Source organism: Streptomyces tagetis (assembly GCF_018069565.1).
GTDB lineage: Bacteria > Actinomycetota > Actinomycetes > Streptomycetales > Streptomycetaceae > Streptomyces > Streptomyces tagetis.
Genome location: NZ_JAGPNL010000004.1, coordinates 517,830 through 575,225, shown reverse-complemented (window position 1 = coordinate 575,225; position 57,396 = coordinate 517,830). Strand labels below are relative to the sequence as shown.

At 72.1% G+C, this 57,396-nt stretch carries 48 protein-coding genes (2 of these 48 running past the window's edge); 28 read left to right on the top strand and 20 right to left on the bottom strand.

Annotated features, from left to right (window positions below; translation table 11 throughout):
* The 4 genes from J5Y05_RS18265 to J5Y05_RS18250 all read right to left on the bottom strand — a co-directional run.
* Window positions 1–105, bottom strand: partial view of an ABC transporter ATP-binding protein gene (locus J5Y05_RS18265; RefSeq protein WP_210873737.1) — the start only. It extends 585 nt beyond the left edge of the window; only the first 105 of its 690 coding nucleotides appear in the window; the start codon lies at window positions 103–105; its stop codon lies off the left edge, out of view.
* Window positions 102–626: a PadR family transcriptional regulator gene (locus J5Y05_RS18260; protein ID WP_210873735.1), complete on the bottom strand. Its 525-nt coding sequence runs from the start codon at window positions 624–626 to the stop codon at window positions 102–104. The genes J5Y05_RS18265 and J5Y05_RS18260 overlap by 4 nt, the downstream gene beginning before the upstream one ends.
* 174 nt (window positions 627–800) lie before the next feature.
* Window positions 801–1,055, bottom strand: a complete 255-nt coding sequence (locus J5Y05_RS18255) for a type II toxin-antitoxin system antitoxin (RefSeq protein WP_210873734.1) — start codon at window positions 1,053–1,055, stop codon at window positions 801–803.
* Window positions 1,052–1,990 (bottom strand): SPFH domain-containing protein, encoded by a 939-nt coding sequence (locus tag J5Y05_RS18250; protein WP_210873732.1) that lies wholly within the window; start codon window positions 1,988–1,990, stop codon window positions 1,052–1,054. Before J5Y05_RS18250 ends, J5Y05_RS18255 begins: the two co-directional genes overlap by 4 nt.
* A 279-nt stretch (window positions 1,991–2,269) precedes the next feature.
* On the opposite strand from J5Y05_RS18250, the gene J5Y05_RS18245 reads away from it, so the two are divergent.
* Window positions 2,270–4,570, top strand: a complete 2,301-nt coding sequence (locus tag J5Y05_RS18245) for a transglycosylase domain-containing protein (protein WP_210873730.1) — start codon at window positions 2,270–2,272, stop codon at window positions 4,568–4,570.
* A gap of 94 nt (window positions 4,571–4,664) precedes the next feature.
* Here J5Y05_RS18245 and J5Y05_RS18240 read toward each other — a convergent pair whose 3' ends face one another.
* From J5Y05_RS18240 to J5Y05_RS18225, 4 genes are all read right to left on the bottom strand, one after another.
* Window positions 4,665–6,737, bottom strand: coding sequence for an ATP-binding SpoIIE family protein phosphatase (locus J5Y05_RS18240; protein WP_210873728.1), 2,073 nt, complete (start codon window positions 6,735–6,737; stop codon window positions 4,665–4,667).
* Between the two features lie 282 nt (window positions 6,738–7,019).
* Window positions 7,020–7,742, bottom strand: a complete 723-nt coding sequence (gene fomD, locus J5Y05_RS18235) for a cytidylyl-2-hydroxypropylphosphonate hydrolase (protein ID WP_210873726.1) — start codon at window positions 7,740–7,742, stop codon at window positions 7,020–7,022.
* A 127-nt stretch (window positions 7,743–7,869) separates the two neighbouring features.
* Window positions 7,870–9,255: a class II fumarate hydratase gene (locus J5Y05_RS18230; RefSeq protein WP_210873725.1), complete on the bottom strand. Its 1,386-nt coding sequence runs from the start codon at window positions 9,253–9,255 to the stop codon at window positions 7,870–7,872.
* Window positions 9,256–9,431: 176 nt separating this feature from the next.
* Window positions 9,432–11,108 (bottom strand): fumarate hydratase, encoded by a 1,677-nt coding sequence (locus J5Y05_RS18225; protein ID WP_281730757.1) that lies wholly within the window; start codon window positions 11,106–11,108, stop codon window positions 9,432–9,434.
* 182 nt (window positions 11,109–11,290) lie between these two features.
* Here J5Y05_RS18225 and J5Y05_RS18220 point away from each other — a divergent pair, with 182 nt between their 5' ends.
* Window positions 11,291–12,004: a DUF1707 SHOCT-like domain-containing protein gene (locus J5Y05_RS18220; RefSeq protein ID WP_210873721.1), complete on the top strand. Its 714-nt coding sequence runs from the start codon at window positions 11,291–11,293 to the stop codon at window positions 12,002–12,004.
* Window positions 12,005–12,134: 130 nt separating this feature from the next.
* Entirely contained in the window at window positions 12,135–12,515 is a 381-nt protein-coding gene (locus tag J5Y05_RS18215) for a WhiB family transcriptional regulator (RefSeq protein WP_210873719.1), read from the top strand.
* A 99-nt stretch (window positions 12,516–12,614) separates the two neighbouring features.
* On the opposite strand, the gene glpX is transcribed toward J5Y05_RS18215, so the two are convergent.
* Window positions 12,615–13,649 (bottom strand): class II fructose-bisphosphatase, encoded by a 1,035-nt coding sequence (gene glpX / locus J5Y05_RS18210; RefSeq protein WP_210873717.1) that lies wholly within the window; start codon window positions 13,647–13,649, stop codon window positions 12,615–12,617.
* A gap of 135 nt (window positions 13,650–13,784) precedes the next feature.
* On the opposite strand from glpX, the gene J5Y05_RS18205 reads away from it, so the two are divergent.
* The gene (locus tag J5Y05_RS18205; protein ID WP_210873804.1) at window positions 13,785–14,309 is read left to right on the top strand and encodes a DUF4245 domain-containing protein; all 525 of its coding nucleotides are present in this window, start codon (window positions 13,785–13,787) and stop codon (window positions 14,307–14,309) included.
* A gap of 145 nt (window positions 14,310–14,454) precedes the next feature.
* Here J5Y05_RS18205 and J5Y05_RS18200 read toward each other — a convergent pair whose 3' ends face one another.
* Window positions 14,455–15,045 (bottom strand): malonic semialdehyde reductase, encoded by a 591-nt coding sequence (locus J5Y05_RS18200; protein WP_210873715.1) that lies wholly within the window; start codon window positions 15,043–15,045, stop codon window positions 14,455–14,457.
* 240 nt (window positions 15,046–15,285) lie between these two features.
* Here J5Y05_RS18200 and J5Y05_RS18195 point away from each other — a divergent pair, with 240 nt between their 5' ends.
* Window positions 15,286–15,498 (top strand): DUF4287 domain-containing protein, encoded by a 213-nt coding sequence (locus J5Y05_RS18195; RefSeq protein WP_210873713.1) that lies wholly within the window; start codon window positions 15,286–15,288, stop codon window positions 15,496–15,498.
* 112 nt (window positions 15,499–15,610) lie between these two features.
* Here J5Y05_RS18195 and J5Y05_RS18190 read toward each other — a convergent pair whose 3' ends face one another.
* The 3 genes from J5Y05_RS18190 to J5Y05_RS18180 all read right to left on the bottom strand — a co-directional run bounded on the left by J5Y05_RS18190 (window position 15,611) and on the right by J5Y05_RS18180 (window position 18,664).
* On the bottom strand, window positions 15,611–15,889 hold the full coding sequence (locus J5Y05_RS18190) for an exodeoxyribonuclease VII small subunit (RefSeq protein ID WP_210873711.1): 279 nt from the start codon (window positions 15,887–15,889) through the stop codon (window positions 15,611–15,613).
* Window positions 15,890–15,898: 9 nt separating this feature from the next.
* Window positions 15,899–17,107 (bottom strand): exodeoxyribonuclease VII large subunit, encoded by a 1,209-nt coding sequence (gene xseA / locus J5Y05_RS18185; protein WP_210873709.1) that lies wholly within the window; start codon window positions 17,105–17,107, stop codon window positions 15,899–15,901.
* A 183-nt stretch (window positions 17,108–17,290) separates the two neighbouring features.
* Window positions 17,291–18,664, bottom strand: coding sequence for an APC family permease (locus J5Y05_RS18180; protein ID WP_210873707.1), 1,374 nt, complete (start codon window positions 18,662–18,664; stop codon window positions 17,291–17,293).
* Window positions 18,665–18,765: 101 nt separating this feature from the next.
* On the opposite strand from J5Y05_RS18180, the gene J5Y05_RS18175 reads away from it, so the two are divergent.
* Window positions 18,766–19,773, top strand: a complete 1,008-nt coding sequence (locus J5Y05_RS18175; protein ID WP_210873705.1) for a 4-hydroxy-3-methylbut-2-enyl diphosphate reductase — start codon at window positions 18,766–18,768, stop codon at window positions 19,771–19,773.
* A 78-nt stretch (window positions 19,774–19,851) separates the two neighbouring features.
* Window positions 19,852–20,592 carry a polyphosphate--glucose phosphotransferase gene (gene ppgK, locus J5Y05_RS18170; RefSeq protein WP_210873703.1) on the top strand — a complete coding sequence of 247 codons (741 nt, stop codon included), beginning with the start codon at window positions 19,852–19,854 and terminating at the stop codon, window positions 20,590–20,592.
* A gap of 32 nt (window positions 20,593–20,624) precedes the next feature.
* Here ppgK and J5Y05_RS18165 read toward each other — a convergent pair whose 3' ends face one another.
* Window positions 20,625–21,293 (bottom strand): DUF6542 domain-containing protein, encoded by a 669-nt coding sequence (locus J5Y05_RS18165; RefSeq protein WP_210873701.1) that lies wholly within the window; start codon window positions 21,291–21,293, stop codon window positions 20,625–20,627.
* 168 nt (window positions 21,294–21,461) lie between these two features.
* On the opposite strand from J5Y05_RS18165, the gene ychF reads away from it, so the two are divergent.
* Entirely contained in the window at window positions 21,462–22,550 is a 1,089-nt protein-coding gene (gene ychF, locus J5Y05_RS18160) for a redox-regulated ATPase YchF (protein WP_210873699.1), read from the top strand.
* A 193-nt stretch (window positions 22,551–22,743) separates the two neighbouring features.
* Here the strand turns inward: ychF and J5Y05_RS18155 are convergent, their stop codons facing one another.
* Entirely contained in the window at window positions 22,744–23,088 is a 345-nt protein-coding gene (locus tag J5Y05_RS18155) for a hypothetical protein (protein WP_210873692.1), read from the bottom strand.
* A gap of 212 nt (window positions 23,089–23,300) precedes the next feature.
* Between J5Y05_RS18155 and J5Y05_RS18150 the strand changes: the two genes are divergently transcribed.
* Window positions 23,301–23,450: a hypothetical protein gene (locus J5Y05_RS18150; protein WP_210873690.1), complete on the top strand. Its 150-nt coding sequence runs from the start codon at window positions 23,301–23,303 to the stop codon at window positions 23,448–23,450.
* Here the strand turns inward: J5Y05_RS18150 and J5Y05_RS18145 are convergent.
* Both J5Y05_RS18145 and J5Y05_RS18140 read right to left on the bottom strand, forming a co-directional pair.
* Window positions 23,441–23,722, bottom strand: a complete 282-nt coding sequence (locus J5Y05_RS18145; RefSeq protein ID WP_210873688.1) for a hypothetical protein — start codon at window positions 23,720–23,722, stop codon at window positions 23,441–23,443. The genes J5Y05_RS18150 and J5Y05_RS18145 overlap by 10 nt on opposite strands.
* Window positions 23,719–24,945, bottom strand: a complete 1,227-nt coding sequence (locus J5Y05_RS18140) for a cytochrome P450 family protein (protein ID WP_210873682.1) — start codon at window positions 24,943–24,945, stop codon at window positions 23,719–23,721. Before J5Y05_RS18140 ends, J5Y05_RS18145 begins: the two co-directional genes overlap by 4 nt.
* Window positions 24,946–25,272: 327 nt before the next feature.
* Between J5Y05_RS18140 and J5Y05_RS18135 the strand changes: the two genes are divergently transcribed.
* Window positions 25,273–27,537, top strand: coding sequence for a DEAD/DEAH box helicase (locus J5Y05_RS18135; protein WP_210873679.1), 2,265 nt, complete (start codon window positions 25,273–25,275; stop codon window positions 27,535–27,537).
* A 236-nt stretch (window positions 27,538–27,773) separates the two neighbouring features.
* Here the strand turns inward: J5Y05_RS18135 and J5Y05_RS18130 are convergent, their stop codons facing one another.
* Window positions 27,774–30,395, bottom strand: coding sequence for a SpoIIE family protein phosphatase (locus J5Y05_RS18130; RefSeq protein ID WP_247614936.1), 2,622 nt, complete (start codon window positions 30,393–30,395; stop codon window positions 27,774–27,776).
* 562 nt (window positions 30,396–30,957) lie between these two features.
* Here J5Y05_RS18130 and J5Y05_RS18125 point away from each other — a divergent pair.
* From J5Y05_RS18125 to J5Y05_RS18100, 6 genes are all read left to right on the top strand, one after another.
* Window positions 30,958–32,208 (top strand): DUF4190 domain-containing protein, encoded by a 1,251-nt coding sequence (locus J5Y05_RS18125; protein ID WP_307853971.1) that lies wholly within the window; start codon window positions 30,958–30,960, stop codon window positions 32,206–32,208.
* Window positions 32,209–32,355: 147 nt separating this feature from the next.
* On the top strand, window positions 32,356–33,108 hold the full coding sequence (locus J5Y05_RS18120) for a GntR family transcriptional regulator (protein ID WP_210873673.1): 753 nt from the start codon (window positions 32,356–32,358) through the stop codon (window positions 33,106–33,108).
* A gap of 349 nt (window positions 33,109–33,457) precedes the next feature.
* Window positions 33,458–33,649, top strand: coding sequence for an SPOR domain-containing protein (locus J5Y05_RS18115; RefSeq protein ID WP_210873671.1), 192 nt, complete (start codon window positions 33,458–33,460; stop codon window positions 33,647–33,649).
* Window positions 33,650–33,768: 119 nt separating this feature from the next.
* Window positions 33,769–34,188 (top strand): (deoxy)nucleoside triphosphate pyrophosphohydrolase, encoded by a 420-nt coding sequence (locus J5Y05_RS18110; protein WP_210873669.1) that lies wholly within the window; start codon window positions 33,769–33,771, stop codon window positions 34,186–34,188.
* A 359-nt stretch (window positions 34,189–34,547) separates the two neighbouring features.
* On the top strand, window positions 34,548–34,949 hold the full coding sequence (locus tag J5Y05_RS18105; RefSeq protein ID WP_210873667.1) for an ATP-binding protein: 402 nt from the start codon (window positions 34,548–34,550) through the stop codon (window positions 34,947–34,949).
* Window positions 34,950–35,377: 428 nt separating this feature from the next.
* On the top strand, window positions 35,378–38,017 hold the full coding sequence (locus J5Y05_RS18100) for a SpoIIE family protein phosphatase (RefSeq protein ID WP_372450498.1): 2,640 nt from the start codon (window positions 35,378–35,380) through the stop codon (window positions 38,015–38,017).
* 145 nt (window positions 38,018–38,162) lie between these two features.
* On the opposite strand, the gene J5Y05_RS18095 is transcribed toward J5Y05_RS18100, so the two are convergent.
* Window positions 38,163–38,573: a hypothetical protein gene (locus J5Y05_RS18095; protein WP_210873663.1), complete on the bottom strand. Its 411-nt coding sequence runs from the start codon at window positions 38,571–38,573 to the stop codon at window positions 38,163–38,165.
* A 260-nt stretch (window positions 38,574–38,833) separates the two neighbouring features.
* On the opposite strand from J5Y05_RS18095, the gene J5Y05_RS18090 reads away from it, so the two are divergent.
* The 12 genes from J5Y05_RS18090 to J5Y05_RS18035 all read left to right on the top strand — a co-directional run bounded on the left by J5Y05_RS18090 (window position 38,834) and on the right by J5Y05_RS18035 (window position 55,744).
* A complete protein-coding gene (locus tag J5Y05_RS18090; RefSeq protein WP_210873661.1) occupies window positions 38,834–41,152 on the top strand; it encodes an ABC transporter family substrate-binding protein in 2,319 nt (772 codons plus the stop codon).
* 144 nt (window positions 41,153–41,296) lie between these two features.
* Window positions 41,297–43,213: a translational GTPase TypA gene (gene typA, locus J5Y05_RS18085; RefSeq protein ID WP_210873659.1), complete on the top strand. Its 1,917-nt coding sequence runs from the start codon at window positions 41,297–41,299 to the stop codon at window positions 43,211–43,213.
* 396 nt (window positions 43,214–43,609) lie between these two features.
* On the top strand, window positions 43,610–44,650 hold the full coding sequence (locus J5Y05_RS18080) for an ABC transporter permease (protein WP_210873656.1): 1,041 nt from the start codon (window positions 43,610–43,612) through the stop codon (window positions 44,648–44,650).
* Window positions 44,651–44,750: 100 nt separating this feature from the next.
* Window positions 44,751–46,556, top strand: coding sequence for an ABC transporter substrate-binding protein (locus J5Y05_RS18075; RefSeq protein ID WP_210873654.1), 1,806 nt, complete (start codon window positions 44,751–44,753; stop codon window positions 46,554–46,556).
* A gap of 104 nt (window positions 46,557–46,660) precedes the next feature.
* Window positions 46,661–47,638 (top strand): ABC transporter permease, encoded by a 978-nt coding sequence (locus J5Y05_RS18070; RefSeq protein ID WP_210873652.1) that lies wholly within the window; start codon window positions 46,661–46,663, stop codon window positions 47,636–47,638.
* 11 nt (window positions 47,639–47,649) lie between these two features.
* The gene (locus tag J5Y05_RS18065; protein WP_210873650.1) at window positions 47,650–48,711 is read left to right on the top strand and encodes an ABC transporter ATP-binding protein; all 1,062 of its coding nucleotides are present in this window, start codon (window positions 47,650–47,652) and stop codon (window positions 48,709–48,711) included.
* 13 nt (window positions 48,712–48,724) lie between these two features.
* Entirely contained in the window at window positions 48,725–49,846 is a 1,122-nt protein-coding gene (locus J5Y05_RS18060; RefSeq protein WP_210873648.1) for an ABC transporter ATP-binding protein, read from the top strand.
* Window positions 49,847–50,022: 176 nt separating this feature from the next.
* Window positions 50,023–51,654 (top strand): peptide ABC transporter substrate-binding protein, encoded by a 1,632-nt coding sequence (locus J5Y05_RS18055; protein ID WP_210873646.1) that lies wholly within the window; start codon window positions 50,023–50,025, stop codon window positions 51,652–51,654.
* 8 nt (window positions 51,655–51,662) lie between these two features.
* Complete coding sequence (locus tag J5Y05_RS18050; RefSeq protein ID WP_210873644.1) at window positions 51,663–52,586, top strand: ABC transporter permease; 924 nt, start codon at window positions 51,663–51,665, stop codon at window positions 52,584–52,586.
* Window positions 52,579–53,556 (top strand): ABC transporter permease, encoded by a 978-nt coding sequence (locus tag J5Y05_RS18045; protein ID WP_210873641.1) that lies wholly within the window; start codon window positions 52,579–52,581, stop codon window positions 53,554–53,556. Before J5Y05_RS18050 ends, J5Y05_RS18045 begins: the two co-directional genes overlap by 8 nt.
* Before the next feature lie 9 nt (window positions 53,557–53,565).
* Window positions 53,566–54,549 carry an ABC transporter ATP-binding protein gene (locus J5Y05_RS18040; RefSeq protein WP_210873639.1) on the top strand — a complete coding sequence of 328 codons (984 nt, stop codon included), beginning with the start codon at window positions 53,566–53,568 and terminating at the stop codon, window positions 54,547–54,549.
* Window positions 54,542–55,744 (top strand): ABC transporter ATP-binding protein, encoded by a 1,203-nt coding sequence (locus J5Y05_RS18035; RefSeq protein ID WP_247614823.1) that lies wholly within the window; start codon window positions 54,542–54,544, stop codon window positions 55,742–55,744. The genes J5Y05_RS18040 and J5Y05_RS18035 overlap by 8 nt, the downstream gene beginning before the upstream one ends.
* Before the next feature lie 298 nt (window positions 55,745–56,042).
* Here J5Y05_RS18035 and J5Y05_RS18030 read toward each other — a convergent pair whose 3' ends face one another.
* Window positions 56,043–57,396, bottom strand: the 3' portion of a protein-coding gene (locus J5Y05_RS18030; RefSeq protein WP_210873637.1) for a S9 family peptidase. Its footprint extends 788 nt past the window's final position; only the last 1,354 of its 2,142 coding nucleotides appear in the window; the start codon falls outside the window, past its right edge — the gene reads right to left on this strand; it ends in the stop codon at window positions 56,043–56,045.

The window sequence follows — 57,396 nt, the reverse complement described above, 5'->3', positions numbered from 1 at the left end:
CTCGCCGGGGTGGATGGAGAACGAGGCGCCGTCGAGGGCCATCGTGGAGCCGTACGCCTTGCACAGGCCCTCGGCGGAGAGCAGGGAACCTTCTGGCGCGGTCATGGGGCCACCGTTTCGCGGAGTTTGTCGAGGCGCGCGGCGGTCAGTTCCAGCCAGCGCAGGTCGGCTTCGAGATGGAACAGGGCGTGGTCGCAGATGAGCTGGTCGGCGAGGTCGCCCTTGCGCTTGCGGTCGGTGAGCATGCGCATGCTGCGCAGGTGCTCGGAGCGCTGGGCGTCGAGGACGTCGGCGGCGTCGCGGTGGGTCAGCAGCGCGAGGACGACCTTGGTGTACAGGGTCGACTGGAGGTACGGCTCGGGCTTCTCCGGCGTGGCGAGCCAGCGCTGTACGTCGGTGATGCCGGCGTCGGTGATCGCGTACCGCTTGCGTTCGGGACCGCCGCCGGTCTCGACGCCGTCGACCACGACGAGGCCGTTCTTCAGCAGGCGGGACATGGTCGAGTAGACCTGGCCGTAGTGGAGCGGCCGGTCGTGACCGAACTTCTCGTCGAAGGCGCGTTTGAGGTCGTAACCGTGGCGCGGACCGGACTCCAGGAGCCCGAGGAGGGTGTGACCGATGGACATGCGCCTCACTCTACACACGGTGTATACGCTGGGTGTATAGGCAGATCGTGCAGAGCGGTGCACGCCATGCCGGAGAGGGAGGTCCGCCGGGCGGGGCCGCAGGTCAGGGGTGGTTGTCACAGCCCTGTCACAGGGAAGAAGGGCGGGCCCCCGACAGGAGCCCGCCCTTCTTCCTCACCGTGCCGGAGGTGGTCCCGTGTTCCCCGGCGGACGGCCGCGGCGGGGCAGCGGACCGGTGTCGCCGGGCAGGCGGCCCGCCTCCGACAGGGCCCGGCGCAGCAGGAACTCGATCTGTGCGTTGGCCGAGCGCAGTTCGTCGCCCGCCCAGCGGGCCAGTGCCTCGTACACCTGCGGGTCCAGCCGCAGCAGCACCTGCTTGCGCTGCTGCGGCCGGCGCCGCGGGGCCGGTTCCTCGGAGGGGGCCGTCACTGGTAGAGCGTCCCGGTGTTCAGGACGGGCTGGGCGGAGCGGTCACCGCACAGCACGACCAGCAGGTTGGAGACCATCGCCGCCTTGCGCTCGGAGTCCAGCTCCACGATGCCCTCCTCGGCGATCCGGGTGAGCGCCGCCTCGACCATGCCGACCGCCCCGTCGACGATCTGCCGCCGCGCCGCCACCACCGCGCCGGCCTGCTGGCGCTGGAGCATCGCCGAGGCGATCTCCGGGGCGTAGGCGAGGTGCGTGAAGCGGGACTCGATGATCTGCACCCCGGCCGCCTCCACGCGCGCGTGCAGCTCGACCGCGAGCTTCTCGGTGATCTCCTCGGCGTTGCCGCGCAGCGAGAGGCCGTCCTCCTCGTGCGCGTCGTAGGGGTACTCGATGGCGATGTGCCGCACGGCCGCCTCGGTCTGGGTGGAGACGAACTCGATGTAGTCGTCGACCTCGAAGGTGGCCTGCGCCGTGTCCTCGACCCGCCAGACCACCACGGCGGCCAGCTCGATCGGGTTGCCGTAGGCGTCGTTCACCTTGAGGACGGCCGTCTCGTGGTTGCGCACCCGGGTCGAGATCTTGGTGCGCTGGGTGAAGGGGTTGACCCAGCGCAGGCCGTCCTGGCGGATCGTGCCCCGGTACCGGCCGAAGAGCTGGACCACCCGGGCCTCGCCCGGAGCCACCATGTTCAGCCCGCACATGGCGAGGAAGGCGGCCAGCGCGATCAGGATGCCCAGCACGATCAGCGCGGCCTTGGCGCCGGTGGCGTCGACCGCCGCGGTGGCCGCGATCAGGCCGGCGCCGACCAGCAGTCCGACCAGTCCGAGCAGCAGGGCGAGTCCGCCGCCGATGCTCTGCGCCTGCGTCTCCCGCACCCGCGGGGCCGGCATCTCGGGTACGTCCGCGGTGGCCTGCGGGATCTCGGGTGTGGACATGGGGTTCCCCCGTTCTCGTGCGGCGTGCCGGCGGCAGGGCGCACGTCGGTGACTGCCTAGCCTGGTGTCAGCTAAGTGATATCACTTTAACGCATGACGGCAACCCTGCGCGCCCCTCGTACGTCGGTTCCAGGGAAAGGGGTGCTGATTCTCACGTCCGTACAAGGGGGGATCGGCAGGGCTTTGTCGCACCCCTCGGTGTTAGCTTGCTGAGCTGACCTGAGCGCCGAACCTGTGTGACGCGTGAGCACACATGACCGAAGCGGAGCGGATCGGACCATGGGACGAGCGGAAGAGAGAAGAGCGCGGCAGCGCGGTGGCCGCCGCGCGGCGACCGGGCACCGCTCGTCGCCTGCGGGCGGACGGGGCCGGATACGGCGGCTGTTCACCTGGAAGAAGATGGTGGGGGGCTTCCTCGGCGTCTGCCTGCTCGGCATGGGCGCCTTCATTGTCCTCTACATGGTCATCTCGATCCCCGAGGGGAACGCCGACGCCCAGCGCCAGGGCAACACCTACCAGTACAGCGACGGTTCGATCATGGCCCGCAAGGGCTACAACCGGGAGATCGTCGACCTGGCCAGGGTCCCCAAGGACGTCCAGCACACCTTCGTCGCCGCCGAGAACAAGAGCTTCTACCAGGACGCCGGCGTCGACCTGAGGGGCACCGCCCGCGGACTTCTCAACACCTTCTCCGGCAAGGGCGCGCAGGGCGGCTCGACCATCACCCAGCAGTACGTCAAGAACTACTACCTGACGCAGGACCAGACCGTCTCGCGCAAGCTGAAGGAACTGGTCATCTCGCTCAAGCTGGACCGCGAGAAGTCCAAGGACTACATCCTCGCCGGGTACATCAACACCAGCTACTACGGCCGCGGCGCCTACGGCATCCAGGCCGCCGCGCAGGCGTACTACCGCGTCGACGCCAAGGACCTGACGGTCGAGCAGGGCGCCTACCTCGCCGCGCTGCTCCAGGCACCCAGCCAGTACGACTGGGCGAACGCCACCGACACCGGCAAGAGGCTCGTCCAGGAACGCTGGAACTACGTCCTGGACAACATGGTCGGGCAGAAGTGGCTCGACGCCTCCGCCCGGCAGTCGATGACCTTCCCCGTGCCCAAGGAGCCGAAGGCCGCCCCCGGCATGGAGGGCCAGACCGGCTACCTCGTCGAGGCCGCCAACGCCGCGCTGACCCGCCAACTCGTCGCCCAGGGCACCGCCGAGGACACCAAGCAGGCCGAGGCGATGGTCGAGGCCGGCGGCTGGACCATCAAGCTCAACATCGACAAGAAGAAGCAGACCGCGCTGGAGAAGGCCGTCAAGGAGCAGCTCACCGCGAGGCTCGACCCCGAGCAGCGCGAGGTCGACGCGAACGTGCAGGCCGGCGCCGTCTCCGTCGATCCCAAGACGGGCGCGGTCGTGGCGATGTACGGCGGCGTGGACTACGTCAAGCACTTCCGCAACAACGCCACCCGCTCCGACTACCAGCCCGCCTCCACCTTCAAGCCGGTCATCCTGGCCGCCGCCGTCGACGAGGACGCCGAGACCCAGGACGACGTGCCCATCACCGCCAACACCCTCTACGACGGCACCAGCAAACGCCCCGTGGTGGAGAACGGCCGCGAGGTCGGCTTCGCCCCGGAGAACGAGGACGACGTCGACTACGGCGACATCACCGTCCAGGAGGCGATGAACAAGTCCGTCAACTCCGTCTTCGCGCAGATGGGCGTCGACGTCGGCATGGGCGAGGTGGTCGAGGTCGCCGGCAAGCTCGGCATGGAGACCGAGGGCATGGAGGCCGTGCCCGCGCAGACCCTCGGCAGCATGGGCGCGAGCCCGCTGGAGATGGCCGGCGTCTACGCGACCCTCGACAACCACGGCCGCAAGGTCACCCCGGCCGTCGTCAAGTCCGTCGAGCACGCCTCCCGCAGCGTCCAGTTCCCCGACCCCGTAGGGGACCGCGTCATCAGCCGCGAGGCCGCCGACACGGTGACCTCCGTCCTGACCGGCGTGGTCGACGACGGCACCGCCAAGCGGTCGGTGCGCGACAACCCGCTGCGGCGCGGCCAGCAGGTCGCCGGCAAGACCGGCACCTCCGACAACAACAAGTCGGCCTGGTTCACCGGCTTCACCCCCGACCTGGTCACCTCCGTCGGCCTCTTCGGCGAGGACGCCAAGACCTTCGCCCAGGTCCCCATGTACAAGGCGGGCGGCCAGCCGCGCGTCAACGGCGGCGGCTTCCCGGCGCAGATCTGGGCCGCGTACACCTTCGGCGTGATGGACAAGGTCAGCCGGTTCGACCTGGAGACCAAGCAGGGCGCGGCGGTCCAGCCGAGCACCTCGCCCTCGCCCTCCACCTCGCCCTCCGAGTCCCCCTCGCAGGAGGAGACGGAGGAGGCGACGCCCCCCGCCGAGGAGACGTCGGCGCAGCCGCCGTCCGACGAGGAGAGCGGCTCCCTGCCCACCCAGCCGTCCACGCCGACGTCGCCCACGGGCACGCCCACCGGCGAACCGCCCTCCGACGGCGCCTCCCCGGACGACCCGGCGCTCCCCGGGGCCGAGCAGGACCGCGCCGCCCAGTAGCCGAGCGGCCCCGACGACGGTGAGGGGGCGTCCGGTGGTGGTCCACCGGACGCCCCCTCACCGTCCACGGGCCGGGCCGTGGCTGGGCAGTGGCTCAGCCGTGGTTCAGTTCGAACCACACCACCTTGCCGGTGCTCAGCCGGGTCGCGCCCCACCGCCGGGCCAGCCGGTTGACCAGATAGAGCCCGCGCCCGCCCTCGTCCGTGGCCCGCGCCTGCCGCAGCCGCGGCAACTGGGGCACGTCGTCCCCGACCTCACAGCGCAGCACGTCCGTGCGCAGCAGCCGCAGCGTCACCGGCCGCGTCGCGTACCGCACCGCGTTGGTCACGACCTCGCTGACCAGCAGCTCCACCGAGTCCGTCAGCTCCTCCAGACCCCAGCGCGCGAGCGCCCCGCGGGCGAGGCGGCGGGCCCGGCCGGGCGCCGCGTCCTCCGGCTCCAGGTACCAGTACGCCACGTCGCTCGGCGCGATCCCGTCGAAGCGGGCCGCGAGCAGCGCGATGTCGTCGTCCCGGTCGCCCGGCCCGAGCATGTCCAGCACCTCGTCGCACAGGGCCTCCAGCGGCGGCGGATGGTCCGGCCCGGTGAGCTGCGCGGTCGCGGCGAGCCGTTCCCGCAGTTGCTCGATGCCGGTCCACACGTCCCGCAGCCGCGACTCCACCAGCCCGTCGGTGTAGAAGAGCAGGGTCGCGCCGGCCGGGGCGTCCAGGTCCACCGCCTCGAAGTCCACCCCGCCCACGCCGATCGGGGCGCCCGCCGGCACCCGCAGCACCTCCGCCCGGCCTCCCAGGTGCAGCAGGACCGGCGGCGGATGCCCGGCGTTGGCCACCGTGATCCGGTGCGAGACCGGGTCGTACACGGCGTACAGGCAGGTCGCCATCCGGTCCGGGCCGAGCCGCTGGGCCTGCTCGTCCAGATGGTGCAGCACCTCCTGCGGCGGCAGGTCCAGCCCGGCCAGGGTCTGCGCCGTGGTCCGCAACTGGCCCATGATCGCCGCCGACGTCATGGAGTGGCCCATCACGTCCCCGACCACCAGCGCCACCCGGCTGCCCGGCAGCGGGATCGCGTCGTACCAGTCGCCGCCGACCCGCGCCGTCTCGGCGGCCGGAAGGTAGCGCGAGGCCAGCCGGACGCCGGTGCAGCGCGGCAGGTTCTCCGGGAGCATCGTGCGCTGGAGTTCGTCGGCGATGTACGCCTCCCGCCCGTACAGCACTGCCTTGTCGATGCCGAGCGCGCTGTGCGTGGCGAGCTGCGCCGCCACCAGCAGGTCGTCCGCCTCGAACGGGGTGCGTTCCGGACCGCGCAGGAACAGCGCCGCGCCGATCACCCGGCGCCGGCCGCGCAGCGGCGCGAGGATCGCGCCCCGGCCGCCGGGCACGGCGAACTCGCTGCCGTCGCCCAGCAGTTCCGGCAGCGCCGCGCGGGCCGAGGGGGTGTCCGTGAAGACCGGCCGCACCCCGCGCAGCACCTCCGCGAGCGCGCTGCCCGGCCGCACCTCGCACCGCTCGGCGCCGACCGTCTCCAGCTCGGAGGGCTCGGGCTGCACCGCGGGCATGAAACCGCCCTCGGTGTCCCGTTCGGCCGGAATCCGGTCGGTGCGCCGCAGCCGCAGCACCAGGGGGCCGGTGGGCCGCTCGTCGCCGACCGGCAGCGGTTCGCGCAGGTAGACGAGGATCGCGTCGGCGAAGGTGGGCACGGTCGCCCGGCACAGCCCCATGACGATCTCGTCGAGGTCCATGCCCCGCGCGATCCGCCGGGTGGCGGCGCCCACGAACCGCAGCCGGTCCCCGTCGCGCCGCATCGGCGTCGGACGCCCCGGGCCGAGCGGCCGGCCCGTGCGCCGGTCCGGCTCCGCGGGCATGGTGCGCCGCTCACCGTCGCCGAGGGCGCCCGGCTGGGGCGGCACCGTCTCGGGCGCCGCCGGCCGGGGCCGGTGCGTGTCCGGATCGCCGGAGTGCTCGGCGCCGGGCTGGGCGTGCTCGAACTCCCCGGCGGGGGCGGCGCCCTGGGCCTCGCCGGGTCGGCCCTGCGCCGGTAACGCGGCGCTCTCGGGGGCCCTCGGCGCCACCGGGGGACGCGGGAACGCCCCGCGTGGGTCCGCTGGGTCGGTGCCCGCCGGGGGCTGGTCGAAGGAGGTCGGGTGCTCCGTCACGCGTGTCGAATCCATCCGTCCGGGACTGCGCGCGGAGCGTGCAGTACGTCCCGCGGAAACGCCGATACCCGGTACACGTGCCCCGGGAACGGAATTCCCGCCTGCTGGGAGGCGGTTCCCCTGCCACCGGCGGGCCGGCCGCGGCCCCGTCCCGTGATGCCCTCGTACCTCTCGCTCACGTCCTGCCGCCCCTCGGTGACGATCGGTCAAGCACAGCGCACGCTCCGCCGGTTGCCGCTTCCGCGGACCTTGCGGAGGACGATCCTACGTTTCCTGCCCGGGGGCTCATCAAGAGTCTCATGAGGCCGCCCGGACGGGGACGCGGTCCCAGTCCCCGGGGAGCGACGGTACCGCCCAGGACGGATCGGGTCGCCAGTGTTCCCAGCCGTCCGAGAACGGATGCCCCCAGGCGCGGATCACCTCGACCGCGTCCCGGCCCGCCGCCCGCACCCGCCCGGCCTGCGCCGCGTCCATCAGCCGGTCCCGCTGGGCCTGGGCGAACTCGTCCTCGTCCCGCCAGTGCCAGCCCCGGTCCGGGTGGACGGAGATGTCCAGGAAGTGATCCTCGGAGTCGACCCCGCCCGACCAGCGGGCCAGCGGCTCCTCCAGGTTCACGTACCAGTTCTTGAACCGCCAGCCCGGCTCCCAGAACAGCCACACCGACCAGGGCTCGCCGGGCCGGGCGAGCTTCAGCACGCCGGTGCCGAACCAGCGGTCGCGGCGCACGGTCCGGGGCTTGGTGTAGCGCGAGGCCAGCGGCTCCAGGTGGACCGGCGTGCCGTCGGCCAGCACCGGCTTGACGCATACGGTGCCGGGCGCCAGCCACACGGCGAGCAGGTCGGCGTCGTCCCGGACGACGGTGACGGGGCGGGCGATGTGGATCTGCCGCCCGCCGTTCTCCCGGTAGCGCCACAGGACCTGGCTCCCGGGCGCCCAGAAGGCCGCGGGGGGCGCCCCCGCCGAGGGTGACGTCGTACCGCCCGCCTGCGCCGCCGTGCTCACCGTCTCGCCGTCTGCCATGGACAGATATTAGGTGCACCGGGCACGCGGTGACGGGGTACCGGCACCGCCAGGGGGTCGCTCGCGTGCGCTCGGGCCGGCGCCGCGCTCCGCGTGCGCCGGTCCCGTGGGCCGCCCGCGCGCGCCGTCACGGGTGGGTCATGCGCAGCACGTCCAGGGCCTCGTCCACCTGCTCCCGCGTGAGGTCGCCGCGTTCGACGTACCCGTTCTCCAGGACGACCTGGCGGATCGTCTTCCGTTCGGCCATCGCCTTCTTGGCGATCCGGGCGGCCTCCTCGTAGCCGAGGTACCGGTTGAGCGGGGTGACGACGGAGGGGGAGGACTCGGCGTACTCGCGGGCGCGCTCGCGGTGGGCGACGACGCCGTCCACGGTGCGGTCGGCCAGCAGCCGGGAGGCGTTGGCGAGCAGCCGGACCGACTCCAGCACGTTCTTGGCGATGACCGGCAGCATGACGTTCAGCTCGAAGTTGCCTGCCGCGCCGGCGGTGGCGACGGTCGCGTCGTTGCCGATCACCTGGGCGGCGACCATGAGCACCGCCTCGGGGACGACCGGGTTCACCTTGCCCGGCATGATGGACGAGCCCGGCTGGAGGTCGGGCAGGGAGATCTCCGCGAGGCCGGTGCGCGGCCCGGAGGCCATCCACCGCAGATCGTTGGCGATCTTCGTCAGGCCGACCGCGATGGTCCGCAGTTGCCCGCTGGTCTCGACGACGCCGTCCCGCGCGCCCTGCGCCTCGAAGTGGTCGCGCGCCTCGGTGAGCGGCAGGCCGGTCGCGCGGGCGACCTCCTCGATGACGGCGGCGGAGAAGCCGGGCGGGGTGTTGATGCCGGTGCCGACCGCGGTGCCGCCCAGCGGCAGCTCGGCCAGGCGCGGCAGCGAGGCGTTGAGCCGCTCGACGCCGTAGCGCACCTGGGCCGCGTACCCGCCGAACTCCTGGCCCAGGGTGACCGGCGTGGCGTCCATGAGGTGGGTCCGCCCGGCCTTGACCACGTCGGCGAACTCCCCGGCCTTGCGCTCCAGGGCGGCGGCGAGGTGGTCCAGCGCCGGGATCAGGTCCCGGACGACGGCGGCGGTGGCGGCGATGTGGAGGGAGGACGGGAAGACGTCGTTGGACGACTGGGAGGCGTTGACGTGGTCGTTGGGGTGGACGTCCCGGCCGAGCCGCTCGGTGGCGAGGGTGGCGATGACCTCGTTGGCGTTCATGTTGGACGAGGTGCCCGAGCCGGTCTGGAACACGTCGACCGGGAAGTGCTCGTCCCAGCGGCCCTCGGCCACCTCCCCGGCCGCCGACGCGATCGCCTCCGCGATGTCCGGGTCGAGCACCCCCAGCCGCGCGTTCACCGTCGCCGCGGCCCCCTTGACGTGGGCCAGCGCCTCGATGTGCGCCCGTTCGATCCGCTGTCCGGAGACGGGGAAGTTCTCGACGGCGCGCTGGGTCTGCGCGCGCCACTTGGCCTCGGCGGGGACCCGGACCTCGCCCATGGAGTCGTGCTCGATGCGGTAGTCGCTCATACCGGGTACAGCGCGCCGGGGCTCCGGGATGTTCCGCGCCCTGGGCCGAACGGGGGGCGGCCGGGACCGGGTTGCGCCGGCCGCGCCGGGCGAGGGGCGTACGGGAAGGACGAAGGGGCGTACGGAAAGGGGAACGGCCCGGCGGAAGGGGGCTCCCGCCGGGCCGTCCGCCGCCGTCAGGCGAGGTTGGGCCCGCGCACCGGGATCGACGTGAACGTCGGCTGGGGCGCCGGGTCCTGGAAGAAGTCGTTGCCCTTGTCGTCGACGACGACGAACGCCGGGAAGTCCTCCACCTCGATCTTCCAGACGGCCTCCATGCCGAGTTCCTCGTACTCGACGACCTCGACCTTCTTGATGCAGTCCTGCGCCAGCCGCGCCGCCGGGCCGCCGATCGAGCCGAGGTAGAAGCCGCCGTGGGTGCCGCAGGCGTCGGTGACCTGCTTGCTGCGGTTGCCCTTGGCCAGCATGACCTTGGAGCCGCCCGCCGCCTGGAACTGCTCCACGTAGGAGTCCATGCGGCCGGCCGTGGTCGGGCCGAAGGAACCCGACGCGTAGCCCTCCGGGGTCTTCGCCGGGCCCGCGTAGTACACCGGGTGGTCCTTGAGGTACTGCGGCATCTCCTCGCCCGCGTCCAGCCGCTCCTTGATCTTGGCGTGGGCGATGTCGCGGGCCACCACCAGCGGGCCGCTCAGCGACAGCCGGGTCTTGACCGGGTACTTCGTCAGCTCGGCCAGGATGGCGTCCATCGGCTGGTTGAGGTCGATGCGGACGGCGTCGCCCTCGGTGTCGAGCTGCTCGTCCGTGGTCTCCGGCAGGAAGCGCGCCGGGTCGGTCTCCAGCCGCTCCAGGAAGACGCCCTCGGCGGTGATCTTGGCGACGGCCTGGCGGTCCGCCGAACAGGAGACCGCGAGGGCGACCGGGCAGGAGGCGCCGTGCCGGGGCAGCCGGATCACGCGCACGTCGTGGCAGAAGTACTTGCCGCCGAACTGCGCGCCGATGCCGATCCGCTGCGTCAGCTCGAAGACCTTCTCCTCCAGCTCCTTGTCCCGGAAGCCGTGGCCGAGCGGGGACCCCTCGGCGGGCACGTTGTCCAGGTAGTGCGCGGAGGCGTACTTCGCGGTCTTCAGCGCGTACTCGGCCGAGGTGCCGCCGACGACGATCGCCAGGTGGTACGGCGGGCAGGCGGCCGTGCCCAGCGAGCGGATCTTCTCCTCCAGGAAGGTCATCATGGAGGCTTCGTTCAGGACGGCCTTCGTCTCCTGGTAGAGGAAGCTCTTGTTGGCGGAGCCGCCGCCCTTCGCCATGAACAGGAACTTGTAGGCGTCCCCGTCGGTGGCGTACAGCTCGATCTGCGCCGGGAGGTTGGAGCCGGTGTTCTTCTCCTCCCACATGGTGAGCGGAGCCATCTGCGAGTAGCGCAGGTTCAGGGTCCGGTAGGCGTCGTGGATGCCCCGCGAGAGGGCCTCCTCGTCGCCGCCCGCCGTGAGCACGTTCTGCCCGCGCTTGCCCATGACGATCGCGGTGCCGGTGTCCTGGCACATGGGCAGCACGCCGGCCGCCGCGATGTTCGCGTTCTTCAGCAGGTCCAGCGCGACGAACTTGTCGTTGGCCGACGCCTCGGGGTCGTCGATGATGCGGCGGAGCTGGGCCAGGTGGGCGGGGCGCAGGTAGTGCTGGATGTCGTGGACGGCCTCCTCGGCCAGCTTGCGCAGCGCCTCGGGCTCGACCTTGAGGAACGTCCGCCCGTCGGCCTCGAAGGTGGAGACCCCCTCGGACGTCACCAGCCGGTACGGAGTGGTGTCCTCACCCTGGGGGAGCAGATCGGTGTACGCGAACTCAGGCATCTCGCCCATTCCTCACTCGACGGACGCGCGGCTGAATTCCTCAGCAACGACGGCTGGCCTCCCTCGGCAGCGCCCACCAGCGTAAAACCTCCGCCGGGAGGCCCGGATGGTGAGGTAAGGCTCAGTAAGTTCACGACAACGTCGTCCACAGCCTCTGGTCGCGATCTATCGCGTTTCGGTACCCTGCTGCCGTGGACCTTCACAAGCACTCCCCAGCGCAGGACGCCGCCCCCGGCCCCCTCACGCCCAGCCGCTCCGAGCTGCGCGCCTCGGACGCCGACCGGGACCGCGTCGCCGACATGCTGCGCGAGGCCCTCGCCGAGGGCAGGCTGACCGCGGAGGAGCACGCGGAGCGCGTCGAGGGGGTGCTCGCCGCCAAGACCGTCGGCGAGCTGGACGTGTTCGTGCGGGACCTGCCCGCCGCGCACGCCGGGCCCACCGCCGCCGCGGCCCCCGTCCCGCCCCGCCCCGCGCCGGGCACCATCCCCGCCGCCCCCGACGAGAACATGGTCGCGGTCTTCAGCAGCGCCGTCCGCAAGGGCCGCTGGCGGGCGAGCCGCCGCATCCACGCCTACGCCGTCTTCGGCAACGTGGAGATCGACCTGAGCGAGGCGATCTTCGAGTACCGGCACGTCATGATCAAGGCCGTCTCGGTCTTCGGCAACGTCGAGGTCCGCGTCCCGGAGAACGTGTCGCTGCGCGGCACCGGCGGCGGCGTCCTGGGCAACTTCGAGGTGCACACCCTCGACTCGCCCGAGGCCGACGCCCCCGTCGTCTACGTGGACGGCTGGGCCGTGCTGGGCAATGTGGAGGCCCGGCCCAAGCGCGGCCGGCTCGTCGCCGACATCCTGGACCGCGTGCAGCGCCGGGTCGACAAGGGCGTGCGGAGGCATCTGGAGCGCTGACGGCCCCGCGTTCCGCCCGCGTGCGGGCGGTGCGCGGCCCCGGTCCGGAACTCTGTGCATAGGCGCGCGCACAGCGGGTAGGGCTTGACGCATCGTCGCTCGCCAGCGAAGCCGTCGTCAGGAGTAGACCGTGCTGCAACCGCCGCGTTCGTCCCTGCAGGTAGCCGCTGTCCCGGCCCAGCGGGTGCCGGTGCGGAACAGGGACCAAGACGCCCCCTGGCACACCGAGGCGGTGTGCCGGCGCGACGAGGCCGGACTGTTCTTCGCACCGTCCAAGGAGCCCACCGCCGCCCGGCTCTCCCGCGAGGAGGCGGCCAAGCGGGTCTGCGGACGCTGCCCGGTCCTGGCCCAATGCCGCGAGCACGCGCTGCTCCAGCCCGAGCCGTACGGCGTCTGGGGCGGCCTCACCGCCGCCGAGCGCCGCGTGGTGCTGGCCCGGCGCCGGCGCCGCGACCTGGAGCTGAAGAAGACGGCCCGCCCCACGACGGACCGCATAGCCGCGGCCGGCTAGGCATCATCCGTACAGCCCCGGCCGGGGACGGGGCGCCCGCTCCGCACAGCGGGCGGCCCCTGGGCACATCGGCGTCCGGGGTGGGCCCGGTCCCGCCGGTTATCCGGCGCGGTCGAAGTTGATCGCGCTGTAGGCGCGCAGCTTGCTCAGCCGGTGCTCGGAGTCGATCCGGCGGACCGTGCCCGACTTGGAGCGCATCACGATCGAGTCGGTCGTCGCGGTCTCGGAGCGGTAGCGGACCCCGCGCAGCAGCTCACCGTCGGTGATGCCGGTCGCGACGAAGAAGACGTTGTCCCCGGAGACCAGGTCGTCCGTGGTCAGGACGCGGTCCAGGTCGTGCCCGGCGTCGAGCGCGCGGCGGCGCTCCTCGTCGTCCTTGGGCCACAGCTTGCCCTGGATGGTGCCGCCCAGGCACTTGACGGCACAGGCCGAGATGATGCCCTCGGGCGTGCCGCCGATGCCGAGCAGCAGATCGATGCCGGTGCCCTCGCGCAGCGCCAGGATGGAGCCGGCCACGTCACCGTCGGAGATCAGCTTGATGCGGGCGCCGGTCTCCCGGACCTCCTTGATCAGGCCCTGGTGCCGGGGCCGGTCCAGGATGACCACGGTGACGTCCCCGGGCGTCGACCGCTTGGCCTTGGCGACCCGGCGGATGTTCACCGAGACGGGCGCGTCGATGTCGACGAAGTCGGCGGCCTCCGGCCCGGTGACCAGCTTGTCCATGTAGAAGACGGCCGACGGGTCGAACATGGACCCGCGCTCGGCGGCGGCCAGCACCGCGATCGCGTTGGTCATCCCGTTGGCGGTCAGGGTGGTCCCGTCGATCGGGTCGACGGCGATGTCGACCTCGGCCCCGGTGCCGTCGCCGACCCGCTCTCCGTTGAAGAGCATCGGCGCTTCGTCCTTCTCGCCCTCGCCGATGACGACGACGCCGTTCATCGAGACGGTCTGGACGAGGGTGCGCATGGCGCGCACCGCGGCCCCGTCGGCGCCGTTCTTGTCGCCACGCCCGACCCAGCGGCCGGCCGCCATCGCCGCGGCTTCGGTCACGCGGACGAGTTCCATGGCGAGGTTGCGATCGGGAGCCTCCGAAGGGACGTCAAGCTCGGACGGCAGATGATGATGCTCGGTCATCGGAGCGCACCTTTCTGATACGACGACGGCCGGATGAGGGTATGGCCACGACTCTATCGCCAGTCCTACTAAATGAGCAGGGGACCCCACGGATGAGCGGATCGGCGACCTGCGACGATAGGAGGCGTGGCAGGTATGAAAGGCAAGCAGAAGTCGGCCCGGGACATGGTGCTCTCCCTCGGGCTCATCGTGCTCGCGGCGGGAGTGATGTGGCTCTTCATCCCGCACGACGACAGCGAGCCCGACATCAGGCGGGTGGACTACCGGGTCGAGCTGCTGAGCGCGCGTCGCGCCGCGTCGTACCCGGTGGTGGCGCCGGTCGGGCTCTCCGAGGAGTGGAAGGCGACGTCGGTGCGGTACCGGGCCGAGGAGTCCGACGCCTGGCACCTCGGTTTCAGCGCCCCCGACGGTGAGTACGTGGCGGTCGAGCAGTCCGCGGACAAGCCCGAGAAGTTCATCGACAAGGCGAGCCAGGGCGCGCGGCGCACCGAGGCCACCGAGGAGATCGGCGGCCGGACCTGGGTCCGCTACGAGGGCGGCCGGTACGACGCGCTGGTCCTCCAGGACGGTGACGGCGCCCAGGGCGCGACGACCCTCGTGACCGGCACGGCCTCCTTCGAGCGGCTGGCCGCGATGGCGGCGGCGCTGGAGACGGAGTGACGGCGTAGGCGCTGGGCCGTCCGGGTGTCGTCGTCGTCCTCCCGGCGGCGGGCCCCGGGGTTCGACGTGAAGGAGGCGGCCCCCCGATGCCGGGGGGCCGCCTCCTTCACGTGTGCGATGCCGGGCCGTGCGATGCCGGTACGGCTCAGATCGTGGTGACGACCTGCTCGTAGGCGAGGCGCGGCGAGCGCGGGAACCAGGCGTCCGGGCCGGGGCGGCCGATGTTGACGACCATCAGCGGGGTGTGGTCGTCGTCCAGGAACTCCTTGCGCAGGCCCTCGAAGTCCAGGCCGGTCATCGGGCCGGCGGCGAGACCGGCGGCGCGGACGCCGATGATGAAGTAGGCGGCCTGGAGCGCGGCGTTCATCCCGGCGGCGCCCTCGCGGACCGGGCGCTCGCTGAAGAAGAGGTCCTTGGCCTGCGGGAAGTGCGGCAGGAGGTGGGGCAGCTCCTCGTGGAACTCGTTGTCCGCCGACAGGATCGCCACCAGCGGGGCGCCGGCCGTCTTGGCCTGGTTGCCCTCGGCCATGTGTGCCACCAGGCGCTCGCGGGCCTCGGGGGAGCGGACCAGGGTGACGCGCAGCGGGGACTGGTTGAAGGCGGTCGGGCCGTACTTGACCAGGTCGTAGATCGCCTGCACCTGCTCGTCGGTCACCGGCTCGTCGGTGAAGGTGTTCGCGGTGCGGGCCTCGCGGAACAGCAGGTCCTGGGCGGCGGGGTCAAGAACGAGAGACATGCGTGATCTTCCTTGGGGTGCGCTTCGGCTCCGGGCGCGGTGGCGCGGAGCCGTTGACGGAGCTGACGCTACGCCAATGAAGTTCAACATTCAACCAAAAGTGGGATGCGGTGATCCGCTTCACATATGGTCGAAAGTGGTGCGCATCACATCGGCGGGCCGATCACTTCCGGTGCCCGACGCGGTCTTCCCTCGTATGACATCGGCCGAGAGCCGCCGACGCCGAAAGGGCAAAAGGACATGACCGACGCCGCCAAGGGACCCGCGAGCTATTTCCCGTCGATCGAGAAGAAGTACGGCCGTCCGATCTCCGAGTGGAAGGAGCTGATCCGCTCTTCCCCGCTCGTCCGGCACATGGAGCTCGTCGCCTGGCTGAAGACCGAGCACGGACTCGGCCACGGCCATGCCAACGCGCTGGTCGCCCACACCCTCGCGGAGGACAGCGGGAAGTAGGCGGCAGTGGGTGGGGGCGGGGGCTGGTGAGGTCGGGGGCTGGTGCGGCCGGGCGGCCGGCCGCACCGGGGGGCGGGGAGCCGGGCAGGTGCCGCGCGCGACTCGGCGTGGTTTACGCCTCGCCGGTCCCGGTCCCGGTCCCGCCGTCGCCGTCGGTGTCCTCGGCGCGGGCCTCCTCGGCCAGGGCCGCGTCCAGGCGGGCCCGTGCGCCCTCCAGCCACCGCCGGCAGACCTTCGCCAGCTCCTCGCCCCGCTCCCACAGGGCGAGGGACTCCTCCAGCGTCGTACCGCCCGCCTCCAGCCGCCGTACGACCTCGATCAGCTCGTCCCGCGCCTGCTCGTACCCGAGCGCCTCGGCCACGGCCTCCGGCTGCTCCACCTCGCTGGTCATCCACCCACCCTATGCGTCGACTCGTACGGAGAACTCGCCCTCGGACACCCGTGCGCGCAGTACCTCGCCGGGCGCCACCTCCCCCGGGGCCCGCACGGCGTGGCCGTCGTCCCGCTGGAGCACGGCGTACCCGCGCTTCAGGGTCGCGGCGGGGGAGAGGGCCACCACGCGCGCGTGCGTGTGCGTCAGCTCGGACTCGGCCCGGTCCAGGTGGTGCCGCAGCGTGCGGCGGCCCCGGTCCAGCAGGGCCGCCACCTCGGCCTCCCGGCCGTCGATCATGCGGTGCGGGTCCTGTATCGCCGGCCGGGCCAGCGCGTGGGCCAGCCCCCGCTCCTCCCGGTCGACGAAGGCCGCCACGCAGCGCCGCGCCCGGTCCCGCAACTGCCGGACCCGCTCGTACTCCTCGCCGACGTCCGGCACCACCTTCTTGGCGGCGTCGGTCGGCGTCGAGGCGCGCAGGTCGGCCACGTAGTCCAGCAGCGGGTGGTCCGGCTCGTGCCCGATCGCCGAGACCACCGGGGTCCGGCACGCCGCGACCGCCCGCACCAGTTGCTCGTCGGAGAACGGCAGCAGGTCCTCCACGCTGCCGCCGCCCCGGGCGACGACGATCACGTCCACGTCGTCCCGCGCGTCCAGCTCCTTGACGGCCTGCACCACCTGCGGCACCGCGTGCACGCCCTGCACCGCGACGTTGCGCACCTCGAAGCGGACGGCCGGCCAGCGGTGCCGGGCGTTCTCCAGCACGTCCCGCTCGGCGGCCGAGGCCCGCCCGCACACCAGGCCGATGAGCTGCGGCAGGAACGGCAGCGGCTTCTTGCGCTCGGCGGCGAACAGGCCCTCGCGCGCGAGCGACTTCTTCAGTTGCTCCAGACGGGCGAGGAGTTCCCCGACCCCGACCGGCTTGATGGCGGTGGCCCGCAGCGAGAGCTGCCCGCGCGGCGCGTACCACTCCGGCTTGGCGTGGACGACCACCCGGGCGCCCTCGCCGACCACGTCCGCGACGGAGTCGAACACCTGCCGGTAGCAGGTCACGCCGACCGAGATGTCGTGCGACGGGTCACGCAGGGTCAGGAACACCACCCCGGCGCCGGGCCGCCGCGAGAGCTGCGTGATCTGCCCTTCGACCCACACCGCGCCGAGCCGGTCGATCCACCCTCCGATCAGCCGCGACACCTGACCGACGGGCAAGGGGGCTTCCGGGGTCGAATTCACAGCCATGCGCCCGAGCGTAGCGGCCGGGTCCGACAACACGACCGGGCGCGTCGCGCCGGGGTGCGGGGGTGACGTGTGGGGGTGACGTGTGGGGGTGACGTGTGGGGGTGGTGCGGTGGTGCGGTGGTGCGGCGTGTCGGGGTTCCGTGGTGCGGGTGGACGGCGTGTCCCTCAGCCCCCCACCCCCCGTCACACCCCCACGGCCCGCCCCCGGCGCGCCTGCGCCGCCAGGATGATCAGCCCGATCACGAGCCAGACCGCGCCCACCACCTGGGCCGTCCCCGAAGCCTCCACGATCACCGCGATGGTGATCGCGGCGCCCAGCACCGGGATCAGGACGTGCCGCCACCAGCTCACCGCACCGCCGGCCCGCCGCACCGCGAACCAGCCCACCACGCTCGCGTGCAGCAGCGTGAACGCGGTCAGCGCGCCGACGTCGACGACCGACACCAGATGGTCGAGCCCGTCCGGCCGCTGCGCCGCCCACACCGCCGCCGCCATCGTGATCACCGCGGAGACCAGCAGCGCCACCCGCGGCACCCCCGCCTTCGTCCGCGACAGCGCGCCCGGCAGCCGCCGGTCCCGGCCCATGGCGAACAGCAGCCGCCCGGCCGCCGCCTGCCCCGCCAGCGCGGCGAACGCCGCGCCGATCGCCTTGCTCACCGCCACCAGATCGTGCAGCCACGTCCCCACCGAGGAGTCCACCGCGTCGTAGAAGGCCGCCCCCTGCCGCTCCGGCCGCGCCGCCAGTTCCGCCGACGTCACCGGCTCCAGCAGCGCCACCAGGTACGTCTGGGCCACGAACAGCACACCCGCCAGCGCCAGGCAGAACAGCAGCGCCCGCGCCACCTTCGCCGACCCGCCCGTGACCTCCTCCGCGAAGGTCGCGATCGCGTCGAAGCCCAGGTACGACAGGACCGCCACCGACACCGCGCCGACCACCGCCGACAGCGCGAACGCGCCCTGCGTCCCGTCCCCGGTCAGCGGCGACAGCCAGCCCCGTTCGGCGCCGTCGCGCGCCAGGACCACGATCGCCGCCACCACGAACACCACCAGGACGACGATCTCCATGGCGAGCACCAGGAACCCCACCCGGGCCGCGGCCCGCACCCCCCACAGGTTCAGCAGGGTCGTGATCACCACGGCGAGGGCCGTCCACACCCACCGCGACACCTCCGGCACCAGCGCCTCCATGGCGATGCCGGAGAAGAGGTAGGCCACCGCCGGGATGAGGACGTAGTCGAGCATCGCCATCCAGCCCGCCACGAACCCGGCCCCGTGCCCCAGCCCGGCCCGCGCGTAGGCGAAGACGGAACCCGCCTGGGGGACCACCCGCACCATCTGGGCGTAGCTGAAAGCGGTGAACGCCATGGCGATCGTCGCCACCACGTACACCAGTGCGACCGCGCCGTGCGACTTGGCGTCCAGCGTGCCGAAGACCCCGACCGGGGCCATGGGCGCGATGAACAGCAACCCGTACACGACCAGGTCCCGGAAGCCCAGACTGCGCCGCAGCCCGTGTCCCTCACCCGCGTCGCGGGCCGTCGAACCGGTCTCGGACATCCTGCCTCCGCCAGTGCCGGGGTACCTTCCCGACAGTCTGTCCGGCGGCGCCCGGCCCACGCGATCTCTGCGCCGCCGAACGCGGCCCTTACGATGGGGCCATGACTGCTTCGTCTGGCCGCCGTGTCCTGCTCGCCGCCCCTCGTGGCTACTGCGCGGGAGTGGACCGCGCCGTGATCGCCGTCGAGAAGGCCCTGGAGCAGTACGGGGCTCCGGTCTACGTCCGACACGAGATCGTCCACAACAAGTACGTCGTCCAGACTCTGGAGAAGAAGGGCGCCGTCTTCGTCGAGCAGACCGACGAGGTCCCCCCGGGGAACATCGTCATGTTCTCCGCGCACGGCGTGGCGCCCGTCGTCCACGACGAGGCCGAACGCGGCCGGCTCGCCACCATCGACGCCACCTGCCCCCTGGTGACCAAGGTCCACAAGGAGGCCGTCCGCTTCGCCAAGGAGGACTACGACATCCTCCTGATCGGCCACGAGGGCCACGAGGAGGTCATCGGCACCTCCGGCGAGGCCCCCGAGCACATCCAGCTCGTCGACGGCCCCGAGGACGTCGCCAAGGTCGAGGTCCGCGACCCGTCCCGGGTCGTCTGGCTCTCCCAGACCACGCTCTCCGTCGACGAGACCATGGAGACCGTCGACGCGCTCAAGGAGAAGTTCCCGCAGCTCATCTCCCCGCCGAGCGACGACATCTGCTACGCCACCCAGAACCGCCAGCTCGCCGTCAAGCAGATGGGCGCCGAGGCCGACCTCGTCATCGTCGTCGGCTCCCGCAACTCCTCCAACTCCGTGCGGCTCGTCGAGGTCGCCAAGCAGGCCGGTGCCCGCGACGCCCACCTCGTGGACTTCGCCTCCGAGATCGACGAGGCGTGGCTCGACGGCGTCACCACCGTCGGCCTCACCTCCGGCGCCTCGGTGCCCGAGGTACTGGTCGAAGAGGTGCTGGAGTGGCTCTCCGCCCGCGGTTTCGAGGACGTGGAGATCGTCAAGGCGGCCGAGGAGTCCATCATCTTCTCGCTCCCCAAGGAACTCCGCCGCGACCTGCGCGAGGAGGCGGCGGCCCTGGTCGCCGAGCGCGGCGGCTCCGGTACGGACGAGGACTGACCGGAGCCGGCAGGAACTGACGCCACCTGCCACCTGACCACCCGTGTGACGCGGTGTCGCCCGTCGTAACGTGGGGCCATGCAGATCTTCGGCGTGGACATCGGCGGGTCCGGCATCAAGGGCGCCCCTGTGGACCTCGACAGGGGCGACCTCGCCCAGGAACGGCACAAGGTGCTCACCCCGAGCCCGGCGACCCCCGACGGGGTCGCCGACGGCGTGAAGCAGGTCGTCGAGCACTTCGGCTGGACCGGGCCGGTCGGCCTCACCTTCCCCGGCGTGGTCACGGACGGCGCCACGGTCCTCACCGCCGCCAACGTCGACAAGAGCTGGGTCGACACCGACGCCCGCGCCCTGTTCCGCGAGCGGCTGGGCGGCCTGGACGTCACCGTCGTCAACGACGCGGACGCGGCGGGCGTCGCCGAGATGGCCTTCGGCGCCGGGCGCGGCCGGCGGGGCACGGTCATCCTGCTCACCTTCGGCACCGGCATCGGCAGCGCCGTCTTCCACGACGGCGTCCTGGTCCCCAACACCGAACTCGGCCACCTGGAACTCGACGGCCACGAGGCCGAGAAGCGGGCCTCCAGCAAGGCCAAGGAGGACCACGACCTGACCTGGGAGCAGTGGGGCCACCGGGTGCGGGCGTACCTCGCGCACGTGGAGATGCTGTTCTCGCCCGAACTGTTCGTCATCGGCGGCGGAGTCAGCCGCAAGGCCCACAAGTTCCTCCCGTACCTGGACGGCGTACGGGCGGAGATCGTCCCGGCACGGCTCCAGAACAACGCGGGGATCGTGGGCGCGGCGATGCGGGCGGCGGGCTGAGCGAGGGGCGCGACCGCGGCGGCGGTCCGCACTCAAGGCTGCTGTTGTCGCCGTTGGTGTCTTTGTTGCTGATGTTGCTGATGTTGCTGTTGTTGATGCTGCTGGGGCGGGCGGGTACGGGCGGCGGCCCGGCGGCGTACCAGCCGCACCCGGCGTACGAGCACCGTCACCCCCGCGATCAGCGTCCCGGTGTACAGCCAGCCGGCCCCCGTGGCTAGCCCCGTGACCAGGCCCATCAGCCGCCCGCTCACCCCGTCACCGCTCTCGGCGACGGTGACCAGACCCGCGGTGAAGCCGATCGGCACCGACACGGGCGCCGTCAGCAGATCGTTCCCGCGCACCCAGAGCGCGGTGAGCACGCACACCGGCAGGAAGAGCGCGCCGTAGACGGTGAGGGAGGCGCCGAACAGCAGCCAATCGAGCAGACCGAGCACGACCATGACCGCCGTGCAGAACAGGCCACCGCCCAGCCCGGTCAGCCGGAGCGCGGGGAACCGCAGCGCGGACAGGCCGGGCAGGGCGCGCGCCGCCGGGGGCGCCGGTGTCCCCGGCCGGGGAGGTGCCGTCGCGGGCCGCCGGTCGCCCGGGGGCAGCGGCCGGGCCCGCCTCACCCCATCGGCCGCACCCCGCCCCTGCGGGGGCAACCGGGCCCGGCCTCGTCGCGGTCCGTACTGCGCAGGTCGCGTCCTGTGTTGCTCCACTGGACCAACTTAGGTCGGTTAATGTGCCGAATGGGCTCTCGGACACGCCGTCGGAGCAGCTTGGCCAAGCGTTCGACGTGCCGCCCGGCCGGTACCGGACACCCCGTAGACTGGGGGATCGGCCCCTGCCCGGCCGCCTCCACATCCTCACGTACGGGAAGTCGCAACGTGTCGCTCACGATCGGTATCGTCGGCCTGCCGAATGTCGGCAAGTCGACCCTGTTCAACGCCCTGACCAAGAACGACGTGCTCGCGGCCAACTACCCGTTCGCCACGATCGAGCCCAACGTCGGGGTCGTCGGCGTCCCCGACCCCCGGCTGACCAAGCTGGCCGAGATCTTCTCCTCGGAGCGGACCCTTCCGGCCACGGTCGACTTCGTGGACATCGCCGGCATCGTGCGCGGCGCCTCCGAGGGTGAGGGCCTGGGCAACAAGTTCCTCGCCAACATCCGCGAGTCCGACGCGATCTGCCAGGTCATCCGCGCCTTCAAGGACGAGAACGTCGTCCACGTCGACGGCAAGGTCTCGCCCAAGGACGACATCGAGACGATCAACACCGAGCTGATCCTCGCCGACCTCCAGACCATCGAGAAGGTCCTGCCGCGGCTGCAGAAGGAGTCGCGGATCAAGAAGGACGTGGGGCCCAAGGTCAAGGCGGTCGAGGAGGCCAAGGAGATCCTGGAGAAGGGCGACACGCTCTTCGCCCACGGCATCGTCCAGGGCACCGAGCGCAACGAACTGCTCCACGACCTCCACCTCCTCACCACCAAGCCCTTCCTCTACGTCTTCAACGTCGACGAGGACGAGCTGACCGACGAGGAGTTCAAGAACGAGCAGCGCGCCCTCGTCGCCCCCGCCGAGGCGATCTTCCTCAACGCCAAGCTGGAGGCGGACCTCGCCGAGCTGGACGAGGACGAGGCCCTCGAACTCCTCCAGTCCGTCGGCCAGGACGAGCCCGGCCTCGCCACCCTCGCCCACGTCGGCTTCCGCACTCTCGGCCTCCAGACCTACCTGACGGCCGGCCCGAAGGAAGCCCGCGCCTGGACTATCAAGAAGGGCGCCACCGCCCCCGAGGCCGCCGGAGTCATCCACACCGACTTCCAGAAGGGCTTCATCAAGGCCGAGGTCATCTCCTTCGCCGACCTCGTCGAAACCGGCTCGGTCCCCGAAGCCCGAGCCAAGGGCAAGGCCCGCATGGAAGGCAAGGACTACGTGATGCGCGACGGCGACGTGGTGGAGTTCAGGTTCAACGTGTAGCGGGCGGGTGCTGTTTTGCCATGTTGCTGATCTGCTAAGCATGCAGGTCAGGAAGGGGTCGGCCTTTTGGGGGTCGGCCCCTGCTCGTTTGGGGCTGGAAGGTTCGTCCCATGTCGTGCAGCTCGTCGGAGGGGTCGGTCAGGGCTGTCGCTGTGCCCCTGGGGCACCTCACCGCAGTGCGTACACCGAAGGGTCAGTTTCCGAAGAGGAACTCGTACGGCTCGTGGTCGGGGTGGGGTACGTAGGGGAGGACGGCGAGGAGGGTGAGGGCCTCGGCGAGGTCGGTGCCGATCAGCGTGGCCTGGCCCTCGGAGTCGGCGTACAGGACGGGGCGTTCCTCGGCTCCGGGTTCTCCGCAGAGGAAGTACGTGCCGCCCGCGCCGCAGCCCGCTATCGGGCGCAGTGGGCGTCCCGTGGGGAGGACGAGGTCTTCCACGGGGTCGCGGCGGGTGATGTCGAAGTCGCAGGGGCAGGCCAGTGTGGCGGTCAGTGTTGGGTCCTGCTCGATGAGGTGGAGCAGGGTTTCCGGTGTGCTCATGCGCGGAAGGTAACGGTGCCCTCGGACAGGTGGAGGGTGGGGGAGGGGAGGGGCTTGTGGTGGCTTGGGTGGGGTGTCGGAGGGTTGGGGCCGGTGGGGGTGGGGTCGTTTATGCGTGGGAGGACGGGGGCGGGGGGTCCGGGCATGTGGTGGTGGACCAGGAGGGCGAGGTCGTGCGGCCTTGTACGGCGCGGGGGTGTGTCGTGGGGGCGATGGTGATGCGCCGGAGCGTCGGGTGCGTCGAGCGGGCCGATCCGCGGCCCGAGGTGCGGCGGGCGTTTCTGCTCGTGGCTTCCGTGATCTTCCACGAGTGGCAGCGGCTGGGGCGGCTGCCGGAGAGCGTCACGCGTACCTACTGGTGAAGAAGGTCGTAGAGGTGGGAACGGTCGGCCTTGAAGCTGCGCCAGACCGTGGCCGGAGGCTCGGGTGCGTCGTGGTGGCCGGTCACCGGGTACGCCGAGATGATGCCGTCGGCGCTCTCGCAGTGCCAACCCTCGGACGGGGACCAGAGGCACCCCACCCGGCCGTCGGTTCGTTCGTAGGCCGGGCGGCCGTGGCGTGTGCCGCTGCGGGTGAAGTCGTAGCGGAGCCCGTCCGTGTGGCGGACGAAGGTGAGGGTCGTGGGGGTCGTCACGCCGGGCCCAGGTGGACCGGCAGTGCGGTGTGGCCGTTGCTGATCAGGGTGGGCAGCGGGCGCAGTTCCGCCACCGGGACGGCGAGCCGGGCGGCCGGGAACCGGGCGAAGAACAGGCGCAGGGCGGTGGCCACTTCGAGCCGCGCGAGCGGGGCGCCGAGGCAGAAGTGCACCCCGTGACCGAAGGCCAGGTGGTCCTTGGCGGGCCGCGTGGCGTCGAAGAGGTCGGCGGACTCGCCGTGCCAGTCGGGGTGACGGTTGGCCGCGCCGTACGAGGCGAGGATCGCGTCGCCCCGGGCGATGACCTGGCCGTCGGGCAAGGGGATGTCCGCGAGGGCGCAGCGCAACGGCAGGTGCTTGACGGCGGGTTCGTGGCGCAGGGTCTCCTCGACCACGTCGGACCAGTCGGCGCGGCCGGCCCGCAGGTGGCCGAGGTGCGCCGGGTCGGCCAGCAGCGCGGTCAGGGCCTGGTCGATGACGTTGACCGTGGTCTCGTACCCGGCGCTGATCATCAGCAGCAGCGTGTCCCGCACCTCCTCGGCACTCAGGCCGTCGCCGTCGCCCTCCTCGTCGCGGGCGGCGAGGAGCAGGGACGTCATGTCGTCGCCGGGCCGGGCGCGTTTGGCGGCGATCAGCCGGTCGAGCGCCCCGTACAGCTCGGCGGTGTTCGCGGCGGCCTGCTCGGCGGTGAGGGTCGTGGCGAAGACGCGGTCCACCAGGACGCGGACATGCGGGCGTTGGTCCTCGGGGATGCCCATGAGCCGGCCGATCACCGCGATAGGCAGCGGATGGGCGAGGCGTTCCCGCAGGTCGACGGGTTCGTCCGGAGGCAGCGCGGCGAGGTCGTCGAGCAGGCCCGACACGATCGCCTCCACGTCCGGGCGCAGCGCCTGGATGCGGCGCGGCACGAACGCCGGTGACACCAGCCGGCGCAGCCTGCGGTGGTCCGCGCCGAACGCGGTGAACATGTTGCCGGCGGTGATCCACAGCGCGAGGGGCCAGGTCGCCGCCGTCTCGGCGAACGCCGGCCAGTGCGCCCGCAGGTCCTTCGAGACCCGCGCACTGGTGAGGAGCCGCTTGAGCAGCGCCGGATCGCTGACCGACCAGGCGGTCACGCCGAGGATGTCCACCCGGGTCGCCGGTCCCAGGGCGCGCAGCGACCGGTGTTCGGCGTGGTGGTCGGGCGCCTTCGGGTCGAGGACGGTGATCGGTTGCTCGGGCACGAGGCCCCTCCTTCACGGTCGCGTTCACGATCACGGTGACTGGTGGCTGCTGGTCACGGGCCTGCGGCCGGTGCGTACACGGGGGCCGGTTACGGCGGGAACGGCGGTACGGGAGCGGCCGTGCGGGAGTGGCGCGGCGGCTCGGCCGTGGGGTGGTGGGGGCGGGCGGGCCGGGGGGTCGTGGGGCGCTGTCCACGATAGGGCGGTCGGGGGCGGGCCCGGGGCGGAATGGGGCGTATGCCACCCGGAGGTGGCTGGTTCCGGCCGTCCCGCCGCACGCCTCAGGGGCGTCGGGGCGTGTCGGGCCCGGATGGGAGGATGCCGGGTATGGGGCGTGGTGAGCGGGATGTGGTGGACGGCGGGAGACGGCTGCTGGAGGCGGCCGAGACGCTGGTCCAGGATCACGAGCGGGTCGTGGAGGCCGTACGGGCGGCGCTGAGGCCCCTGCACGACGCCGCCGTGGAACGCGAGTTGGACGCCATCCCCGTCGCACGCCTCCAGGAGGTCACCGAGGGCCGGCTGCGGCTCGGCACCGTCGAGAAGAGCGGCCTGCGCACCGTCGCCCAGGTGCTCGGCGCCGGGCCCTACCGGCTGCGGCAGATACCCGGCGTCGGCGCCCTCACCGCCGACCAGCTCCTCGCCGCCGCCCGGCGCCTGTCCGAGGCCGCGTACGAGACCGTCGCCGTCCACATCGACGTGGACCGGCCCGAGGAACGGACCACCGCCCTCGTCACCGCCCTGCACGTCCTCGTCGAGGCCGGTCCCGAGGCGCGGCGCGCGGTCGACGCCGCCGCCGGGCTGCGTACCCGGCTCGGCCCGCCGCTGGAGGAGGCCGCGCCCGCCGCCGGGCGGTTCGGGATGCTGCTCGCCGGACGGGAGCGCAAGGCGCGCGTACTGGCCGCCGTCGCCGAGGTCCGGGAGGTGGCCGCCGAGGCCGCACGGGCCGGGCTGCCCGCGCTGATCGCCCAGGCATCCGTGGACCTGCTGCGCGGGCCCGCCACCGACGTCGCCGCCTGGGTCGACTTCGAACTCCGCTCCGCCGAGTACTACAGCCTCCTGGCCGAGATCACCGGGCGCGCGCCCGACGCGGCGGCGGCCGAGGGGTTCCTGCCCGACGGCATCGCCCAACGCGTCCACGACCAGCGCCTCGACGACGCGCAGCGCCGGGTCTCGCTCCGCGGCTACCAGGCGTTCGGGGCGCGTTTCGCCCTCGCCCAGGGCAAGGTCGTGCTCGGCGACGAGATGGGGCTCGGCAAGACCGTGCAGGCCATCGCCGCGCTGGCGCACCTGGCGGGCGAGGGGCACCGGCGTTTCCTGGTCGTCTGCCCGCCCAGCGTCCTCGTCAACTGGACCCGCGAGATCGAGACCCGCAGCACCCTGCGCACCACGCTGCTCCACGGACCCGACCGGCACGGCGCGTTCACCGACTGGACGGCACGCGGCGGGGTCGGCCTGACCACCTTCGACGCGCTGCGGGGCTTTCCCGCGCCGGACGGCGCGGACCTCGGGATGTTCGTCGTCGACGAGGCGCACTACGTCAAGAACCCCGAGGCGCTGCGGTCCCAGGCGGTCGCCCGGTGGGCCGAGCGCTGCGACCGCGTCCTCTTCCTGACCGGCACCCCCATGGAGAACCGGGTCGGCGAGTTCCGCAACCTGGTCCGGATGCTCGACCCCGCCCTCGCGGACGCCCTCGGCGAGGGGGACACCCCGGTCGGCTCGGCCGCCTTCCGCACCGCCGTCGCCCCGGTCTACCTGCGCCGCAACCAGGACGACGTCCTCACCGAACTGCCCAGCCTCCAGCACACCGACGAGTGGGAGGAGCCCAGCGCCCGTGACGCGGACGCCTACCGCGAGGCCGTGCGCGCCGGGAACTTCATGGCGATGCGCAGGGCCGCGTACCTGCGTCCCGAGGGGTCGGCCAAGCTGGAGCGGCTCCGGGAGATCGTCCGCGAGGCGGGCGAGAACGGCCGGAAGACGGTCGTCTTCTCCGTCTTCCGGGACGTGCTCGACACGGTCGCCGCGGCCCTCGCCGCCGACGGCGCCACCGTGCTCGGCCCGCTCACCGGCAGCGTCCCGGCCGCCCGGCGCCAGCGGCTCGTCGACGAGTTCGCCGCCGTCTCCGGGCCGGCGGTGCTGGCCGCGCAGATCCAGGCGGCCGGCGTCGGCCTCAACCTCCAGGCCGCCTCCGTCGTCGTCCTGTGCGAACCCCAGGTCAAACCGACCCTCGAACACCAGGCCGTCGCGCGGGCCCACCGCATGGGCCAGGTCCGGCCCGTCCGCGTGCACCGCCTGCTGACCACCGGCGGTGTCGACGAACGCCTGGTCCGGCTCCTGGAGAACAAGACCCGCCTCTTCGACGCCTACGCCCGGCGCAGCGCCGTCGCCGAGGCCAGCCCCGACGCCGTCGACGTGTCCGACACCGAGATCGCCCGCCGCATCGTCGAGGAGGAACAGGCCCGCCTCGGGGTGAGGGACGAGGCCGGGGCGGTGGAGGCCGGGGCGGACGAGGCCGGGGCGGTGGAGGCCGCTGGGGCCGCCGGGGACGCCGGGGACGGGATCGGGAGGGACGAGGTCGGCGTGGAGGCGGGCTGAGACACGGCGGGGGCGGGGGCCGGGGCGGGGGCGGCTCCGCGTCGCGTGTCGGCAGAGTGCGTACGTGACCACGGTCCGGGCGTGTCCCACCGCCCGGGTGCCGATACGGACGCCCTCACCGGCGTGTCCCCGGCGCACGCGTGCGGGCTCCGGCGCCTCTCGGGCGTGTCCCGGGCGCCCGCCATGAGGATTCCGGTGCCCACCCGCAGGCCCCCGCCCCGCAGACCCCCGCCCCCTCACCAGTCCGCGTCGCTCCACTGGTCCAGCAACGCCTCGCCGTCGTCGCCCCCCGGGCCGGGACCGTGGCCGTCGAGGGACTGTTCGGTCCAGATGACCTTGCCGTCGGGGGTGTAGCGGGTGCCCCAGCGTTCGGCATACCGGGCGACGAGGAACAGGCCGCGCCCGCCCTCGTCCGTGGTCGCCGCGTACCGCAGGTGGGGGGCGGTGCTGCTGCCGTCGGCGACCTCGCAGATCAGGTTGCGGTCGCGCAGCAGCCGGACGTGGATGGGGGCGCTGCCGTGGCGGATGGCGTTGGTGACCAGCTCGCTGAGGATCAGCTCGGTGGTGAAACCGGTCTCCGCCAGGTCCCACTCGTCCAGTTGCCGGCTCACGTCGGCGCGGACCCGGGAGACGGCCGCGGTGTCGCGGGGGACCTCCCAGCCGGCGATCTGCCCGGGGGCGAGGACCCGGGTGCGCGCGACCAGGAGTGCCACGTCGTCCTCGGCGTTCTCGGGCGGCAGGGCGTCCAGCACGTCCCGGCAGGTCTCCTCGGGCGTGCGTCCCGGCCGGGACAGCGCGCCGCGCAGCACGTCGAGGCCGACGTCGATGTCCCGCTCGCGGTTCTCGACCAGCCCGTCGGTGAAGAGGACCAGCCGGCTCCCCTCGGGCAGCCGTACCTCGGTGGCCTCGAAGGGCAGTCCGCCCAGGCCCAGCGGCGGCCCGGCGGGCAGGTCGGCGAAGTCCACGGTGCCGTCCGGGCGGACCAGTGCGGGCGGCGGATGACCGGCGCGGGCCATCGAGCAGACGCCGGAGGCGGGATCGTAGACGACGTACAGGCAGGTCGCGCCGATGAGCCCCTCGTCGTCGCCCTGGGCGGCCCGCTCCCGGTCGATACGGGTCACCAGGTCGTCCAGCCGGGCGAGGAGTTCCTCGGGGGAGAGATCGAGGGTGGAGAAGTTGTGCACGGCGGTGCGCAGCCGTCCCATGGTGGCCGCCGCGTGCAGGCCGTGTCCGACGACGTCCCCGACGACCAGCGCGACGCGCGCGCCGGAGAGCTCGATGACGTCGAACCAGTCGCCGCCGACGCCCGCGCGGGCCGGCAGGTAGCGGTAGGCGGTCTCCAGGGCGCTCGATTCGGGCAGCTCGCGGGGGAGCAGGCTGCGCTGGAGGGCGACCGCCATGGTGTGCTCGCGGGTGAAGCGGCGGGCGTTGTCCAGGGCCACCGCGGCCCGGGTGGCCAGCTCCTCGGCGAACGGCACGTCCTCCTCGCCGAACGGCTCCTCCCGCCGCGAACGCCAGAAGTCCACCACGCCGAGGACCGTGCCCCGGGCCCGCAGCGGCACCGAGATCAGCGAGTGGATGCCGTGGGCCTCGACGCGCTCGGCCCGCTCGGGGTCGAGCGCGGGCCAGTGCGGATCGGCGTGCACGTCGGCCTGGAGCACGCCCCGCCCGCTCTCCAGGCACCGTGCCTGCGGCGTGCCGTCCTCGAACCGGACCCTCTCGCCCAGCGAGCCCGGCTCCCGGTCGAGGCCGCTCACGGCGACGCGGCGCAGGACCGGCCGGGCCCCGGTGGTCTCCTCGCCGCGCAGCACCTCCTCGGCCAGCTCGACGGTGACGATGTCGGCGAACCGGGGGACCGCGGTCTCGGCCAGCTCCCGCGCGGTGCGGGTGACGTCGAGGGTGGTGCCGATGCCGACACCGGCGTCGTAGAGGAGCCTCAGCCGTTCGCGGGCGACCTCGGCGCGGCCGGTCACGGCCCGCAGCTCGGTGGTGTCCCGGAGGGTGACGACGGACCCGGCGTGTCCGCCGTAGGGGGCGGTGGGCCGTTTGTTGAAGGCCAGCAGGCGGTCACCGGTCAGGCGTACCTCGTCGCTGGCCGGCTGGTCGGAGGCGATCAGCGCGGAGACCTCCGGTTCCAGGCCCAGCCCGGTCACCCGGCGGCCCTCGGCGTCCGCCGGGAGGTTCAGCAGCCGCCGCGCCTCGTCGTTGACGAGGAGCAGCCGCCCGTCCTCGCCGACGATGAGCACGCCCTCCCGGACGGCGTGCAGCACCGCGTCGTGGTGGTCGTACATCTGGGTCATCTCGACCGGCCCGAGGCCGTGGGTCTGGCGCAGCACCCGGCGGCTGACCAGGGCCGTGCCGCCCGCCGAGAGGGCGAGCGCGCCGCCCGCGGCCCCGAGGAGGACGGGGAGCTGCCGGGCGGCCATGCCCTCGACCTTGTGGACGGTGATGGCGACCGCGACCGATCCGACGGCGGGGCCGCCGCCGGTGCGGGTGACGGCGGCGTAGGAGACGACGGAGAGGCCGTCCGTGGTCTGGATGGTCCGGGTCAGCGGATGGTCCGGCGGGGCGGTGGGGCCGAGGACGGGCTTGCCGATCTGGGTCGGGTCCGGGTGGGTGAAGCGGATGCCGGAGCGGGAGTAGATGACGACGAGGTCGACGCCGGTCTGGTGGCGGATCTTCTCGGCGAGGGGCTGGAGGACCGCGCTGGGGTCGGGGCCCGTGATGGTCCGGGCCATGGCGGGGGAGCCGGCCAGCGTCTCGGCGACGTCGAGGGAGCGGGTCCGGGCGTCGTTGGTGGTGTCCTGCCGGGCCTGGATCACCAGGGCCGCCACGGCGACGGCGATGACCAGCACCATGATGACGACCTGGAGCAGGAAGACCTGGCCGGCGACCGTGCGTACCCGGAGCAGGGACCTCGCCCGCCACGGGGGAGGCGTTCGCCCACCGGATTGTGCGATCACCTCTCCATTCTGCGTCGAGAATCCCATCCGGCATGTGGTGGAAAGGGGGGAAATAGCGGTTTCTCCTCCCGGGTGCCAGTCGCCGGGGCGACGACCCCGGCGGAAACCCGGCGGAATCCGGCGGGAATCCTGGTGTGAACCCGGCGGAAGTCCCGCTCCGGAAAGGACCGCCCCCGTCCTGGGCCGGACCGGTGGTCTTCTCGCCACGCGCCACGCCGTCCCACGGCGCCGGGCGCTCCGGCGGGCAGGCCGCCCGCCGCCCGGCCGGCCCCCGGGGGCGCGGGGCCGGAACCGCCCCACCGGCCACGGAGCGGAGCGCGGGCCTCCGCGGTACCCGCGTACCGCCCCCAACTGGTGCGCGTTTACCATGCCCTGGTCGTCCAGCGGGCCGCGCTCGCGTGGTGCGCCACCTCTCCCGGCGCTCGCGCGCTCCGCCCGAACCAGGAGCACGGTCCACGTGTCCATACCACCGCCCCCGGGACCCCAGGGACCCCCACCGCACGGGTCGTACCCCGAGGAGCCGCAGGGACCCGCGCCGCACGGGCCGTATCCCCCGGGGCCGCAGGGGCCCGCGCCCTACGGTGCTCACCCCCAGGGGCCGTACGGTCCGCAGCCCTACCCCGCCTGGGGTCACCCGTACGGGGCCCCCTTCGCGCCGCCTCCGCCGTACAACGGGCTGGCCATCGCGTCCTTCGTCCTCGGGCTGCTCTGCTTCGTGCCGGTGGTCGGGCTGGTGCTGGGGATCGTCGCCCTGGTCCAGATCAAGCGCAAGGGCGAGCGTGGCAAGGGCTTCGCGGTGGCCGGCACGGTGCTGTCCGGCATCGGAGTGGCGCTGTGGACGGTGTGGCTGGCCCTGGGCGTGGCGGGGGACTTCTGGGAGGGCTTCCGGGAGGGCGCGACCGGTGAGGGCACGGCCTTCGCGCTCTCCGTGGGCCAGTGCTTCACCACCCCGGAGGGCAGTCTGGAGGGCTTCACCTACGAGGTCGACGAGGTGCCCTGCGGCGAGCAGCACGAGGGGGAGGTGTTCGCCGCCTTCGACATGCCGGGCGGCTCCTACCCCGGCGACGACGCGATCACGGACGTGGCCGACGAACGCTGCTACGCGGCCAGTACCGGCTACGCCATGGACGCCTGGGCCGTCCCCGAGGACGTCGACGTGTACTACCTGACGCCGACCCGGGCGAGCTGGCTCATGGGCGACCGGGAGGTCACCTGCGTGTTCGGCAGCGTGGACCTGGGCGGCACCCTCACCGGTTCGGTGCGCGCCGACGAGACCACCCTCGACGAGCACCAGTTGGTGTACCTGGAGGCCGCCGCGCTGGTGGACAGGGCGCTGGAGGAGATGCCGGAGGCCGCGGAGAGCGGCGACGACCTGCCCGGATACCAGGAGTGGGCGGGCGGCGTGGCCGGCGCGCTCGCCGAGCAGAGCCGCGTGCTGCGCGAGCACACCTGGCCCGAGAAGGCGGCCCGCCCGGTCGCCGAACTGGCCGACGCCCTGGACTCCGCCCGCCGGGAGTGGGAGCGGGCCGCGTCCGCCACCGACCAGGACACCTACGACGAGCACATGTACGAGGCGTACGTGTTCATGGACGACGAGAAGCAGGTCACCCCGCGCAAGGCTTTGGGCCTGGCTGACACGCCTCCCGAGTACGAGGACTACGACGAGGAGGAGGACGAGGGGGCGGACGGGGCCGGTATCGAGGTGTGACGGCCGCCACAGTGGGGAGAAAGTGCCTGGGTACGGCATCCCGGCGGCCTGCGTCATCACATCGAGTGATTCTTTGGCCTTTGCTTGCCTGGCACAACCTACGGTTGCCACGCTGTTGCTGTCTGTACAACCTGATGGGAGCGGCCAGTGACATTCGGTGAGCAGCCGGCGTACCTGCGCGTCGCGGGTGATCTCCGCAAGAAGATCGTCGACGGCCTGCTGCCGCCCCACACCCGGCTCCCGTCGCAAGCCAGAATCCGCGAGGAGTACGGCGTCTCGGACACCGTCGCCCTGGAGGCGCGCAAGGTGCTCATGGCGGAGGGGCTGGTGGAGGGCCGCTCCGGTTCGGGGACGTACGTGCGCGAGCGGCCGGTGCCCCGGCGCGTGGCCCGCTCCGGATACCGGCCGGCCGGCGGGGCCACGCCCTTCCGGCAGGAGCAGGCCGACGGGGAGGCGCGTGGCACGTGGGAGTCGGGCAGTGAGCAGACCCTGGCGAGCGGCGCCGTCGCCGAGCGGCTCGGGGTCAAGCCGGGCGACCGGGTGATGCGCACGCGGTACCTCTTCCGGGAGGCCGGGGAGGCGATGATGCTCTCCACCTCCTGGGAGCCCCTGGACCTCACCGGCCGCACGCCCGTGATGCTCCCCGAGGAGGGGCCGCTCGGCGGCATGGGCGTCGTCGAGCGCATGGCCGCCCTCGACGTGGTCGTGGACAACGTGACCGAGGAGGTCGGCGCCCGCCCCGGCCTCGCCGAGGAGCTGCACGCCCTGGGCGGCGTCCCGGGCCATGTGGTCCTCGTCATCCAGCGCACCTTCTACGCCTCGGGCCGCCCGGTCGAGACCGCCGACGTCGTCATCCCGGCCGATCGTTACCGGGTGGCGTACCACCTTCCTGTCAAGTAGCGCCGCGCCGGTGTGAGAAGGCGCACGCCGGGCGTACGCCTCCCCGGCCTCACCCTGTTCCCGGACCCCGCCGTCCCGGCCCGCACCACCGCGTGCCGGGGGCGGGGTTCCGGCCTTTCTCGCAGGTCGTCCGCGCGCCGTCCGGTCCGTCTCCGACCGGATGTGTCGGTGTGCGGGCAGGGCGCTCGCAGTATCGTGCGCCCCCTGCGTTCTGGCCGGTTGCGTACCTCCTTGTGAAAAGCCGTATTCGCTGAGTAAAGGTTAGGCGTAGGCTCGGGCATATGCGGATTGCGGTTTCCTTATCGGGCGGGGCACGGCACGCGCCGTGGACGGCAAGCGGAGGGGCGCGATGAACGACGGCACGGTCACTCTTCCCTGGCTGGTCTTCCGGCAGGACGACAACGGCAATCGCTACCGGGTCGGCCGGTACGCGACCCGGGCCGAGGCGCAGAAGATCGCGGACACCCTCGACGGCCGCGGCGGCGAACGCCTCTACTGGGTCGAGAAGCTCGGGGCGAGCGGCCCCGCCGGCGCCGACTGACCCGCCCCGGCCGACCGGCGGGCCCCGCGGAAGCGGCCGGTCCGCCCGGACGCCCCGGCGCCCCGGACGCCCCGGCGCCCCGGACGCCCCGGCGCCCCGGACGTCCTATGCTCCGGCGCATGACGCAACGGATCGTGGTGGGCGCCGCCCTCGTCGACGACGGACGCCTGCTGGCCGCGCGCCGCAGCGCGCCGCCGGAACTGGCCGGCCGCTGGGAGCTGCCCGGCGGCAAGGTCGAGCCGGGCGAGACCCCCGAGGCGGCCCTCGTCCGCGAACTGCGCGAGGAACTCGGCGTCACCGCCGAGGCCGGCGAACGGGTCCCGGGGCAGTGGCCGCTCCGGTCGCCGTACGTGCTGTGGGTGTGGACCGCCCGGCTCCGCCCCGGCTCCCTGGCGCCCGCGCCCCTGGAGGACCACGACGCCCTGCGCTGGCTCGCCCCCGAGGAGGTCTGGGACGTGCCCTGGCTCGACCAGGACGTGCCCGCCGTCCAACAGGCCCTCGCTCACCTGGGGCTGACCGCGCACGCGCCCGGCGCGTGACCCCCGGCACCCCACGCGCCCCCACACCCCGGTGCGCACCGGGGCGCCCCGGCGACGACGCTCGTCCGTCCGGCCGCCGTCGCCCCCGTCCGGCCCCGTCCGCCCCCCCGTTCCCCCCCATTCCCCCCCCGTCCGGCCCTCGTCGGTCCGTCCCCCGTCCGTCCGGCGGCCGTACGGTCCGCCCCCGCGACGGCATCCGCCCGCCCCGGCGGCCGGCACCGGTCTGCCCCGGCGGCCGTATCGGTCCGCCCCGCGGCCGTATCGGCCCGCCTCCGCGGCGGTACCGGGCGCCGATATGGGGTATGTGCCCCTTAACCGCCCGAAAGGGGACGGCGGGCCGGCCGGGGATGTGATGGGGCGTGAGCGACACCCAGGACGACTGTGCCGAGTGGGTCTTCCCCGCGCGGCCGGACAGCGCGCGGGCCGCCCGCTCCGCCGTCCGCGAACGCCTGCGCGGCTGGGGCCTCTCCAGCGCCGACGACGTCGCCGCCCTCCTCGTCAGCGAACTCGTCACCAACGCCCTGCGGTACGCCACCGCGCCCATCGGCGTCCGCCTGCTGCGCCGGCCCGCGGGCGCGGTCGACGTCGTCCTCGTCGAGGTCTCCGACCCGCTGCCCGAACTGCCGCACGAGCGCCGGGCCCACCCCGAGGACGAGGGCGGCCGGGGCCTGCACCTCGTCGCCTCCACCGCCCGCCGCTGGGGCATCCGGCCCGCGGCGGGCGGGAAGACGGTCTGGTTCGAGCTGTCGGTACCGCGGTGAACGGGGCGACCGGCCGGTAGCCACCGCACGGGGCCCCGGAGTCCGTGCCGCCGTCGACGGGCGTGGCCGGGGGTCCACGTCACGCCCGGTCGGGTGCGCGGAGCGGCGCCGGTCGCCGTCGGCGAGGGTGCCGGCGGTCACCGTCCGGGGGCCCCGGAGCCCGCCGCGCGCGGGACGGCGCGGACCCGCGCCCGCCCGCCGTCCGGCGCCCGGCCGGTTCCGGCCGGCGACGGGTGGCGGGCAGCGTGATTCGATGCCGTGTCCGCTGGTTAGAAGAGGGGAAGTGTTGTCACGGTCCGGACCGAAAACCATCGGGACCGTGCTGTGATCGTGAACACCGTGTCGTGCGGCGCCGTAGTGCTGGATACTGCGGGCAGCCGCCCCCGGTGACCGGTGCCGGACGCGGTGAGCTGGAGGGGACGGGTCGCGTGAGCGAGATACCAGCGAGGGCCACGGGGCCCGAGGGTCCGGCGAACGGCGCGCAGGCCGGAGCCGCGGGCGCCGCCACGGCGCACACCGCTCCCGGTGACACGCCGCCAGGTGACGCCGTGTGGCAGAGCAGTCCGCCCGGTTCGATCTACGACTACGTCAAGGTCGCGTCCTTCTCCATCGGTCCCGACGGCCTCGTCGACCAGTGGAGCCTGCGCGCCGAGCAGCTTCTCGGCATCCCCGCGGAGGCCGCCGTCGGCATGGACCCCATCGAGGCGTTCATCGACCCGGACCAGCGCGCCGGGGGCCGACGCAAGATGACCGAGATCCTCGACGGCCGGGAGTGGACCGGCGTGGTCCCCTTCCGGGTCCCGCGAGGTCCCGGCGCCGCCGGGCGGGACGGGCGACGTGGCCGGCACGGACTGGCCGAGGTGTACGTCATGCCGACGCGGACGGAGGGCGGCGAGAAGGCCGCCGTCTGTATCGTCGTCGACGTCCGCACCCTGCGCAGCATCGAGACGGATCTCGCCGCCTCGCAGGCGATATTCGGCCAGTCTCCGTTCGGTTTCCTGCTGATCGACGCCGATCTGCGGGTGCGCCGGGCCAACCAGCGGTTCGCCTCCATCTTCGGCGGCACGCCCGACGACCACCGGGGCCGGGGCGTCCACGACTACCTGTCGCGGGCCGAGGCCGACCGGGTCTCCGCCACCCTGCGCCGGGTGCTGGAGACCGGCGACTCCATCACCGACATGCACGTCACCGGCTTCCTGCCCGGCTCGGAGGAACGCCGCCACTGGTCGGTCAACCTCTACCGGGTGCACAGCGGTTCGGGCCGCCCCATCGGCGTCGCCTGGCTCGGCACCGACATCACCGCGCGCCGCGCCGCCGCCCGCGAGGCCGCCGCCGCCCGGCGCAATCTCGCCCTCCTCAACGAGGCCGGCGCCCGCATCGGCAACTCCCTCGACCTGGAGACCACCGCCCGCCAGCTCCTCGACGTCGTCGTCCCCGGCTTCTGCGACCTGGCCACCGTCGACCTCTACCAGGGCCTGCTGGCGGGCGACGAGACCCCGCCCGGCCTCGCCGACGGCAGCGCGGAACTGCGCCGCGTCGCCTTCTCCAGCGCCGTGTCGGCGGCGCCCTTCGACGGCACCGGCGAACGGGTCCAGCTCGGCGCCCGGCACCACTACCCGTTCAACTCGCCCTGCGCCGACGCCCTGCGCACGGCCCGTCCGCGCAGCGTCCCCGCCGAGGAGGGCGGGCTCGTGCAGTCCACCCTCGCGGTGCCGATGGTCGCCAACGACACCGTGGTCGGCCTCGCCCAGTTCGCGCGGGCCAAGGGCAGCGAGCCCTTCGGCGACCGGGACCGCGACCTCGCCGTCGAGCTGGCGACGCGCGCCGCGGTCTGCATCGACAACGCCCGGCTCTACCGCCGCGAGCACGAAAGGGCGTTGATACTGCAACGCTCCCTGTTGCCGCCCGGCGACCCGGAGGCGTCCGGCCTCGACATCGCCTGCCGCTACCTGCCCGGGAACGCGGCCACCGGCCGGCCCAGCGAGGTCGGCGGCGACTGGTTCGACGTGATCGAACTGCCCGGCCACCGCACCGCGCTGGTCGTCGGCGACGTCATGGGCCGCGGACTGCGCGCCGCCGTCGCCATGGGCGAACTGCGCACCGCCGTACGCACCCTGGCCCAGCTCGACCTCGAACCGGCCGAGGTGCTCTCCCAGCTCGACGAGATCGCGCGCGGCCTCGGCGCCCCCGGCGGCGTCCAGCAGGCCACCCGCGCCGCGCGCCGGCCCCGCGAGGCCGACCTGTCCGAGGTGTACCTGGCGACCTGCATCTACGCCGTCTACGACTCGGTGACCCGGCGCTGCACCTTCGCCAACGCGGGCCACCTGCCGCCCGTCCTGGTCGAGCCCGGCGAGACCGCGCTGATGCTGGACGTGCCGCCGGGCCTGCCGCTCGGCGTCGGCGGGGAGCCGTTCGAGGAGGTGGAGGTCGAACTGCCCGAGGGCGCCCTGCTGGCGCTCTACACCGACGGGCTGGTCGAGAGCCGCGACCACCCCCTGGACGAAGGGCTCCGGGCGTTCGTGGGCGCGCTCACCGACCCGTCCCGGCCGCTGGAGGACGTCTGCGACCAGATCCTCGGCACGCTGGGCACCCACCACGGCGAGGACGACATCGCCCTGCTGATGGCCCGCGTCCAGGGACTGCCGGCCGAGTCCGTCGGCGACTGGACCCTGCCGCGCGAGCCGCGCAGCGTGGGCCGGGCCCGCGAGTACGCCCGCACCCAGTTGCAGAGCTGGGGCCTGGAACCCCTGGTCGACACCACCGAACTGCTCGTGAGCGAACTGGTCACCAACGCCCTGCGGTACGGCGAGGGCGAGATCAGGCTCCGCCTCCTGCTCGACCGCACCCTGGTCTGCGAGGTGTGGGACTCCGGACTGGTCCAGCCGCGCCGGCGCCGCGCCCGGGACACCGACGAGGGCGGCCGGGGCCTGCAACTGGTCGGGCTGCTCAGCGCGGCCTGGGGCTCACGCCGCACCCCGCGCGGCAAGACGGTCTGGTTCGAACTGCCCCTGCCGGGCGGCGACACGCCGCTGACCGACCCGGCGGAGGCCCTGCTGAGCCTGTTCTGAGCGGCGCGCGGCCCACGAGGCGCACGCCGGGCGCACGGCGCCCACGACACCCGCCCGGCACCCCCAGGCGCACCCCAGGCCGCCGCCGCTCAGCCGCTCGCCCCGCCCCGCCCCCGGGCGCCCGGCCGACCACCGGCGTGTCGTCCTACGGGCGGGTCTCGCCGTACGCGGGCGTGTCGTCGTACACAGGCGTGTCGTCGTACACCGGCGTCTCGTCGTACGCGCCGGTGGGTGTCCCGCCCGGCGTCGTCCTGGTCCGCGCCCGCCGGACGCGGCGCACCCGGCCGTACCCGGCGAGCGCGCAGACCGTGCCCGCGGTGACCAGCGGCAGCACCAGGTCCGCGCTGGGCGTCCCGTTCCCGGACCGGTCCCGGACCGGGGTGCTCGTCGCCGGTCCGTGGCCACCGGGCGCGGCCGGCGGACCGCCCCGCGCCGCCGTGAGCGGCAGCACCAGCCACATCACCCCCGCCGCACCGCCCAGCAGGGCGTGCGCGACCCGCACGGAGCGGTGCGCCGTGGCACGCCGTGGCCGGGTCCGGACGGGGAAGGGCGTCACACCGGGAGCGTACGAGCGGCCCCGCGCCGCCGCGACCGGGCGGACCGCCGACCGGAACACCCGCCGGTGCGCGCCGGGGCGCGTTGGGCCGCACGAGTGGGGTTGTCACGCCCCTTCGCCGTGTCTCCCCGGGTTGCCGAAGCCTTTCCTCTTCAGTGGCCCGCAGAGCCGTACGGATACAAATGATCAACTCCATATACCGCCAAATGTGATCACAGCAGGGTGATCACGACCCCCGCGGCCCCCCGGAGGTAGCACAGATGTCCCACGTCGGCGTCGGACCGCGCGCGCTCACCCGCTCGGTCGCCTTCCTCACCGCGGGTGTGCTCGCGGTCCCCGCGCTGGCCGGATGCAGCTCCGACGACCGCGCGGGCAAGCCCCTCGCCGGGCAGGACATCGCCCCCGCCGCCCGCTCCCGGATCGCCGACGGCGGCACCCTGCGCTGGGCCGTGGACTCCGTGCCGGAGACCCTCAACGCCTTCCAGGCGGACGCCGACGCCACCACCACCCGCGTCGCCCAGGCCGTACTGCCCTCGATGTACCGCATGGACGAGGCGGGCCGCCCCGTCCGCGACGCCGACTACCTGGAATCGGCCAAGATCGTCGACACCGAGCCCCAGCAGGTCGTCCTCTACAAGCTCAACCAGCAGGCCGTCTGGAGCGACGGCCGGGAGATCGGCGCCGCCGACTTCGCCGCCCAGTGGCGGGCCCTGTCCGGCAAGGACAGCGCCTACTGGACCGCCCGCAACGCGGGGTACGACCGCATCGAGAAGATCGAGCGCGGCGCCAACGACCTGGAGGTCAAGGTCACCTTCAGCCGGCCCTACGCCGACTGGAAGTCGCTCTTCACCCCGCTGTACCCGAAGGAGGTCATGGGCACCCCGGACTCCTTCAACGACGGCGCGCGGCGCAAGCTCAAGGTGACCGCGGGGCCCTTCTCCCTCAAGAAGGTCGACATCCAGGGCGAAGAGGTCGTCCTCACCCGCAACCCGCGCTGGTGGGGCGCCCAGCCCCGGCTGAACGAGATCGTGCTGCGCGCCGTCCCCCGCGAGGACCGGGTCTCCGCGCTGGCCGAGGACAAGATCGACCTGGCCGAGATCGACCCGGACGCCGCCCGCCAGGTCACCGTGGCCGCCGCGCCGGGGGACGCCGGCACCGGGACGCCGCTGATGGGCCCGAGCGGCACGCCGGCGTCCGGCACGTCGCCGCTGGCGGGCCCGCCGGGCCTCCCGGCCGCCGAGGCGCTGCGCTCCTGGGCCGTCGCCCACGGCTCCGACGAGGAGGCCGCCGAGGAGGAGGGCGCGGCCCGCGCGAAGCGGCGCGAGGCGCTCGCCGCGCAGGAGACCCGGCAGCGGGCGCTGCGCGGATTCGAGGTCCGCAAGTCGCTGGAGCCCGCCTACACCCAGCTCGCCCTGAACGGCGCCGACGGCCCCCTCGCCGACGAGCGGGTGCGCCGCGCCGTCGCCCGCGCCCTGGACCGTACGGCGCTGGCCGAGGCGGTGCTCAAGCCGCTGGGCCTGCCCGCGAAGCCGGTGGGCAGCCACCTCGCGCTCGCCGGGCAGTCCGCGTACGCCGACGGCAGCGACGCGCTCGGCAAGCCGGACACCAAGGAGGCCCGCGCCCTCCTCGCGGACGCGGGCTGGGTGCCCGGCGGCCCCGTGGAGCCGCAGAAGAAGGGCGACAAGGCGGCCGGCGCCGAGGACGGCACGAAGGACGGCAAGGACGCCACCTCCGGCCAGGGCGACGACGACGGCACCTACATCGTCGGCCAGGACGACCGGAAGGACGGCGGGGCCACCGACAAGGCCACCGACAAGAACGCAGACAAGGCCACCGACAAGGCCACCGACAAGGACTCCGCGACCGACGACGGCAAGCGCGCCGACGAGCACCGCGAGAACCGGCACGACGACCAGGACGGCGGGAAGAACACCGCGCAGGGCGGCGTGCCCGGCGCCTACGCCCCCAAGGGCACCGCCGCCCCGGCCGGCGCCGCCTCGGCCCCGCTCGCCAAGGACGGCAAGGCCCTCACCCTGCGCTTCGTGCTCCCCTCGGGCCCCGGCTCCGGGACGCTGCGCACCGTCGCCGACCGGATCTCGGCGATGCTGAAGCGGATCGGCGTCGGCACCGAGATCTCCAAGGTCCCGGACGAGAGCTACTTCAAGGACCACATCGCCTCGGGCGACTACGACCTGGCGCTCTACTCCTGGCCCGCCTCCGCCTTCCCCGCCACCGACGCCCGCCCGATCTACGCCAAGCCCGTCCCCGCCGCCGACGGCTCCCTCAACGTGGCGCAGAACTACACCCGGGTCGGCACCGACCAGGTCGACCAGCTCTTCGACCAGGCCATGACGACGCTGGACGAGAAGGAGTCGCGCGAGCTGCTGCGCAAGGCGGACGAGCGGATCTGGGCCGCGGCGGCCTCCATCCCGCTCTACCAGCGGCCCCAGCTCGTGGCCGCCCGCACCACCCTCGTCAACGCCGGGGCCTTCGGTCTCGGCACCCCCGTCCACCAGGACATGGGCTTCCTGGCGAAGGGCGCTCAGGGCGGTCAGGCGTCGCCCCGGCCGTCCTCCTGAGCGGTTTCGGGCGCCCCGCCCCGTAAAGTCACGTCCCGGAGCCCCGTACCATTGGGTGAGGCCGTGGCGTGCACCGCCCGGCAGGCCCGCGTGACATGGACGTACGCGAGGGCCGTCCTCACACCCTCCGGGAGTACGCCTCATATGGCTGTGTCTGTTACGCGTCACAACATCCGCAATGTCGCCATCGTCGCCCACGTCGATCACGGCAAGACCACCATCGTCGACGGGATGCTCAAGCAGGCCGGTGCTTTCGCGGCGCACCAGCTCGACACCGTGGACGACCGCATGATGGACTCGAACGACCTGGAGCGTGAGAAGGGCATCACGATCCTCGCCAAGAACACCGCGGTGAAGTATCACCCGAAGGACGGCGGGGAGCCCATCACGATCAACATCATCGACACCCCCGGCCACGCCGACTTCGGCGGCGAGGTCGAGCGCGGTCTGTCGATGGTCGACGGCGTCGTCCTGCTCGTCGACTCCTCCGAGGGGCCGCTGCCCCAGACCCGCTTCGTGCTGCGCAAGGCGCTCCAGGCGCGGCTGCCGATCATCCTGTGCATCAACAAGACGGACCGGCCCGACGCCCGCATCGACGAGGTCGTCAACGAGGCGTACGACCTCTTCCTCGACCTGGACGCCGACGAGGAGCAGATCGAGTTCCCGATCGTCTACGCCTGCGGGCGGGACGGCATCGCCTCGCTGACCAAGCCGCAGGACGGCAGCGTGCCGGGCGACTCGGACAGCCTGGAGCCGTTCTTCTCGACGATCCTGTCGCACATCCCGGCCCCGGTCTACGAGGAGGACGCCCCCCTCCAGGCCCACGTGACCAACCTGGACGCCGACAACTTCCTCGGCCGTATCGCGCTGCTGCGCGTGCACCAGGGCGAGCTGAAGAAGGGCCAGACCGTCGCCTGGATGAAGCGCGACGGGACCGTGCAGAACGTGCGGATCTCCGAGCTGATGATGACCGAGGCGCTCACCCGCAAGCCCGCCGAGAAGGCCGGCCCGGGTGACATCTGCGCGGTCGCCGGCATCCCGGACATCATGATCGGCGAGACCCTGGCCGACGTGGAGAACCCGGTCGCGCTGCCGTTGATCACGGTGGACGAGCCGGCGATCTCCATGACCATCGGCACCAACACCTCGCCGCTGGTCGGCCGCGGCGCCACCGGCAAGGGCGCCGACAACAAGGCGGCGGTCAAGGACCGCAAGGTCACCGCCCGCCAGGTCAAGGACCGCCTCGACCGCGAGCTGATCGGCAACGTGTCGCTGCGCGTGCTGGAGACCGGCCGGCCGGACGCCTGGGAGGTGCAGGGCCGCGGCGAGCTGGCCCTGGCCATCCTGGTCGAGCAGATGCGCCGCGAGGGCTTCGAGCTGACGGTCGGCAAGCCCCAGGTGGTCACCAAGGAGGTCGACGGCAAGACGCACGAGCCGGTCGAGCGCCTGACCATCGACGTGCCCGAGGAGCACATGGGCGCGGTCACGCAGCTCATGGGCGTCCGCAAGGGCCGCATGGACAACATGTCCAACCACGGCTCGGGCTGGGTCCGCCTGGAGTTCATCGTGCCCTCCCGCGGGCTGATCGGTTTCCGGACCGAGTTCCTGACCCAGACGCGCGGCACGGGCATCGCCCACTCCATCCACGAGGGCCACGAGCCCTGGTTCGGGACGCTCACCACGCGCAACAACGGCTCCCTGGTCGCGGACCGCGCGGGTGCCGTCACGGCGTTCGCGATGACGAATCTCCAGGAGCGCGGGGTGCTCTTCACCGACCCCGGCACCGAGGTGTACGAGGGCATGATCGTGGGCGAGAACTCGCGCTCCGACGACATGGACGTCAACATCACCAAGGAGAAGAAGCTCACCAACATGCGGTCTTCCACGGCCGATGTGACCGAGTCGATCGTGCCGCCGCGCAAGCTGTCGCTGGAGCAGTCGCTGGAGTTCTGCCGCGACGACGAGTGCGTCGAGGTGACCCCCGAGTCCATTCGCATTCGCAAGGTGAACCTGGACGCCCGTGAGCGCGCCCGCGCCGCCAGCCGCGCCAAGCACGCCTGACGTTCCGTCATAACCCTTACAGGGCCCGGCTTCTCCGCCATCATGCGGGGGAGGCGGGCCCTTGCGCATGGCCGAAAGCCGGCCGAAGGGGCCACCGACGGGTGTTCGAGCGGTGTGCGAGGCCGTTCGGATATCGGTGAGTCTACGATCAGGTTTCGAACATGTGAACAAGAGAATATGTCGAGATGACCGATTTGCCGGATGGGGATCTTATCTGTCAAGCGCGCAGAGGTGTCAATCTTTGCAATTTTTGTTCAAAATAAGAACGGTAGGGAGATCCCTGTGTCATTCGCCCTTGACGCGCGTTGACTCGTTTGGCGAAAGTTCCCCCAAACCGCAGAACCCGCCGGTATCTGCGCTGCGCTCGATTCTCCATCCCCCGGGGGAAGAAGACACATGACCAGTCCAACCAAGGCCGAGGGCTCAGGGGCCACGGTCGCCTTGGACCCTGAACTCGTGGCGGCCGTCGAGGCCGCCGAGGGGCCGAAGCAGCCCGAGGGCCGTTCCCCCGGCCAGTTGATGTGGCAGCGCTTCAGGCGCGACCGTACCGGAGTCGTCTCCGCGTGCGTAGTGATTTTCTTCTTCCTCGTCGCCGCTCTCGCCCCCGTCATAGCGAAGCTCTACGGCAAGAACCCGTACACCCTGTACGCGCAGGAGCCCGAGTACCCGTTCCTGCTGGACGACTTCGCCATGCCGACCGGTTCCTTCGGCGGCATGTCGGGCGAGTTCTGGATGGGCGTGGAGCCCAAGCTGGGGCGCGACGTGTTCACCATGCTGGTGTACGGCATGCGGACCTCGCTCTACATCGCGGTGATCCTCACCGTGCTCTGCGTGACCACCGGCGTGATCGTCGGCCTGATCGGCGGCTACTTCGGCGGCCGGGTCGACTACTGGGTGGGCCGGGTCACGGACTTCTTCCTGGCCTTCCCGCAGCAGCTCTTCTTCATCGCCTTCATGCCCGTCGTGACCGCGATGTTCGTCTCCCCCCAGGACGAGACCCCGACCTACCTCCGGGCCCTGGCGATCATCCTCGTGATGTGGTTCCTCGGCTGGATGGGGCTGGCCCGCCTGGTGCGCAGCTCCGTGCTGTCGCTGGCGGACCGGGAGTTCGTGGAGGCGGCGAAGGTGTCCGGTGCCTCTCCCTGGCGCATCGTGCGCAAGGAGATCCTGCCGAACATCGTCACGCCGATCCTGGTGCAGGCCACCTACATCCTGCCGAGCACCATCCTCTCCATCGCCTTCCTCTCGTACATCGGTGTCGGCTTCGTCGAGCCGACCCCGGACTGGGGCCGGATGTTCAAGATCGGCACCGACGTGTACGAGCAGGACCCGATGTTCCTGCTCTTCCCGGGCGCGGCGCTGGTGATCTTCGTGCTCGCCTTCAACCTTCTCGGCGACTCCGTCCGAGACGCATTCGACCCCAAGACCGGACGCTGACCGTCCATTGGTGGGTGGGGGCGCTGCCGCCCCGGGCTGGCCCGCTGGCCCGCCGGGCAGCACTCGTGGACAACTATCGACAGGTAGGTGCATCGGCATCATGAAGCCCATCAGAACGCGCACCGTGCGCGCCATAGCCGTGGCCATCGCGGCCGGTTCGCTCGTGCTGACCGGCTGCTCCGGCGGCAACGACGGTGGCGGGAGCAAGGGCAAGAGCGACGCGAAGTCCCAGGCGGACGCCGCCGAGCAGCAGGACCCGGTCTCCTACGGTGACGCCGCGGCGTCCACCGGCCCTGCCAAGGAGGTGTCCGGGGCGAAGTCCGGCGGCTTCATCAACGTGTACCAGCAGTCCGACCTGACCCACATGGACCCGGGCCAGATCTACGTCAGTGACGCCAAGCAGTTCTCCAACCTGGTGCACCGCGGTCTGACGCACTTCCAGGAGGACGACAAGGGCAACCTGACCGTCGTCGGTGACATCGCCACCGACTCCGGCCAGTCGTCCGACGGCGGCAAGACCTGGACGTACAAGCTCAAGGACGACATCAAGGACGAGGACGGCAACGCCATCACCTCGGCCGACGTCCGCCACTCCATCGAGCGCCTGTACTCCAAGGTCATCTTCGACGGCCCGACCTTCGTCCAGTCCTGGCTCTCGGGCAACGACTACCGCAAGGCGCTGCCGGACGGCCCCTACAAGGGCAAGCACCTGCCGGACTCCGTCCTGGAGACCCCGGACGACAAGACGGTCGTCTTCCACTTCGACCAGCCGCGTCCGGACCTGCCGCAGGCCCTGACCATGCCCGGCTACTCCATCGTGCCCGAGAAGCAGGACACGAAGGAGAAGTACGACCACGCCCCCAAGGCGCTCGGCCCGTACAAGATCGCCGAGTACAAGGCGGGCAAGTCCATCAAGCTGGTCAAGAACGACCAGTGGGACGCGAAGTCGGACCCGGTCCGCCACCAGTACGTCGACGGCTTCAACTTCAGCAACACCATCGACGCCGCCAGCCAGACCAAGCGTCTCCTCGCCGACCAGGGCGAGGCCAAGAACGCCATCCAGTTCACCGACTCGGTGGACCCGGCGCAGCTCTCCACGGTCATCAACGACGCGAGCGCCAAGAAGCGCACCATCCACGGCTACCAGCCGTACGTGTGGCAGATGACCTTCAACCTGGACCGGATGAAGGACAAGAAGGTCCGCGACGCGATCACCTACGCGCTGCCGAACCAGTCCATGGTCCAGGCGGACGGCGGTCGTTACGGCGGTGAGGTCGCCGGCGGTCTGCTCGCCCCGACCCTGCCGGGCTTCGACCCCGAGTACGACCCCTTCGGCAAGCTGAAGAAGCCCAACGGCGACCCGGAGAAGGCCAAGGCGCTGCTGAAGGAGGCGGGTGTCAAGGAGGGCACGAAGCTCACCTACGCCTACTCCAACACCCCGCGCGGCCAGGCCCAGATGGTCATCATCAAGGACGCGCTGGCCAAGATCGGCTTCGACGTCCAGGCCAAGGAGATCGACCGCGCCAGCTTCTACGAGCAGGTCGGCAAGCTCGACAACCCGTACGACATCTACATGACCGGCTGGGGCCAGGACTGGCCGTCGCCGTCCACGGTCATCACCCCGGTCTACGACGGTGAGCTGATCGCCGACGGTCTGTCGAACTACTCGCACATCAACGACTCCGAGGTCAACGCCCTGATCAAGAAGGCGCTGAACGAGGAGCCGGAGGAGGCCGCCAAGACCTGGGAGAAGGCCCACCACCGGATCGTCGAGGAGATCAACCCGGCCGCCCCGGTCTACTACTCGAAGCAGATCCAGCTCTACGGGTCGAACATCGGCGGTGCCCGGTACAGCACGGAGTCGAGCTACATCGACATCAACAACCTGTACCTGAAGCAGCCGTAAGCCGTCAGCTCGGCTGACCGCGGGGGTGTGCGCCAGGCGGAGCACACCCCCGCGGACGGTACCCCCTCCTTGCCGCCGCGTTTCGAAGAGAGCATCCACCCGCCATGCTTCAGTTCCTCATCCGCAGGCTGATCGGCGCCGTCGTCATCATGTTCCTGATCGGCGCCTTCACGTTCTTCCTGTTCTATACGATCCCGCAGGACTTCGCTGCGCTGTCCTGCGGCAAGAACTGCTCCCCCGAGAACCTCGCCGTGATCCGCGAGAACCTGGGGCTCGACAAGCCCATCACCACCCAGTTCTGGGAGTTCATGACGGGCATCGTGACCGGGCGCGACTTCCCCCAGGGGCACTGCTCAGCCCCGTGCCTGGGTGTCTCCTTCGACAGCGGCAACTTCGTCTGGGACTCCATCGTCGACCGCTTCCCGCTGACCCTGTCGCTCACCGTCGGCGGACTGGTCATCTTCCTCGTCGTGGGCCTCGGCTCCGGCATGCTCGCCGCCTGGAAGCGCGGCACGGTGGTCGACAAGATCGTCAGCGGCGCCTCGATCGTCCTCAGCTCGTTCCAGATCTACCTGCTCGGCCCGATCGCCCTCGGCATCTTCGTCTACAGCAGCGGTCTGCTCGACAACCCGAAGTACTACCCGTTCACCGAGAACCCGGCGACCTGGGCGCTCGGACTGCTCATTCCCTGGGCCGTGATGGCGACCATCTTCACCGCCCAGTACACGCGTATGTCGCGCTCGACCATGATCGAGCAGCTCCAGGAGGAGCACGTCCGCACCGCGCGCGCCAAGGGCATGTCGCGCAGTTACGTGTTCTTCCGCTACGCCTGGCGAGGCTCGCTCATCCCGATCGTCACCATCATCGGCATGGACCTCAGCGCCCTGCTGGCCGGCGCGGTGGTCACGGAGTTCACCTTCGACCTGCCCGGCCTCGGGCGTCTCGCGGTCGACTCCTCGATCAACAAGGACCTGCCGCTGACGATGGGCGTCATGCTGTTCGGGGCCTTCTTCATCCTGCTCCTGAACATCGTCGTCGACCTCGCCTACGCATACATCGACCCGCGCGTGCGGCTCAGCTAGGAGAAACCACCGTGACCACTCTGACCAAGACCGAAGGTGCGACGGCCCCGACCGGGCCCGAACCCTTCCTCTCGGTCCGCGACCTGCGGGTGCGGTTCTCCACCGAGGACGGCATCGTCAAGGCGGTCGACGGGCTGTCCTTCGACGTCGAGCGCGGCAAGACCCTGGGCATCGTCGGTGAGTCCGGCTCCGGCAAGTCCGTCACCAACCTGACCATCCTCGGCCTGCACAACCCCAAGACCTCCACGGTCGAGGGCGAGATCGTCCTCGACGGGCAGGAACTGGTCACCGCCGGCGAGAAGGAGATGGAGAAGCTCCGCGGCAACAAAGTGGCGATGATCTTCCAGGACCCGCTGACGGCGCTCTCGCCGTACTACACGGTGGGCCGGCAGATCGCCGAGCCGTACATGAAGCACACCGGCGCCTCCAAGAAGGAGGCGCGGGCGCGGGCGATCGAGATGCTGACCAAGGTCGGCATCCCCCAGCCCAAGACCCGGGTCGACGACTACCCGCACCAGTTCTCCGGCGGTATGCGCCAGCGCGCGATGATCGCCATGGCGCTGGTCTGCGACCCCGACCTGCTCATCGCGGACGAGCCGACCACCGCCCTGGACGTGACCGTCCAGGCCCAGATCCTCGACCTGCTCAAGGAACTCCAGCAGGAGGTCGGCTCCGCGATCGTCTTCATCACCCACGACCTCGGCGTCATCTCCGACATGGCCGACGACCTCCTGGTGATGTACTCGGGCCGGGCCGTCGAGCGCGGCAGCGTCCGCGAGGTGCTGCGCGCGCCCCGCCACCCCTACACCTGGGGCCTCCTCAGCTCGATGCCGAGGCTCGGCGGCGACACCGCGCAGGCGCTGAACCCGATCCCGGGATCGCCCCCCAGCCTGCTCAACCCGCCCTCCGGCTGCGCCTTCCACCCGCGCTGCGCCTTCACCGCCGAGGCGGGCGGCGACCGCTGTGCCACCGACCGCCCCGCGCTGGCCGACGGCCGGGCCGCCGCCTGCCATCTGACGGCCGACCAGAAGCAGCGCATCTTCATCGACACGATCCAGCCCCGGCTGCGCTAGGGAGATCCGAGACATGAGCGACAACCTCACCCTCCCCGCACAGCAGAGCCCCGCCGGAGCCTCGGCCGAACCGCTCCTGACCGTCGAGGGCCTGACCAAGCACTTCCCCATCTACGGGGGCTTCCCGATCAAGCGGAAGGTCGGCGCCGTCCAGGCCGTCGACAAGGTCGACCTGACCGTCGGCGCCGGCGAGAGCGTCGGCCTGGTGGGGGAGTCGGGGTGCGGCAAGTCGACCACGGGCCGGCTCATCACCCGGCTCCTGGAACCGACCGGCGGCAAGATCACCTACGCCGGGCACGACATCACGCACGCCTCCCGCCGCGAGCTGGCCCCGATCCGGTCCGAGATCCAGATGATCTTCCAGGACCCGTACTCGTCGCTGAACCCGCGCCAGACCGTCGGCACCATCATCCGCTCGCCGATGGAGGTCAACGGGATCGAACCGGCCGGCGGCCGGGAGAAGCGGGTCCGCGAACTGCTGGAGCTGGTCGGCCTCAACCCCGAGCACTACAACCGCTTCCCGCACGAGTTCTCCGGCGGCCAGCGCCAGCGCATCGGCGTCGCCCGCGCCCTCGCGCTCCAGCCGAAGCTCATCGTGGCCGACGAGCCGGTCTCCGCCCTGGACGTCTCCATCCAGGCGCAGGTGGTCAACCTGCTCCAGAAGGTCCAGCAGGAGATGGGCATCGCCTTCCTGTTCATCGCCCACGACCTCGCGGTGGTACGCCACTTCTCGCAGCGCGTCGCGGTGATGTACCTCGGCAAGGTGGTCGAGGTCGGCGACCGCGACTCCATCTACAACCGGCCCCGCCACCCCTACACGCACGCCCTGCTCTCGGCCGTGCCCGAGGTGGCCGTGGACGACGAGCCCGAGGACCGCGAGCGCATCCGCCTCGCCGGCGACGTGCCCTCGCCGATCATGCCGCCGTCGGGCTGCCGGTTCCGCACCCGCTGCTGGAAGGCGCAGGACAAGTGCGCCACCGAGGAGCCGCCGCTGGTGCGCCTCTCCGACAGCCGCGAGGGCCACCTGACCGCGTGCCACTTCCCGGAGGAGCCCACCACGGAGGCCCGGGACGAGGACATCGTGCTGGACCCGGGCCTGAAGGCCCTGGAGGACGAGAACGCCGGTACGGACTGACGGTCCCACCCCACGCGGCACACCCCGGAACCGGGGCGGGAGCACGTCTCCCGCCCCGGTTCCGTCGTCCGCGCCACCCGAGTGCTCCCCCCACCCGTACGGACGGGTGAAAGTGCGTTACCTCCCGCTTCGCCCGATAGTGACCGGTAACGACTCAGGGCACGAGGAGGCACTTCATGCGCGGAGCCACACACGCCACATGGGCCGCGGGCGCGGCGGCGGTAGCCCTGGCGGTGACGGCCTGCGGAGGGGGTGGCGGCGGGGGCAGCGGTGACGGCGGGGCGGTGCTCAGCTCCTCCTGGGGCGACCCGCAGAACCCGCTGGAGCCGGCCAACACCAACGAGGTGCAGGGCGGCAAGGTCCTCGACATGATCTTCCGGCAGCTCAAGCAGTACGACCCGGACACGGGCGAGGCCAAGGACATGCTCGCCGAGAAGATCGAGACCTCGGACTCGCAGAACTTCACCATCACCGTCAAGGACGGCTGGACCTTCAGCAACGGTGAGAAGGTCACCGCCCGCTCCTTCGTGGACGCCTGGAACTACGGCGCCTCCCTGAAGAACAACCAGCGCAACGCGTACTTCTTCGCGTACATCGACGGCTACGACAAGGTGCACCCGGAGGACGGCGGCGCGCAGAGCGCCGACACGCTCTCCGGGCTCAAGGTCACCGGGCCCCGCACCTTCACCGTCAAGCTCGGGCAGAAGTTCTCCACCTTCCCCGACACGCTCGGCTACCCGGCCTTCGCGCCGCTGCCCCGGGCCTTCTTCGACGACCACGCCGGCTGGCTGAAGAAGCCGGTCGGCAACGGCCCGTACATGGTGGACAACTACGCGCGCGGCTCGCAGATGTCGCTGCGCAAGTGGGACGACTACCCGGGCGACGACAAGGCGCGGAACGGCGGCGTCGACCTCAAGGTCTACACCGACAACAACACCGCCTACACCGACCTGATGGCCGGCAACCTCGACCTCGTCGACGACGTCCCCGCCGCCCAGCTCAAGAACGTCAAGAAGGACCTCGGCGACCGGTACATCAACACCCCGGCCGGCATCATCCAGACCCTCGCCTTCCCCTTCTACGACGACGCCTGGAACAAGTCCGGCTCCGAGAAGGTCCGCAAGGGCCTCTCCATGGCGATCGACCGCAAGCAGATCACCGACACGATCTTCCAGAAGACCCGTACCCCGGCCACCGACTGGACCTCCCCGGTGCTCGGCGCGGACGGCGGCTACAAGGCGGGGCTCTGCGGCGACGCCTGCGAGTACAAGCCCGACGAGGCCAAGAAGCTGATCCAGGAGGGCGGCGGCCTGCCCGGCGGCCAGGTCAAGATCACGTACAACGCCGACACCGGCTCCCACCGGCAGTGGGTCGACGCGGTCTGCAACTCCATCAACAACGCCCTGGACAACGACCGCGCCTGCGTCGGCAACCCGGTCGGCACCTTCGCCGACTTCCGCAACCAGATCACCGACCGGAAGATGAGCGGCCCCTTCCGCGCCGGCTGGCAGATGGACTACCCGCTCATCCAGAACTTCCTCCAGCCGCTCTACTACACCAACGCCTCCTCCAACGACGGCAAGTGGTCCAACAAGCAGTTCGACAGCCTCGTCGACAAGGCCAACGGCGAGACCGACACCGCCACCGCCGTCAAGACCTTCCAGCAGGCCGAGGAGGTCCTGCGGGACAACATGGGCGCCATCCCGCTCTGGTACCAGAACGGCAGCGCGGGCTACTCCGACCGCCTCTCCGCCGTCAAGCTCAACCCGTTCAGCGTCCCGGTCTACAACGAGATCAAGGTCGGTTAGGGGGCGCCATGGGACGGTACGTCGTCCGGCGGCTGCTCCAGATGATCCCGGTCTTCATCGGGGCCACGCTGCTGATCTTCCTCATGGTCAACGTCATGGGCGACCCCATCGCGGGCCTGTGCGGCGACCGGCAGTGCGACCCGGCGACGGCCGCCCAGCTCCGCAGGGACTTCGGCCTCGACAAGCCCGTGTGGCAGCAGTACGCGACCTACATGGGCAACGTGTTCACCGGCGACTTCGGCACCGCCTTCAACGGCCAGCCGGTGACCGAGCTGATGGGCACCGCCTTCCCGGTCACCATCCGGCTCACCCTCATCGCCATCCTCTTCGAGATCGTCGTCGGCATCGTCCTCGGCGTGGTCACCGGACTGCGCCGGGGCCGCCCCGTCGACACCGGGGTGCTGCTGCTCACCCTCGTCGTCATCTCCGTCCCCACCTTCGTCACCGGCCTCCTGCTCCAACTGCTGCTCGGCGTGAAATGGGGCTGGATCGACCCGGCCGTCTCCTCCGCGGCCCCCTTCGCCGAGCTGATCGTGCCCGGCCTGGTCCTCGCCTCGGTCTCCCTCGCCTACGTGACCCGGCTGACCCGCACCTCCATCGCCGAGAACCGCCGCTCCGACTACGTGCGCACCGCCATCGCCAAGGGCCTGCCCCGCCACCGGGTCATCACCCGGCATCTGCTGCGCAACTCCCTCATCCCCGTCGTCACCTTCATCGGCACCGACATCGGCGCCCTGATGGGCGGCGCCATCGTCACCGAGCGGATCTTCAACATCCACGGCGTCGGATACCAGCTCTACCAGGGCATCCTGCGCCAGAACACGCAGACCGTGGTCGGCTTCGTCACCGTCCTCGTCCTGGTCTTCCTGATCGCCAACCTCGTCGTCGACCTCCTGTACGCCGTGCTCGACCCGAGGATCCGCTATGCCTGAGCAGCCCTACGAGCCCGAGCGCGCCATCGCCGGCACCGGCATGGGCGGACAGATGGACCTCGGCGCCAGCGAGGCCGTCACCCTGGAGAAGCCCCCCGGCCCGGACGGCGCCGCCCCCGAGGACAAGCCCCGCAGCCTCTGGTCCGACGCCTGGCACGACCTGCGGCGCAACCCCGTCTTCCTGGTCTCCGCGCTGGTCATCCTCTTCCTGGTCGTCATCTCCCTGTGGCCCTCCCTGATCGCCTCCGGCAGCCCCCTCAAGTGCGACCTGGCCAAGGCCCAGGAGGGCTCCCAGCCCGGCCACCCCTTCGGCTTCGACGGCCAGGGCTGCGACGTCTACACCCGTACCGTCTACGGCGCCCGCACCTCGGTGGCGGTCGGCGTCCTCGCCACCCTCGGCGTCGCCCTCCTCGGCAGCGTCTTCGGCGGGCTCGCCGGCTACTTCGGCGGGGCCGGGGACGCGGTCCTCTCCCGGATCACCGACGTGTTCTTCGCCATCCCGGTCGTCCTCGGCGGACTCGTGCTGCTCTCCGTCATCACCAGCAACACCGTCTGGCCGGTGATCGGCTTCATCGTCCTGCTCGGCTGGCCGCAGATCTCCCGCATCGCCCGCGGCTCCGTCATCACCGCCAAACAGAACGACTACGTCCAGGCCGCCCGCGCCCTCGGCGCCTCCCACACCCGGCTCCTGCTGCGCCACATCGCGCCCAACGCGATCGCCCCCGTCATCGTCGTGGCCACCATCGCGCTCGGCACCTACATCTCCCTGGAGGCCACCCTGTCCTTCCTCGGCGTCGGCCTGAAGCCGCCCAGCGTCTCCTGGGGCATCGACATCTCCGCGGCCTCCCCGTACATCCGCAACGCCCCGCACGCGCTGCTGTGGCCCTCCGGCGCGCTGGCGATCACCGTCCTGGCGTTCATCATGCTCGGCGACGCGGTGCGCGACGCCCTCGACCCGAAGCTGAGGTGAGCCCCCGCCATGCTGCTCGAAGTGCGTGACCTGCACGTGGAGTTCCGCACCCGGGACGGGGTCGCCAAGGCCGTCAACGGGGTCAGCTACGGCGTCGACGCGGGCGAGACCCTCGCCGTGCTCGGCGAGTCCGGCTCCGGCAAGTCCGTCACCGCCCAGACCATCATGGGCATCCTCGACACACCGCCCGGCAAGGTCACCGGCGGGCAGATCCTCTTCGAGGGCCGGGACTTGCTCACGCTGAAGGAGGAGGAGCGCCGCAAGGTGCGCGGCGCCGGGATGGCGATGATCTTCCAGGACGCGCTGTCCTCCCTCAACCCCGTGCTCACCGTCGGCGACCAGCTCGGCGAGATGTTCACCGTGCACCGCGGCATGTCCCGCAAGGACGCCCGCGCCAAGGCCGTCGAGCTGATGGACCGGGTGCGCATCCCGGGCGCCCGCGAGCGGGTGCGGCAGTACCCGCACCAGTTCTCCGGCGGCATGCGCCAGCGCATCATGATCGCCATGGCGATCGCCCTGGAGCCCCGGCTGGTCATCGCGGACGAGCCGACCACCGCCCTGGACGTCACGGTCCAGGCCCAGGTGATGGACCTGCTCGCGGAACTGCGCCGCGAGTACCGCATGGGGCTCATCCTCATCACCCACGACCTCGGCGTGGTCGCCGACGTGGCCGACCGGATCGCCGTGATGTACGCCGGGCGGATCGTGGAGACCGCCCCCGTCCACGACATCTACAAGGCGCCGGCCCACCCCTACACCCGGGGCCTGCTCGACTCCATCCCGCGCCTGGACCAGAAGGGCCGGCAGCTCTACGCCATCAAGGGCCTGCCGCCCAGCCTCACCCGCATCCCTCCCGGCTGCGCCTTCCACCCCCGGTGCCCCATGGCGCGGGACGTCTGCCGCACCGACGTGCCGCCGCTGTACGAGGTGACCGACGCGCCGTCCGAACGGGGCAGCGCCTGCCACTTCTGGAGGGAGTGCCTGCATGGCTGAGCCGATCCTGGAGGTGCGCGGGCTGGTCAAGCACTACCCGCTCACCACCGGCATCCTCTTCAAGAAGCAGGTCGGCGCGGTGAAGGCCGTCGACGGGGTCGACTTCCACCTGGACCGGGGCGAGACCCTCGGCATCGTCGGCGAGTCCGGCTGCGGCAAGTCCACGGTCGCCAAGATGCTGGTCAACCTGGAACGCCCGACGGCGGGGGAGATCCGGTACAAGGGCGAGGACATCACCCGGCTCTCCGGCCGCGCGCTCAAGGCCGTGCGCCGCAACATCCAGATGGTCTTCCAGGACCCCTACACCTCCCTCAACCCGCGTATGACGGTCGGCGACATCATCGGCGAGGCGTACGAGATCCACCCGGAGGCGGCGCCCAAGGGGGACCGCCGGGCGCGGGTGCGGGAACTGCTCGACGTGGTCGGCCTCAACCCCGAGTACATCAACCGTTATCCGCACCAGTTCTCCGGCGGACAGCGCCAGCGCATCGGCATCGCGCGCGGACTCGCCCTGCGCCCCGAGATCATCGTCGCGGACGAACCGGTCTCCGCCCTCGACGTCTCCGTGCAGGCGCAGGTGATCAACCTGATGGGGCGGCTCCAGGACGAGTTCGACCTCTCCTACCTCTTCATCGCCCACGACCTGTCGATCGTGCGGCACATCTCCGACCGGGTCGGGGTGATGTACCTCGGCCGCATCGTGGAGACCGGCCGCGACGCCGAGATCTACGACCACCCCACCCACCCGTACACCCAGGCGCTGCTGTCCGCCGTGCCGGTGCCCGACCCGGAGGCCCGGGAGCGCCGCGAGCGGATCATCCTGACGGGCGACGTGCCCTCGCCGACCAACATCCCCTCCGGCTGCCGCTTCCGCACCCGCTGCTGGAAGGCGCGGGAGCGCTGCGCGCTGGAGGTGCCGGCGCTGGCGGTGCCGGCCGAGTTCCGGTACGCGCGGGGGCCCGCGGCGCACGACTCGGCGTGCCACTTCGCGGAGGAGAAGCGGGTGGTGCCTCCGGCGGAGGAGGGGGCGGGGCCGGTGCAGGGGCCGTCTCCGGGGGAGGGGCCCTTCGCCGAGGGCGAAGGGCCCTCGGCGGGCGGGCCGGGGGCCTCCGAGGGGGAGGAACCCGGCACCGTGGGCCCGCGGCGGCGCGGGGCGCACCGGGAGGACGGCGAGGGCGGGGCGGACGGCGGCTGAGACGGCGCCACGGACGGGCACGGCGGGCCCTGGGGGCCGCCGTGGCGGCGGGTCCGGGGCGAGACACACCCGGGCCCGCCGAAGGCCGCCGTACGGCGCTACGCCGCCCCGCCGGGCGCGTCGCAACACGCCGACCGGCGCACGGGACGGCCCGGCCGCCGACACGCCGACACGCCGACACGCCCGGCCGTCCCCGGGCGGGCACCGCCGCCGACGCGCCCGCCGGTGCCCGTGTCCTACCGGGGAGACCGACACGCCCGCCGGTGTCCGCGCCCGCGCCGCGGAGACCGACCCGCCGTCACTCCCGTGCCGCGGGCCCCGTGACGCCGGCCAGGGAGCGCTTCAGGAAGTCCGCCTGGAGCAGCAGCAGGTTCTCGGCGACCGACTCCTGCGGGGTCATGTGCGTGACGCCGGACAGGGGCAGCACCTCGTGCGGACGGCCGGCCGCCAGCAGGGCGGAGGACAGGCGCAGCGAGTGGGCGACCACCACGTTGTCGTCGGCCAGCCCGTGGATGATCATCATGGGCCGGTGCGGCCCGGCCGCGTCGACCAGCCCCGCGTCGTCGACGAGCGAGTTGCGGCGGTAGACCTCGGGCCGTTCGCCCGGATCGCCGAGGTAGCGCTCCTGGTAGTGCGTGTCGTACAGGCGCAGGTCCGTCACCGGGGCGCCCACCACGGCCGCGTGGAAGACGTCCGGGCGGCGCAGCACCGCGAGGGCCGCGAGGTAGCCGCCGAAGGACCAGCCGCGGACGGCGACCCGCCCGAGGTCGAGCGGGAACCGTCCGGCGAGCGCCTGGAGCGCGTCCACCTGGTCCTGGAGCACGACGGCGGCCAGATCGTCCTTGACGGCCTTCTCCCAGGCGGGGGAGTGGCCCGGGGTGCCCCGGCCGTCGGCCACGACCACCGCGAAGCCCTGGTCGGCGAACCACTGCGAGGTCAGATGGGCGTTGTGGGCGGCGGCCACCCGCTGGCCGTGCGGGCCGCCGTAGGGGTCCATGAGGACGGGGAGAAGGGCGTCTCCGTGGTAGTCCGTGGGCAAAAGCACGGCGCACGGGACACGGCGTGCGCCCCCCTGGGTGAGCGTCACGCGCGGGGAGAAACCGGGACGTTCCGCATGTGAGGCGACCGTTGCGACGGGCTTTCCGTCGCGCAGCACCCGCGCCGTGCTCCCGGGCCGGCCGAGGGTCGCCGAGACGAGCACGCCCACCTCGCCCGCGCGCACGGCGGTGTGCACGCCGGGTTCCCGCGAGACGCGCTCCATGCCCAGTTCGTTGACCCGGTACACATGCACCTCGCCGGTCTCCGGATCGGCCGCGTCCGCCCCGGCGGAGGCCGACACCAGCACGTCCCGCTCGCCCACGTCCAGCACCGCGCGCAGGTGCAACTGCGAACCGGTCAGGGGCCGTTCACCCACCGCCAGCACCCGCGCCCCGCCCTCGTCGGCGATCCGCACGAGCTGTCCGGACGGGCTCCAGCACGGCACGCCGGGGAAAAGTTCCAGCCAATCCGGGTCTTCGTCCGCGTGCACCATCCGGGTCGTCCCCGAGGCGGTGTCCACGGCCAGGATCACCTGGCCGCGCTGGTCGCGCGCTTGTACGAGCAGCAGCGGCGCACCCGCCGCTGACCAGTGCACTCGCGCCAGATACGGGTAG

Bases quoted from the DNA above. Each gene is read 5' to 3' on its own strand.
- J5Y05_RS18240 (WP_210873728.1), bottom strand. From the start codon at position 6,737: ATGGATTCGACACGCGTGACGGAGCACCCGACCTCCTTCGACCAGCCC.
- typA (WP_210873659.1), top strand. From the start codon at position 41,297: ATGGCTGTGTCTGTTACGCGTCACAACATCCGCAATGTCGCCATCGTC.
- J5Y05_RS18115 (WP_210873671.1), top strand. From the start codon at position 33,458: ATGAACGACGGCACGGTCACTCTTCCCTGGCTGGTCTTCCGGCAGGAC.
- J5Y05_RS18135 (WP_210873679.1), top strand. From the start codon at position 25,273: ATGGGGCGTGGTGAGCGGGATGTGGTGGACGGCGGGAGACGGCTGCTG.
- J5Y05_RS18090 (WP_210873661.1), top strand. From the start codon at position 38,834: ATGTCCCACGTCGGCGTCGGACCGCGCGCGCTCACCCGCTCGGTCGCC.
- ppgK (WP_210873703.1), top strand. From the start codon at position 19,852: ATGCAGATCTTCGGCGTGGACATCGGCGGGTCCGGCATCAAGGGCGCC.
- J5Y05_RS18035 (WP_247614823.1), top strand. From the start codon at position 54,542: ATGGCTGAGCCGATCCTGGAGGTGCGCGGGCTGGTCAAGCACTACCCG.
- J5Y05_RS18230 (WP_210873725.1), bottom strand. From the start codon at position 9,255: ATGAGCGACTACCGCATCGAGCACGACTCCATGGGCGAGGTCCGGGTC.
- J5Y05_RS18225 (WP_281730757.1), bottom strand. From the start codon at position 11,108: ATGGGCGAGATGCCTGAGTTCGCGTACACCGATCTGCTCCCCCAGGGT.
- xseA (WP_210873709.1), bottom strand. From the start codon at position 17,107: ATGGCTGTGAATTCGACCCCGGAAGCCCCCTTGCCCGTCGGTCAGGTG.
- J5Y05_RS18195 (WP_210873713.1), top strand. From the start codon at position 15,286: ATGACCGACGCCGCCAAGGGACCCGCGAGCTATTTCCCGTCGATCGAG.
- J5Y05_RS18260 (WP_210873735.1), bottom strand. From the start codon at position 626: ATGTCCATCGGTCACACCCTCCTCGGGCTCCTGGAGTCCGGTCCGCGC.
- J5Y05_RS18200 (WP_210873715.1), bottom strand. From the start codon at position 15,045: ATGTCTCTCGTTCTTGACCCCGCCGCCCAGGACCTGCTGTTCCGCGAG.
- J5Y05_RS18155 (WP_210873692.1), bottom strand. From the start codon at position 23,088: ATGAGCACACCGGAAACCCTGCTCCACCTCATCGAGCAGGACCCAACA.
- J5Y05_RS18080 (WP_210873656.1), top strand. From the start codon at position 43,610: ATGACCAGTCCAACCAAGGCCGAGGGCTCAGGGGCCACGGTCGCCTTG.
- J5Y05_RS18070 (WP_210873652.1), top strand. From the start codon at position 46,661: ATGCTTCAGTTCCTCATCCGCAGGCTGATCGGCGCCGTCGTCATCATG.
- J5Y05_RS18150 (WP_210873690.1), top strand. From the start codon at position 23,301: ATGGTGATGCGCCGGAGCGTCGGGTGCGTCGAGCGGGCCGATCCGCGG.
- J5Y05_RS18110 (WP_210873669.1), top strand. From the start codon at position 33,769: ATGACGCAACGGATCGTGGTGGGCGCCGCCCTCGTCGACGACGGACGC.
- glpX (WP_210873717.1), bottom strand. From the start codon at position 13,649: ATGACCGAGCATCATCATCTGCCGTCCGAGCTTGACGTCCCTTCGGAG.
- J5Y05_RS18190 (WP_210873711.1), bottom strand. From the start codon at position 15,889: ATGACCAGCGAGGTGGAGCAGCCGGAGGCCGTGGCCGAGGCGCTCGGG.
- J5Y05_RS18055 (WP_210873646.1), top strand. From the start codon at position 50,023: ATGCGCGGAGCCACACACGCCACATGGGCCGCGGGCGCGGCGGCGGTA.
- fomD (WP_210873726.1), bottom strand. From the start codon at position 7,742: ATGGCAGACGGCGAGACGGTGAGCACGGCGGCGCAGGCGGGCGGTACG.
- J5Y05_RS18075 (WP_210873654.1), top strand. From the start codon at position 44,751: ATGAAGCCCATCAGAACGCGCACCGTGCGCGCCATAGCCGTGGCCATC.
- J5Y05_RS18060 (WP_210873648.1), top strand. From the start codon at position 48,725: ATGAGCGACAACCTCACCCTCCCCGCACAGCAGAGCCCCGCCGGAGCC.
- J5Y05_RS18205 (WP_210873804.1), top strand. From the start codon at position 13,785: ATGAAAGGCAAGCAGAAGTCGGCCCGGGACATGGTGCTCTCCCTCGGG.
- J5Y05_RS18175 (WP_210873705.1), top strand. From the start codon at position 18,766: ATGACTGCTTCGTCTGGCCGCCGTGTCCTGCTCGCCGCCCCTCGTGGC.
- J5Y05_RS18040 (WP_210873639.1), top strand. From the start codon at position 53,566: ATGCTGCTCGAAGTGCGTGACCTGCACGTGGAGTTCCGCACCCGGGAC.
- J5Y05_RS18245 (WP_210873730.1), top strand. From the start codon at position 2,270: ATGGGACGAGCGGAAGAGAGAAGAGCGCGGCAGCGCGGTGGCCGCCGC.
- J5Y05_RS18045 (WP_210873641.1), top strand. From the start codon at position 52,579: ATGCCTGAGCAGCCCTACGAGCCCGAGCGCGCCATCGCCGGCACCGGC.
- J5Y05_RS18180 (WP_210873707.1), bottom strand. From the start codon at position 18,664: ATGTCCGAGACCGGTTCGACGGCCCGCGACGCGGGTGAGGGACACGGG.
- J5Y05_RS18250 (WP_210873732.1), bottom strand. From the start codon at position 1,990: ATGTCCACACCCGAGATCCCGCAGGCCACCGCGGACGTACCCGAGATG.
- J5Y05_RS18130 (WP_247614936.1), bottom strand. From the start codon at position 30,395: ATGGTGCTGGTCATCGCCGTCGCCGTGGCGGCCCTGGTGATCCAGGCC.
- J5Y05_RS18050 (WP_210873644.1), top strand. From the start codon at position 51,663: ATGGGACGGTACGTCGTCCGGCGGCTGCTCCAGATGATCCCGGTCTTC.